This window comes from Stenotrophomonas sp. LST15-1-1.1 (assembly GCF_040815575.1).
GTDB classification, from domain to species: Bacteria; Pseudomonadota; Gammaproteobacteria; order Xanthomonadales; family Xanthomonadaceae; genus Stenotrophomonas; species Stenotrophomonas lactitubi_B.
This window is the reverse complement of the sequence record NZ_JBFPNJ010000031.1, coordinates 168581-224226: the sequence shown is the minus strand read 5'-3', so window position 1 is coordinate 224226 and position 55646 is coordinate 168581. Positions and strand designations below refer to the sequence as shown.

The following is a 55646-nucleotide window of genomic DNA, read 5'->3' as shown; positions in this document are numbered from 1 at the left end:
CCAAGCAGGGCACTGCGATGGAAGCGGCGGCCGTTGACCAGCACCAGCGTCTGGTCCGGCGACAGGCCACGCAGCGTGGCCGGACGCACGAACACCTGGCCATCGGCCATCGGCAGGCGCTGTACGACGAACGACGGCACCAGCTGCGCCAGCACGTCCTTCAGGTCGGTGGAGTCGACCGACTGGATGTCCTGCTTGGTGAACACGTCCACCGGCGCCAGGGTTTCAAACTGGGTGCGGTTGGAGGCACGGGTACCGGTGACCAGCATCGCGTCAAGCTGGGTGGGTGCGGTGTGGCTGCCACTGCTGCTGGTGCCTGCCGTTCCGGCATCTGCTGCGATCGCGCCTCCTGCGCTGACCAGACCAAGGGCGAGGAGGATGGAACGCGACAGCTTCGAACGATGCACGGCGGAACTCCGGGAAGGCACGACAGGGCCAGGTGGGACCTGGACAAGGCGCGCAGTCTCGGGCTGCGATGTGAAGCAGCGATGACGTGGAGACGACAGTTGCAGCGGTTACGGTGCGGGTGATGCCCGTAGCGGGCCTGCGCTACCCGGCAGCGTCGTCGTCGAAGCCGAAGGTGGCGGGCCGCACCGTCCGCAACGGGATGAACAGTGCGAGCGCGAAGACGACCAGGAAGGGGGCGGAGAGGAACCCCGCATCCTTGCTGCCAAAGGCGATGAAGTTGGCATGCAGATCGCCGATCCACTCCAGCCGCGTCAGCACCAGCACCAGGCCTCCGACCGTGGGGCCCGGCAAGCCGCCGTGGCCGGCCATCAGCAGTGTCGGCGACAGCAGACCAGCCAGGAATGCGAAGCCGACGCGGTACAGCCATGGATTGCCGCGCCAACGCGGCGCCCAGCGCCACATCAGCACCAGCAACGCCAAGGTCAACAGCGTCGGCAGTACGAGAACCGAGATCACCAGCCCGATCATCCGACCGACTCCACTGCTGTGGTACTGCGCGTCTGCTCTGGCATGTCCCTGGCCTCCATCGTGTCCATGAAGGCCGCATTGTTGCCGCTGCTACGGCAAACGCAAAGCCCCGCCACCGCAAGAACTGCTAAGCGCCCCACTCCCTCGATCCGTTACGCTGCCCGGCATTCGACCAAGGAACAGCGCGATGAGCGCGGCAGGCAAAGCGTTGTGGTACATCGAAAGCCATGCGGACAAGCCGCTGGCGCTGGCCGACATCGCGGCTGCCGCCGGACTGTCGCCGTTCCACCTGTCGCGCCTGTTCCAGGCCCGCACGGGTACGTCGGTGGTGCGCTACCTGCGCGGACGGCGCCTGACCGCCGCTGCGCAGCAGCTGGCCAACGGCGCAGGCGACATCCTGCAGGTGGCGTTGGCGGCGGGTTACAGCACGCATGCCGCGTTCACCCGTGCCTTCTGCGAGCAGTTCGGGCAGACCCCGGAGCGCGTGCGCGAGCGCGGTCTGGCGGAGCTGTCGCTGGTGCACGCGATCCGCCTCGACGATGCACCGCAGGCTTGCAGCGAGGCGCCCAGACTGATCGACTGCACACCGTTCCAGGTGGCCGGCATCGGCATGCGCCACACCCGCGACAGCGGTGGTGCGATTCCCGGGCAGTGGGCACAGCTCAATCGCGAATGGCCAACGCCGGCACCGGTCAGTTTCGGTGTGTGCTTCAACAGCGACGACGATGGTGGTTTCGATTACATCGCCGCGCTGCCGGTGAACGCCCTGTCGTCGGTACCGGCACACTGGCAGCGGGTGGATGTTCCTGCACGCCGTTACCTGGTGGCCTGGCATGGCGGCCATATCTCCACCATCCGCTCGACCTGGTTCTGGCTGCTGGACCAGTACCTGCCCGCCAGCCACCTCAGCCTTGCCAACGCGCCGGACCTTGAACGCTACGACACCCGCTTCGACGAGCACAGCGGCCACGGTGGCGTGGAAATCTGGCTGCCGGTCGATCACCGCCCAGCCTGACCCGGAGAGACTGACGATGCACGCAACACGATGGATGCTGATCCTGCTGCTGGCTTCGCTGGCGCCGATGGCGATGGCGGCCGCTCCCATCACCGCCGGTGAGCGCCACGATGTGACAACGCTGGAAAGCGCGGCGATACGCGATGGCGCGCACCGCGATGTGCTGCGCTTCACCGTGTGGTACCCGGCAAGCCCGGGCAGCGACGAAACGCCGCTGACTATCGGGCCAGCGGATGCGCCGCTGTTCGAGGTGGGGCGCGCGGCGAAGGACGCCCCCATCGCCGGCGGGCGCCTGCCGACGCTGTTGCTGTCGCACGGCAATGGTGGCACCGCGCGCATGATGGGGTGGCTGGGCACTGCGCTTGCGCGTGCGGGCTACCTGGTGATCGCCGTGGACCACCCCGGCAACAACGGCGCCGATGAGATGACGCTGGCCGGCAGCGTGCTGACCTGGCTGCGCGCCGACGACCTGAAGGCCGCGCTGGCCGCAGTAAAAGCCGACCCGGATCTGGGGCCACACATTGATGCGTCGCGGCTGGGCGTGGTCGGCTATTCCGCCGGTGGCTTCACCGCACTGCTGAGCGCCGGCGCACGGCCGGACATGACGCGGTTGCTGGCGTTCTGCCAAGCGCACCCGGACGACGGCGTGTGCAGACCGCAGCAGGAAGCAGCCGCACATACGATGGAGGCGCGTCTTGCTGCAGCGGCATCGCCGCAACTTCAGCCGTACGTGCAGCAGGCGCAGGATGATCGTTCGATTCCCGGTGTCCGCGCAGTCTTCGTGCTGGCGCCGGCCATCGTGCAGGCATTCGCACCGGAGCAGCTGAAGGCGTTGCAGCAGCCGGTGGCGATCGTGCTGGGCGCTGCCGACGAGGTGGCGCCACCAGCGACCAACGGCGATGTGGCGGCGGCGCTGATTCCGAAGGCAACGCTGCACACGCTGCCGGGTGTCGGCCACTACGACTTCCTGTCCGGGTGCACGCCGCTGGCGAAGGAGCGGCTGCAGGCGCTGTGCGTGACGACGGTGCCGAAGGAACAGACGCATGGTGTGGTGGTGGAAGATGCGGTGCGCTTTTTCGGCGAGGCACTGCGGTAGACGCTGTCGAGCACGGTTTGAGGTCCCGACTGGCAGCAACGATTCGTTGCGCAGGTGATGACGCGGCGCGAAGGTGCGCGGGACTACACTGCACCCAGCGCTACACGGAGGATCGACCATGCGCCTGCTGCACCTCACCCTGCCGGTATCCGATGTCGCCCGCGTTGCCGCTTGGTTCCGCGACGTGCTGCAACTGGAGGTGGCCGGCGACCAGGTCCGCATCGGCTGGAGCACGATCCAGCTGCACCCTGCCGGCGACCACCCTGTCGGCGGCGTGCACCTGGCCTTCAATGTGCCGGACAACCGCTTCGCCGAGTCCATGACCTGGCTGCGTGAACGCACGCCCTTCCAACGCAATCCGGAAGGCCTCGATTACTTCGCGCTGGAAAGCAATTGGCAATCGCAGTCGGTGTATTTCACTGGACCCGATGGATTGATCCTGGAACTGATCGGCCGCAGGCGCTTGCCGGCCAGCGACCGCAGTGGCGCCTTCCATGGCAGCGAGTTGACCTGCCTGAGCGAGGTTGGCCTGCCCAGCCACGATGTCGATGCGGTGCGCCAGCAGTCCAGCCAGCGTTTCGGCCTGCAGCCGATCAGCACGCCGTCGCCACAGTTCGCGCCGATGGGCGATGACGAGGGCCTGCTGATCGTGGTCGCCGCCGATCGGCGCTGGTTCCCCGAGCAGAAAGACCTGCCCAACGCGCAGGGACTGCAACTGCAGGTGGGCGATGTGAGCGGCAGCGGCGAACTGCACGATGCCGTGCTGGGCTGGCGGGTACAGGCGGCCTGAGCTACCAGCTGCCCGAGGCGCCTCCGCCGCCGCTGCGGCCACCCCCACCGGACCAGTCGCTGGAACTGCTCGAGGACGAACTGGACGAGGAGCTGCTGGACGACGAACGGTAGCCTCTGGACGAACTGCGGCCGCCGCGGGCTTTTTCGCCGGGCAGCAGGGTGAACACCCAGATGAAGTACAGGAACAGCGTGCCCACGCTGGACACGATCGTCGCCAGCACGCGGGCGTTCTCGTCGCCGGCCCGGTCGATGGCCAGCAGTGCGCCCAGCGCATAGCCAGCGGTCAGCAGCACCAGCACCACCAAGCGGATGGTGAAGCTGTTGCGGTTCTTCCGCCAGCGCGCACGACCAGCCTGCACCAGGAAGAACACCAGCATGGCGGCGATGCCGACCGCCAGGTTCAGTAGCGTGTGCAGCGCAAGGCTGGGCGGCAACTGACCACGCACCAGCATCACCGCGAAGAAGCCGGTGCTGACGGCCAGCATGCCGTACAGCACGATGCGTACGCCGCGGCTGCGATGCCAGCACCAGCCCAGTAGCGTCGCCACCAGTACAGCGGGCACCATCACGAAGAACAGAACCGGCAGCACGTGGCGCGGCAGCAGCAGCGTCGCAGACAGGACCCCCGCGGCGATCACCGTCGTCACCAGCAGCGGCCGGCCCCAGGCAGGCAATGTCGGCCACGTCGGCCTGGGCATCGTCCCATTGGCTGCCTGTGCCTTGCGCCGCCGCTCGCGGCGGTTGCCGGTGAAATCGGCTTCGGTCCTGGTCGCCAGCAGACGCGGAGGTGATCGCCACAGACCCGCCAGGAAGCCCGCCAACAACGTCAGCGCGACGACCGAATCCCCCGTGCGCCAATCCGGCGGCAACACGTTGCGTGCCGATGAATCTTCCCAGGCCGGCAGTTGCTCGCCATCGACCAGCGCCACCAGCACTGCAGTGCCGTCCAGCACGCCATGGTCCAGGTCTCCCTCGCGCAGGCGCGGTACGATCGCCTTGTCGATGATGCGCGCGGCATACGCATCGGGAATGGTGCCTTCCAGGCCATAACCGGTCTGGATGCGTACGCGCCGATCCTGCACCGCCACCAGCAGCAGCACGCCATCATCGACACCCGCGCGGCCCAACTGCCACTGGTCGAAGACGCGCTGCGCATAGGCTTCGATGCCTTCCTCGCCAACGCTGGGCACCACCAGCACCTGCAGCTGCGCGCCCTTGCGTGCCTGCAACTGCAAGGCCTGCTCGCGCAGCATGGCGCGGGTGCTGGCCGACAGCGCGTCGGCGGTGTCCACCACCGGATCATCCAGTGCCGGAATCGGGACTGCCGCCAGCGCCTGCAGCGGCAGCAGGCAGAACAGCAGCGCGAGACCTGCCCACTGCCATGCGTCACGCCACTGGCGCACCCTGCTCATGGGGCTGCCACTCTCTGCGCGTGGGACGTCCGCCGGGGCGCCTGGTGCCGTGCTCGGCAATGGCGGGGTGGTGCGCATCCTGCAAACCAACATCTGTGCATTTCCTCGCCCAGGAAAGGGAAAAGCCGACCGGGTCGCCCCGGCCGGCCTCCTTTGCCACACACCTCGTGGCAGGCAGCGGTCAACGGCCCATGGCCACCCGCTGCTGCTCGTCCTGCACGTGCTGCTGGGAGGGCTCATGCTTGGCCAGCATGGCAGCACTGGTCTCCTGCACGCTCGGTGCCGTCTGGGTCATGTCCACCGCAGTGCGGAAGCCGGGAACGGTGCCCATCACGAATGCCTTGCCATCCTGCAGGGTCACACCCTGCAGCTTCTCCGGCGAATCGATGCCGGCAGCCTTGGCCTGCGCGGTCACATGCGCGGCCATCTCGTTGCAGATCATGCCCGGCATGTGGCCACGGATGGCGTTGTGCAGCGGCGTATCCGGATGCGCCTTGTCGCCCAGTTGCGGCCCCTTCGGCGCCGCCTCGGCATGGCTGCGGCCTTCGGCCAGCTTGCCCAGCGTTGCCGGACCGGCCACGCCATCGGCGGAGAGCCCCTGCTGCTTCTGGTAGGCGGTCACTGCGTCCTTGGTATTGGCGCCGAACCTGCCATCCTCGCTCAGCCGGTTGCCGTGGCTGTCGCGCACACCCAGGCGGTTGAGCTCCTTCTGCAGCGCAGTTACTTCCTCGCCCTTGGCGCCCTGGCGCAGCACGCCGCCGTGGTCGCCCTCATGCGCATGGCCACCCTTGCCGGTTTCCTTCAGCTTGCCGTGGTCCCAGAAATCCTGCGGGCTGAGCAGCTTGCCGTGTGGATCCTTCAACTGGTAATGCACGTGCTGGGCATACTGCCCCGCACCACCCGGGCCACGCCCGCCCATGGTGCCGATCGGCTCACCCGCCTTGATCGGCTGGCCTTCCTTCACCTGGGTCGACTGCAGGTGCAGGATCTCGTGCGAGTTGCCCTGCGCATCCTTGATCTTCACCGTGCCGTAGTCGCCACCGACGAAGGTCACCGTGCCGGAAATCGGCGCGTTGACGGTCGGGTGCTGCAGGTTGCGGCCATGCTGGCCACCGACATAGTTGAAGTCGGTGCCGCCGTGCGGCTTGTGCGCGCGGTGTTCGCCGAACTCACCGGTAACGTGCGGCTTGACCCCGTTCTGCGGGGGCAGCATCACCTGCATGGTCTGCTCGAAGGTGCGGGTCTGGCCTTCGGCATGCGCCGCTGCCGGCTTGGCCTGCGCGGCCGCAGCCACGGCGGGGGCCGCGTGGCTGCCATGCGACTGGCCATGGGTCTGACCCAGGCGCTGCTCCACGAACTGCTCGTACTTGTCCACGTACGGCATCACTTTCTTGTCAGACAGGTTCAGGCCGCCGTAATCGCGGGTCGGGCCGTCGTGATGGTACTTGTAGATGTATTCCTCACCCTGGCCACGCTTGTGCGCCAGGGTGCGGTTGTCGATGTAGTGCTCAACCAGTGCATCGGACTGTGCGCCGACGTCGAAGCGGTTGCGGTTGTTGAGGTGGTAGTGGTTGCCGGTCTTGTCGATGAACTGGCCCAGGCCCGAGGCCGAGGTGGTGCCAGCGGCGGCGTCAGGGTTGAAACCCGATTCAACGCGGGCGATGGCCAGTACGTGCGCGGTTTCGCGCGGGGTCAGGCCCTTCTCGCGCGCCGACTCGATGAGGGTGTCGATCACCCGCGACTGTACTTCCGGGGACGCATCGCCCCAACGGCGGGAATTGCCATGCAGGCGGCCGTCGCTCTGGTCGATCGGCTCGCGGTAATGGCTCCACGATTTGATGCGGTCACTGCTGTAGGCCGCCCCGCGGGGCTGGACCATGTCCTGGTAGATGTCTGCCATGTCTGTGCTATCCATTCTATGAAAAAGGGAATTTCCTTAAGGGGTACTGCTCCTGGTACATCCAGTACTGCGGTACTGCGATCACAGCGCGCGTGCGACGTCCTGCCGCCGCGCTCAGTCTTCGATGTAGTTCACCTCCGGGTGCTTGATGCCGAGCGTGTCGATCAACTTCTCGTACTCGTCGTTGTTGGGCTCCTGCTCCTCGCCTTCGGTGCCACGCAACGGCGGCGTGCTGTGGGTCAGCTGGCGGCCACTGGCGTCGTACAGGTAGTACCACTCGCAGAAGCTGCAGCCGAACGGCAGTTCACCGTACTGCACGACGAAATACGGCGTGCCGCTGCGGTCCTGCACACAGGCCAGGCCGACAGCGGTATAGCCGTCCATCTCCTTGGGTACGGCAATGGCCTGGCGTGCGCCGTCCTTTTCGATTTCCAGCGTGGTCAGCCGGGAAGCGTCCGTGTCTTGGGTGGGCAGGGCCGCCAGGTGCAGGCGGGTGCCTTGGCAATCGATATGCATGCCGGTCTCGTCGCGCGTAAGGGAGGTGGGAAGGGCCGCAGCGGCGGCCGCAGGTGCGGCCGGCGTCGTGGCCGGCTCAGGGGAAGCGGGGGCCGCCGCCGGTGCAGCCGCCTCGGGGCCGCTGCAGGCAGCAAGCACCAGGGCCAGCACGGGGACAACGGGAGACAGACGCATGCGGTGCTCCTTGGCTAAACCACACGACCGCCCGCAGGCGGCCGCGCGGAGGATCAGATCGATTCGTCCTCACGCTTGACCAGCTGCCAGCATGGCTTCTGGGCAAAGGTGTAGGTCTGCTGGTCGCTGGTATCCGGGGTGCGCATCTGCACCTGCACCTGGCCGTCGGGCAGGCGGGTGACCTGCATCTCGCGGCCCTGGCGCTGCAGCGTGGCCGGGTCCGGCATCACCGGCCATTCGACCTTGGCCAGCGGAACGTTCTCCTCCACCTTGCGTGGCTCCGGTTCGGCTTCGCCGTCGATGTGGCTGTCCAGCAACGGATCGGCGGTGGACGTTTCCTGCAGCGCGATCTCGTTGCCGAAGTGCTTGAGGAAATCGTCGAAGACCGGATGCGGGCAGCTGGCAGAGGCGTCCGCCGCCGGCGCGGCGACCGGCGCGGCCGGCGTGGTGGCGGCAGCGGTGCTGGTCGGAGCCGGCGCGGCGGTGTCAGCGGGAGCGGGGGCAGCCTGGGGTGCCGGCTTGCAGCCCGACAGCGCAAGCCCCAGGGCAAGCGCGAGCAGGGCAACGGGGCGGAGCTGGTTCACGGGATCCTCCTGATTCCGGGTGGTCGCGCGCGGTTCCGGCGCGGTAGGGAGGCAAGGATAGCCATGCCTCTGTCAATTCAGTTTCAACATCCGCTGTCAGGAATATCCCGACACCCGGAATTGAGACTCATATCACACTATTATTGAAATCAACGTCATTCCGGCAGCCGTTAGACTACGCCGCCCTTTCTTCTGCCCTGGCCCCATGCGCGCACTCCTGCTTGTCGTCTCCCTGCTGGTGCCAGCGCTGTGGCCCGGCGTCGTGGCCGCACTGGAGGTGCGGGAAGGCGACCTGCTGTTCGTCACCGCCGGCCATGGCGGCCTGAGCGCGGCCATCGACGATGCGACCGCAAAGCAAGGTTCGACCAGCTTCGACCATGTCGCGCTGGTGGCGGCGGCGCCGCAGGGCTGGGAGGTGCTGCACGCCGACGAGAAGGGCTCGCGCCGGCAGACGCTGGACCAGTTCCGCGAAGATGCGCGTGGCAAGCAGCGGCGGATCGTGGTCTATCGCCTGCGCGCACCGCCAGGGAATGCCATCACCGATGCAGTGGCCACCGCGCGCACCATGCTGGGCAAGCCGTACAACACCGCCTATGTGTTGAACGACGACAGCTACTACTGCTCTGACTTCATCGAACGCGCGTTCCGCGCGCATCATGTGTTCGCGCTGCAGCCGATGAACTTCCGCAACCCGCAGACCGGTGAAATCTCCCAGCATTGGGTTGACCTGTATCGGGGCATGGGCATGGACGTTCCGCAGGATCTGCCCGGTACCAACCCCAACGATATGGCCGCAGCGACGGTGCTGCAGCGGATCGGCGTGCTCGAATAAGCGAAGCCCCGCACGGGGCGGGGCTTCGTCGGTGATGGATGGCGGCTGCCAGGATCACTCTTCCTCGTCCTGCCCGCCCTGCTGCTGGTTCTGGTTGCGCTTCTGCTGTTCCTGCTGCTGTTGCTGCTGCTGATCGCGGCCGCGCCCCTGCTGCTGATCCTGCTGGTTCTGCTGGCCCTGCTGCTTCTGGTTCGGGTTCTGGTTCTGCTGTGCCATGTCCGATCTCCAAATGCCACGCGCGGAATGCGGTGGACGTGGCCATCGTCGGCAGCGATTGGTTAACCATGCGTTGTCAGCGGGCTACACCCATGTGTACGCGCGTGAATTAACCCACGCCAGCCCTTGCGGCACAAGCGACTGAAGGATTCATGCAGGATTGGCATGTGGTCATGCCGCAGCCGCGAACGCACGCATTCAGCGTTCTTGCCCGCCGCGGCGCGCGCAGCGGCGGCCTACGCCTATGGTCCCATTTGCAGCATGCCGGGCCGCCGCCTATCGTCGGAATGACATCACGCCGGAGATGCGCATGGTCCGCGACACCGCAGCACGCCCCACCTACGAACAGGCGCTGGCCGGCTTCAGCATCGAGCACGCGCAACGGCAGCTGCAGCTGCAGGGTGACCTGCAGGCCGGCATCAATGCCTGCGTGGAGTGCTGCGACCGCCACTGCGGCCGCAATGCGCTGGCGCTGCGCTGGGTGGATGCCCACGGCGCCCTGCACCGGTACACCTTCGAGGATCTGCGCGAAGCCTCCGCACGTGTTGCCCAGGTGCTGACCGCGCAGGGCATTGGCAGGGGCGATGTGGTGGCCGGCCTGCTGCCGCGTACACCGGATCTGCTGGCGACCATCCTCGGCACCTGGCGGGTGGGCGCGATCTACCAGCCGCTGTTCACCGCGTTCGGCCCCAAGGCCATCGAGACACGATTGAACACCGGACGCACCGCACTGGTGGTGACCGACAGCGCAAACCGCAGCAAGCTGGACGAGGTCGAGGGCTGCCCGCCAGTCGCCACGATCCTGGCATCCGGGCAGGCGCTGCGTGCCGGCGACATCGACTGGAGCGCGCGCAGCGCCGATGCCACGCCCGACTTCGCGCCGGTGATGCTGCGCGGCGATGCGCTGATGGCACTGCTGTCCACCTCCGGCACCACCGGCAGTCCCAAGGGCGTGCCGGTGCCGTTGCGCGCATTGCTGGCCTTTGCCAGTTACATGCAGTTGGCCGTGGACCTGCGCGCAGACGATGTGTTCTGGAACATCGCCGATCCCGGCTGGGCCTACGGGCTGTACTACGCAGTGATCGGCCCACTGCTGCTGGGCCAGGCCACCACCTTCAGCGAAGCCGGTTTCAGCGTGCAGGGACTGAACGACATCGTCGCGCGGTTGGGTGTCACCAATCTTGCCGGCTCGCCCACAGCGTACCGGCAGATCATCGCCGCCGGCCCCGAGGCCAGCGCTGCCATCAAGGGCCAGCTGCGGGTGGTGAGCAGCGCCGGCGAACCGCTGAACCCGGAGATCGCGCGCTGGTTCACTGCCCATCTGGGCACCACGGTGCTCGATCACTATGGCCAGACCGAGACCGGCATGGTGGTCAACAACCACCACGCGCTGGAGCATGCCGTGCGGCCGGGGTCATCGGGCGTTGCGATGCCCGGTTACCGCGTGGCGGTACTGGACGATGCCGGCAACGAACTGCCACCGCGCACGCCGGGCATCCTCGCCGTGGACCTGCGGCAGTCGCCGATCATGTGGTTCACCGGCTACTACGGTGCCGACACACCGGCGCTGGGTGATCGCTACTACCTCACCGGCGATTCGGTGGAATGCGAGGACGACGGCTCAATCAGTTTCATCGGCCGCTCGGACGACCTGATCACCTCGTCGGGCTATCGCATTGGTCCATTCGATGTGGAGAGCGTGCTGATGGAACACCCTGCGGTGGCGGAGACGGCGGTGATCGGCGTGCCGGATCCGGAGCGCACCGAGATCGTCAAAGCGTTCGTGGTCCTGTGCGATGGCTTCATCGCCAGCGACACGCTGGCGCAGGAACTGCAGCAGCATGTGCGGCGCCGCTTGTCCGCCCATGCCTACCCGCGACAGGTGGCGTTCGTGGCGGAACTGCCGAAGACGCCCAGCGGCAAGCTGCAGCGCTTCCTGCTGCGCAAGGCGGAGATCGAGAAGCAGGCGGCGGCTGGCTGAGGGTGTCTGGGGTCAGAGCCCTTCCTTCGAAAGGGATCTGACCCCGGGTTTGCGTTACGGCATCACCGGCGGCACATATGCCAGCGTCATCCCCAGCAGCCACAGCAGGCCCAGCACCAGCGGGATATGCACCAGCAGCTGGATGAAGGTGAAGCCGACGATGTCGCGGGCCTTGAGGCCGAGCACGCCCAGCAGCGGCAGCATCCAGAACGGATTGATCAGGTTCGGCAGCGCTTCGGCCGCGTTGTAGACCTGCACCGCCCAGCCGAGGTGCGCCTTCAGTTCGTTCGCGGCCTGCATCACGTACGGTGCTTCGATGATCCACTTGCCGCCACCGGACGGCACGAAGAAGCCCAGCACTGCCGAGTACACGCCCATCACCAGCGCGAACGTATCGGTGCTGGCGACGTGCACGAACAGGCTCGACAGCCGATGCGCCAAGGTCTGGCCATCACCACCGGCGGCGTGGGTGAGGATCATCGCGATGCCGCCGTACAGCGGAAACTGGATCAGCACACCGGTGGTGCTCGGCACCGCCTTGGCCACCGCGTTGAGGAAACTGCGCGGGCGCCAGTGCAGCAGCAGGCCCAGCGAGATGAACATGAAGTTGTAGGTGTTGAGGTTGGCGATGGCGCTGACCAACGGCTTGTTGGCGAACTCGTTGAACAGCCAGCCGAAAGCCAGCAGCGAAAGCAGCACGGTCAACAACGGGCTGTATTCCAGCCATTCGCCCGGTCGGGTGCGGCGCTGCAGCGGTTCCGGTTCGGCCTGGGCGGCGCCGGGGAAATCTTCGGCGGTGCGCGCACTGCCGGCGGCCGGTGCGGTCAGCCAGGCGATCAGCAACGAGACCAGGATCAACACGGCGGTCAGCACAATCGACTGCCACAGGAAGATGGTTTCGGTGAACGGCAACACGCCGGTGATCTCCACCAGCCCCGGCGGCATGCTGGCCGGATTGGCCTGCAGCTGCGCAGCCGACGAACTCAGACCCATCGCCCACACCGCGCCCAGGCCCAGATAGGCCGAAGCACCGGCAGCGCGGTAATCCATGCGCAGTTCGGTACGGCGGGCCAGCGCGCGCACCAGCAGGCCGCCGAACACCAGCGAGAAGCCCCAGCTGAGCAGCGAGGCCAGCATGCTGACCAGGCCGACGTACACCACTGCGCCGCGACCGGTGCGCGGTACGCGGGCAAGGAAGTCGATGAAGCGCGCGACCACCGGCGCAGTGGCCACCGCATAACCACCGATGACCACGAAGGCCATCTGCATGGTGAAGGGAATCAGGCTCCAGAAGCCGTCGCCGAAGGCACTGGCCGTAGCCTGCGGGGTGGCACCGAAGCCCATCGCTGCCACGGCGACGATGACCACGCCGAGCACCGCGAACACGTACGCATCGGGGAACCACTTTTCCGCCCAGGCGGCCGAGCGCAACGCTGCGCGCGCCATCCAGCCGTCCTGCACTGCTGCCGTCGACGCCATCACCTACCCTCCCAGGTTCGATGGCCTGATTCTGCGCGGTGGGGTGCGGGCTGTCAGCCACCTATTGGTCGTAGGTGGCGGGAGGCCCGGCGCTGTGCGCCGCCGCCCGAGCATGGGCTCGGGCGCTACAGGAGCACTGTCAGCTGTAGAGCCGAGCCCACGCTCGGCTGCGCGTCTCAACGCAGCGCCAGATCCACGGCGATACCGGCAAACAGCGCGGCACCCACCCAGTTGTTGTGCAGGAAGGCCTTGAAGCACGGCCCACGCTCGCGGTTGCGGCAGATCCAGAATTCGTAGATCACCAGCAGCGTCGCCACCGCTACGCCGGCCAGGTAGTACCCACCCAGCCCGCCGCGCACGCCCACCAGCGCCATCGTGGCCAGGAACAGCGCGTACAGCACGCCCTGGATGACCAGGTCCAGGTCGCCGAACAGGATCGCAGTGGAGTGCGAACCCATCTTCAGGTCGTCTTCGCGGTCGACCATGGCGTACCAGGTGTCGTAGGCGGTGGACCACAGGATGTTGCCGGCATACAGCAGCCAGCCTAGCATCGGCACCTCGCCCTGCACGGCGGCGAAGGCCATCGGGATGCCCCAGCCGAAGGACATGCCCAGGTAGACCTGCGGCAGATGGGTGTAGCGCTTCAGGTAGGGATAGCTGGCCGCCAGGAACACGCCGATGAAGCTCAGGGCGATGGTCAGGCCGTTCAGGGTCAGCACCAGGCCGAAGGCCACCAGCATCAGCACCGCGAACAGCGCCAGCGCCGCACGGCCGCTGATCGCACCAGTCGCCAGCGGTCGCGCCTTGGTGCGCTCCACGTGCGGGTCGAGCCAGCGGTCGGCGTAGTCGTTGATGACGCAACCGGCCGAGCGGGTCAGCCAGACGCCAGCGGTGAACACGAACAGGGTCCACAGCGGCGGCAGGCCGCCAGCGGCCAGCCACAACGCCCACCAGGTGGGCCACAGCAGCAGCAGCGTGCCGATCGGGCGATCAGCGCGCATCAGACTCCAGTAATGCCGCCAACGCGGCGTCGCCGGCGACTGCGGCGAAGTGAGGGGGGTATCAGCCATGGCGATAGGATACTCCTGCCCCTCTTGCAGGGCTTTGCCCATGGGGGGAGATTTGTTCCGCGAAACTGGATAGAATGCCGGTCCCGCACCGCTTCATGGCGCTGCGATGCCCGCCCCGGCACTGGTCGGTGGCGCGGCGGTTCTACAACGCGCCCGTAGCTCAGCCGGATAGAGTAGTGGCTTCCGAAGCCATTGGTCGGGGGTTCGAATCCCTCCGGGCGCGCCATCTTCTTGTCGGCTTCGGCCTGCCAATCACCGGGCAGATTCGCCCGCGCATGTCTCCGTTCTCAGTTTATGAGTCCCGCAGGGCGCAGAATGGGATTCTGTACTCCAGCTCCATTTGGATTGAGTAGACTCGGCGCCATGGGTATCGCCTTGCCAGCACAGGACAGCCTCGGCGTCGGTCTCTATTCCTACGCCGATGCTGCGCGCTTCATTGGCGGCAGCTCGTCGGAACTGCGCCGGTGGCTGAAGGGCTATCAGGGTCGGAAGCACGGGAATCCGGAAGCCCACCCTCCCCTGTGGAAGTCGCAATGGGCCGATTCAGAGATCGACGGCATTGGCTTTCGCGATCTGATCGAGCTGCGCTTCGTCCGCACATTCGTCGCATGTGGCGTGCCACTCAACCTGGTGCGGCGAACCATTGTCGAGCTGAACGAGCGGCTCGGTAAGGAGTACCCCTTCACCAGCACGAGCTTCAAGACCGATGGGCGCCGCATTTTCATGGAGCTCGTGGGCGACAGCGGCGATGCAGCACTGGTGGATGTGGTGAAGCGCCAGGACGTGATGCGCAAGGTCATCGCACCTTCGCTGCGTGACGGCATCGAACTGGGCATCGATGATCGTGCCGAACGATGGTTCCCACTGAAGGGATCCCGTGCGGTGGTATTTGATCCACAGCGCAGTTTTGGTCAGCCCATCCTTGCCGAATCGGGCGTTCCTACCATCGCCATTGTCGAGGCGCTGCGCGCCGAAGGTGGCGACGAGCGTCGCGTGGCCAAGCTGTATGACCTATCTCTGACTGCAGTGAAGAAAGCACTGCAGTTCGAGAATCGAGCCGCGCCTTGAAGGCGCAGATCGATGAGAATCTTCCGCCCGCGCTGGCCCGGGCCATCGACGCCATTGCAGGAACGGACGAACACGAAGTCTTCCACGTAAGGGAGTTCGTGATGCCCGGCACTACTGACCTGGAGCTCTTCGACGCGGCCACCCAGCGTGGCATCCGCGTACACGTTACCCAGGATCATCATCATCGCAAGCCCGCAGAGCGCGAGGCGATCGCACGCCTCGGCCTGACCGTATTCGTTCTGGCCAAGGGCTGGAGCACGTTCAACCACTACGAGCGCGCAGCGCGGCTTCTGGAGTGGTGGCCCAAGATGATGCAGCAGGCCGAACTCGTGCAACCTGGTGCAATGTTCCGCGTACCGCATGCCAGGGCGTCCGGGGGACGGCTGACGCAGATCAAGGTGTCACGGTAGCCGCTTCGCGCGTCAACCCTCATCATCCGTGAAACCATGCTGTGCACGCAGCATCGGGTCGGTCTCGATCATGAACATATGGAACAGGTGTTTATGGTCCCGCGACCAGCTCCCCTGCAACAGACGCCACGACGCCACATCTACGCGCGGCAGCTTCCGTTCCAAATAGTAGACACGGCTGCCATCGCCGGAGAAGTGTCCGTCCAGCAGCCGCCAGCGCGCGTGATCCACGCCGGGCAGAGGCTTCCCGTCGCAGTAGACGCTGCTGTCGTCAACGGCGTACAGCGGGTCCTGCGGGATTGTCTGCAGCAGGTCGCCGCGCAGGCAATGCTTCATGCGTCGGCCGCAGTACCAGCCGCCGTGATCGTCGGCACCGTAGCCGCCGCCCATACTGCGGAAAGTGGCGCAATTGGCTTCGGCCAAGGCTTTCAGCGAAGTCTCGTATTCGAAGTAGACATTGCGCTTGTCCAGCCAGTAATCGCCGCACTGGCGGAAGCTGTCGCGGTCAATCGCAGGCAGGCGGGTCCAGGCGTGGTAGACGGCGTGCGAATCGCGCGCGATGAAATAGTGCTCGGGGATGAACTCGAAACTGGCCGCGTCGGCCTTGCGCAGCAACCGACCCTGGTGGAAGACCTGGCCTTCGTGGATTCGCCAGAATTCGGTGCCGTAGGGGCCGACGAATCGCTGGTCAGGAAGTTCGCTGATCTTCTGCCATGGCATGGTATGGGGCTCCGCCAACGGTGGGGCCGTTAGTTTAATGCGGTCGGCGGGAAAGACAGCCGGGCGTGGGTTCGGCTCTACGGGTGCCAATGTACCGATGCAGACAGCAACGCCGGGCATGGCCCGGCGTTGTGTTCAAAGCAGTCGAGCATGGCTCGACTCTACACAGAGCAGATCAGTACTTACCATCAAACGCAAAAATCGGCTTGCGCTGCTTCCACGCACCGGCAGTGAAATCCGGGAACTCCAGCGTCTGGAAACTGTTGGCGATCGACTGCTCGCTCAACGGCGTAATCGCACTCCACGTCACCGCGTCGTAAATATCGATCGGCATCGGCGCCTTGGCCTTCAGCGCTTCCACGAACGCATGGATCACGAACCAGTCCATGCCACCATGCCCTGCACTCGCAGCCGTCTCGGCGTTCTGCTTCCACAGCGGATGTTCGTACTGATCCTGGTACGTCTTGAACTCTTCCCACTGGTGCGGCGGGCTGCGGCCTTCGATGTGGATCGAATGGTTCACGTCCATCCACAGGCCCTTGGTCCCCTGCACGCGGAAGCCCATCGAATACGGGCGCGGCAGCGAGGTGTCGTGCTGCAGCAGGATGGTCTCGCCGTTCTCGCAGGCCAGCGTGGTGGTGACGATGTCGCCGAGCTTGAACTTGACCTTGGTGCTCGGGTGGGTGGTGCCACCACTCTTGGCTACGGTGTATTCGTGCAGGCCGCGTGCCTTGGTGGCGAACGCATTGATGTGGGTGAAGCGGTTGCCGCGGTTGATGCCGGTATACATCGCGCACGGGCCGATGCCGTGGCTGGGGTACAGCTCGCCATTACGCTCCACCGAATGCTCGGTGCGCCAGCGTGCTTCGCTCCAGCCCTTGGGGCCGAATTCCACGCCGCTGTCGTAGGGCTGGTTCGGGTCGCCGGAGTTGAACTTCACCCCGCGCAGGTCGTGCTGGTAACCGGCCTGCAGGTGCACCAGTTCGCCGAACAGGCCCTGCCGCACCATCTGCAGCGCCGCCATCACGTCGCGGCGGTAGCAGACGTTTTCCAGCAGCATGTACGGGGTGCCGGTGCTCAGCTGGGTCTTCAGCACATCCCAGTGGTCCTGCAGGGTGATGCCCGCCACAACCTCACAGCCCACGGCCACGCCGGCCTGCATCGCGGCAATCGCCATCGGTGCGTGGTATTCCCACGGCGTGGCGATGATCACGCCGTCGACGCCCTTCTGCTCCAGCAGGCGCTTCCACGCGTTGATGTCGCGGTCCTGGCCGTAGGTCTTCGGCGCAGGCTTGCCCGCCTTGCTGACCATCTCCACCGCGCGACCGAGCATGATCGGCTCGATATCGCACAGGGCAACGACTTCCACGTCGTCGCGACGCACCAGTTCCTTCAGCAGCACCAGGCCACGCATGCCGGTGCCGATCACGGCCAGGCGCACCTTGCGGCCACGTGCCCATGCCGGGGTCTGCGGCAATAGGCTGCTGGCGGCGACAGCGGCGCTGGCCGCGATGAATTCCCTACGCTTCATGGCAAACACTCTCCTCTTGAAGGCGCGCCAGCCTTCGCCGGCGCGCCTGGTCACGCAAACGGAATTACTTGAACCGGTAGCCGATGGTCACACTGTAACCACGACCGAAGATGGTGGCGTAGTCACTGGAGTCACCCAGGAAGCTGTTCGGATCGTAGAACGGCAGGCGGTTGAACAGGTTCTTGACGGTGAAGCTCAGGTTCCAGGCATCGTCCGGGCGCCAGGTGACGCTCATGTTGGCCGTCCACCACGACGGTGCACCATCGCACTTGCTCTTCTGCAGTGCCAGGTAGCCGCCGGTGCAGGTTTCCTTGTTGTTGCTCACTTCGTCGACCTGGTCGGTGGCCCACTTGGTGCCGCCCACGTAGTTGACGAACATGCTGGTGGTGACCTGCTTGTAGGTCCAGTCGGCATTCAGCGTCGCGCGCAGGCGCGGGTTGTTGTAGTAGCCCACCACGTCGCCGTAGAACCAGCCGTTCTGTTCGTCCATGTAGAAGCGGTTGCGGTTGGCGATGGTCGCGGCCAGGCCGATGTTCAGCCCACCCCATTCACCCAGCGAGAAGCGGCTGCGCGCATCGATGTCGAAGCCATCGATCAGGGTCTTGCCGCGGTTCTTGTACTGGCCCACCACGCTGGCCACGTTGCCGGCCGAGTAGCCCGGCAGCGTTCCCGGGCAGCTCACACCGCTTGCCGGGTCGGCGCACATCGCCGCCAGCTGCGCCAGGTTGGCGCGGTCGCTATCGGTGATCGGCGAGCGCGACGAGGAGATGATGTCTTCGGCGCGGCGGTAGTCCGGGGCAACGATTTCGTTGTCGCGGTAGATGAACCAGTAGTCGGCCGACACCGACAGCCAGCTGGCCGGCTCGTAGACGAAGCCCAGCGTGGCGATCTTCGCCTTCTCCGGCTTCAGGTTCTGGTTCGGCTGGGTCATGCGGGCCACGGTACGGCTGCAGTCCACGTTGAGCAGGCTCTTGCCCAGGTCGACATCACCGCCGCGCTGCGATTTCAGCAGCAGGTTGGCGATGGCGTTGGTCTCGGCGCAGCGCAGTTCATCACGGTAGCCGCCCAGCTGCGCGTACACGCCGCCGTTGCCGGACTCGGCCAGGCTGGGGGCGCGGAAGCCGGTGGAATAGGTACCGCGCAGCATCAGCTGATCGAACGCCTGGTACTTGAAGCCGATCTTCGGCGCGACGTTGGCGCTGAAGTTCGGGTACTTGTCCACGCGCACGGCCGCATCCAGTTCCAGCTTTTCGGTGATCGGCGCCACCGTTTCGGCGAAGAGCGCATAGGTGTTGCGCGCGCCATCGAACCACGAACCACCCTGCTGGGTGATCAGGCCGGCCGCCGCGTCGGCGTTGCCGGGGGTATAGAAAGTTTCGCGACTGGCGTTGAAGCCGAACGCAGCGCGCATGTCACCGGCCGGCAGCTTGAACAGTGGGCCTTCGATCTTGCCGTCCAGGGTATGCAGGCGCGTCCACGACTGGATGTCGAAGGTCGGGAACGCTTCGCGGATCAGTGCGCCGTTGGCCTCGCTGATCTCACCGAACTTGTACGCCGGATGATCGGAAATGATCACACGGCCCGTGCCCGGGTCGATGCTGTACGGACCGAAGGCCTTCTCGAAGCCCTTCACGTTGACGTTGATCGTCTGGTAGGTGGTCGAGTGCGTGCCGGCGGTGGCGAACGCGGTCTCCCAGTTCCAGTCACCGACGTTGCCACGCGCGCCGGTCAGCACGCGATAGCTCTTGTCGGTGTTGCGCTGGCCGAAGTAGTTGGCACCGGCATCCTGCAGCAGGTACTGCAGGCCGACCACGCCACCCATCATGGCCTTCAGCTCGGGGCTGGCGTGGTTGTACTCGTTGTTCGGGCCCAGGAACGGATACAGGAACTGGTTGACGTTGTTGCCGGTATCGCGCGAGAACCAGCTGGTCGGGTTGCCGGTGGTGGTGCCGTAGCTGCGCGGCGTACCGCCGTTGGCACGCAGGTCGATATCGGTATAGGTGGCCTCGGCGAAGATCTCGGTGCTGTCGCCCACCAGGAAGGTGCCGTTGAGGTAGGCGGTGTTGCGCTCGGATTTGGCGCCGGCGTCGATCTCGTTGTTCATCCAGGTTTCCCAGACGCAACGCGGGCCGGCCGCTTCACTGGTGAGCACGTTCCTGCAGCCCGGTGCGGCTTCCTGCACGCGGCGGCCGGTGACCGGATCGAACGCGAAATAGCTGCCCGGGTTGAACTCACCCGGCTTGCTGCCCACGCCCAGGCGCAGGTTGTTCAGGTAGTTGGGGTTGTTGACGTAGTACTGGTCCGGGCGCTTGTCATAGAAGTCGGCCAGCGGAATCGCGTCGCGACGGTACATGTTCACCGCGCCGTAGATGTTGAAGCGGTTCTCGGTGAGGTCACCGAAGCCGGCGGTGATGCTGGCCTGGCGCTCACCATAGGAATCGATACGCGAGGAGGTGTCGTTGGTGAAACTGATCTCCGCGCCCTGGAAGTTGCGCTTGGTGATCACGTTGATCACGCCGGCCACTGCGTCGGTGCCGTACACGGCCGAGGCGCCGTCAGTCAGCACTTCCATGCGTTCGATGGCGGCGGCGGGAATCGCATCGATGTTGACGAACTGGGTCTGGAAGCCCGCTGGCGCACCGTAGTACGACAGGCGACGGCCGTTCAACAGCACTAACGTGCCCTGTGCGCCGAGGCCGCGCAGGTTGGCCTGCGATGCGCCGTCCGAGCCGGTGAACAGCGAGCGCGCATCCTGCTGCGCTGGCCGTGCGGCCGGCAGGTTGTCGAGCACCTGCAGCAGCGTGCGCGCTCCCATGTTCTGGATGTCCTGCTTGCTGATCACCTGCACCGGCGAGGCGGTTTCAACGTCGGTGCGGCGGATGTTGGAACCGGTGACCTCGATGCGGGCCAGGTCGGTGGCCTTGTCCTTGCTCTCCTGGGCGAAGGCAGGAACGGCGACCGACAGCAGCACGCCGGCGATGGCCAGCGACAGCGGTGCGATCGAGCGACAGGGGGGGCGGTGGTGGCGGGCGGGCAACATCGGGGTTCTCTCCTGGCAGGGGTGCGGCGCGAATGGTGGATCGGCGGGCAAAACGCTCCCGGGCCACGGCCGTGAGGGCCGCAGTCGGAATGGGCGGGGGAGGAGCGGTGTTACGTGGCGGTCATGGGGCGACGATGCTGGCGGAGTCGCCCTCCTGGCCGATCAGCACGGCGTTGGCCCAGTTGGCACAGACCTGGGCGGGTTGGCTGCCCTGCGCACCCAGCGTGCGCAGGCTCAGGGTGGATAGGCCACGGATGTCCAGCTCCGGCTTGACCACGCCGGGCGCCTTCACCAGGCCGCTGTCATACAGCAGATGGTTGTCACCCCAGACCTGGAACTGCAGCCCACCGGCCGTGCGGCAGGCATCGTCGATACCGAGGTCGGCGCGCAGCAGGCGCCAGCCACCCTGCAGGCGCAGGTCGATGCGGCTGTTGGCGGCCACGCCGAGGCCACGGCGGAACTGCAGGCCGTTCATGCGCATGCCGGCGTCACCCGTGAACGCCTTGTCGGCGCGCACCTGGCTGGCCAGCGCGGCCGGCACCGGCAGCTCGGAGAGATAGCGCTGCCGGGCCGGTCGCTCCGGTTCCTGATGTTCAAGGATGTGGAAGGTGGACAGGGCAATCGGGCCGACGTCGCGCGGTTGCAGCGCATCGAAGGCACGCGCACTGCCCTGCGCGGCAGTCACCATCGGATCGGTACTGCTGGCGCCATCACCGTCGGGGTTCTGCACGCTCAGCACGCGGAAGCGCAGCAGGCGGCCGGCGTGGGCCGGGAAGTCGATGCGCTGCGTGCCTTCCTTCAGCTGCAGGTGGCCGCGGGCAATCGGTTCACCCCACTCGCCGTTGCTGTCGCCCAGGTACACCTCGTAGTCGCGCACCTGGCCGTGCTTCCAGTTCTTGTCGTTGCGCGGCGCGATGTCGATGCCATCGATCATCTTCCGTTCGCCGAAACCGATCACCCACTCATGGGCACCGGTGCGCACGGCCTGGTTGCGCACGCTGCGGAACCAGGTGGCCGGATCATCATCGAAGGCATTTTCCAGCGCATGCCCGGGTTCTTCGGCCGGGCGATTGACCACCAGCAGGCTGTCGGCCGGCAGTTCGCGGCCCAGCACCGGTGCGGCCGGGTAGGCATCGTCGGCGGCCGCGGCGGCGACGGCGAAGTCCAGCTGCAGCTGCAGCGGCTGGCGGATATCCTGCGCAGCGGTGCGTACGTGCAGGGTGCCGCGACGCTCCTTGGCATCGAAGTACCAACCCTCGCTGGCGCTGTTGAATGCGGTCGCGTCGGCCAGCGCCGGCAGCACGCGGCCAGCGGCCTGCACCGCACGCGGCGCCTGCCGGCTGAGCACGCGCAGGCCATAGCGGCGCTGTGCCAGCTGGCCGTTGTACTGGCCCTGTACCGCATCGATCTGCACCTGCACCGGGCCACTGCCCTGTGCCGGCGCCTGCACACTGATCCGCTGCGTGCTCGATTCGCCCTGCTGGTAGCGGCGGGTGTTGCCGTCATCTTCGTACAGCGTGTACTGCGAATCACCCTGCGGGTACAGGTCGAAGGTCACTTCATCGAGCGGTTTCTCGCCGTCGAACAGCATCGACGGGTACATCGGCAGGATCGCACCGGCACGCACGAACACCGGCAGCGTGGCCAGGTCCACCTGGCGGTCCAGCTGGCGGCCATCGGCGGCGGCCTGCACGCGGCGGCCATCCCAGTAGTCGATCCAGCCGCCGGCGGGCAGGTGGATGTCGCGGCGCCAACCACGGCTGGCGGCCTGGCTGCGGTACACCGGTGCAACCAGCAGGTCGCGGCCGAGCAGGAACTGGTACTTGTAGGTTTCATCCTGCGCGTGCGGATCGCGCGGGTTGTCCCACATCAGGCCACGCACCGGCGGTGCACCGGTCTGCGCAGCCTCATGCACCAGCCCATACATGTACGGGGTCAGGCGCATCTTCAACTTCAGGTAATCGCGGTTGATGCTGCGGTAGGGCTCGTCGTACCACCACGGGTGCTTGCGCGCATTCGACGACCAGCCGCTCATGCCCATCAGCACCGGGGTGAACGCCTTCCACTGCAGGTCGCGGGTGAAGGTCTCGGCGCTGCCGCCGAAGATCGCGTCCACATCGCCGCTGGCGTAGGCCATGCCGGACAGGCCCGAACCCACCAGGGTCGGCACATGCCAGCGGATGTAGTCCCAGCTGCTGCTCTGGTCGCCGGTCCAAGCCACGGCATAGCGCTGGATGCCGGCCCAGCCCATCACCGTCCACAGGAACGGGCGCGAATCGGAATTGTCGAGGATGCCGTTGAACGCCTGGCGGTTGGCATCCATCGCGAACTGGTAGCCCTTGCCGGTCCAGGCCACGTCCAGTTTCTGCACGCGGCTGCCGGCCTTGCCCACTTCCCAGGCGATCTTGTCGACGCCGTTTTCGGTCCACAGGCCGGTGCGGAAACCGTACCCGGCCAGGCCCTTCACCGTCTCCGGCAACTGCTTGTAGCCGCAGCCATAGCCATCGTTGGGCAGGATCCAGCCGCCGGGCATGTCATTGGCGCGGTACTGCTTGGCTACGCTGTCGATCACGTCGGGGGTGGTGCCGGTCGGGCCGTCGCTCCAGCCCTCGGGCACGGTGCCGGGCTTCTTGCTGTTGTCGCCGTCGTTGTAGCAATCGGCATCGCCGTAGGACAGCGCCCAGCGCGCGACCATGTTCGGGCGGCCGGTCAGCTGGGTGTAGCGCTCGATCAGCTTCGGCAGATCGGCGCCAACGAAGTAGTAGGCATCGAAGCGGTCTTCGCGATGCAGCAGGGTGGCCTGGTCGCTCTGGCGCAGGTCGTAGCTGCCGTCGCTCCATGTGTTGCGCAGCATGCCCCAGCCACGGCTGCTCAGCAGCATCGGCGCCGGGCTCGGGCGATCGCCCTCCTCCCAACCGCCGGAGTACGAGACTTCCAGTTCGCGGCCCTTGAACTGGTAGCGGCCGTTCTGCTGGCCACCACCGTAATAGCCTTCATCGGCCTGCGATGACAGCACCTGCACGCTCTGCGTGGCATCCAGGTCCAGCGGTTGCAGTTCCTGCCACAGCGCGGTGGGCTGGCCATTGTCCAGGCGCTCCAGGCGCAGGCGCAGCGGCTGCCGCTGCACATGCAGCACGAGTGCAGCGGTACGCACGCGGATTTCCTGCGCGTCTTCTTCCAGCTGCGCCTGCACGTTGGCCTTGGGCTGCGGCAGCACGATCGGTGCGGCCTTGTCGCCGGCCCCGGTCAGCTTGCCGTTGCGGCCGGCCTGCACCCGGACGATGTCGGTGGCCGGCAGTTCGATGCGGATGCGCGTGCCGTTGTCGGTCTGCAGGTCCCAGCCACTTACACCGTCGGTGCTGGCACTGGCGCTGAACGAGCGCAGGTTGCCGACCGGTGCGGCCTGGGCCGACAGGGACGCCGACAGCAATGCCGGCAACAGGGCCAGCAGCAGTGGCGAGCGACGAACGCAGATTTCCACACGGACTCCCAACCCGTTCACCGGGCGTTTCGAAAGCGGTTGGGCCGACTCTAGGGCAGCGATTCGAAAGATGTCAACAAATTGAAAGGAAAAAGGAAGATATATTTATATGAAACGAAAGTTGTTGCGTTGCAATACTTTGTGTAAGCGCTTGCAGGCCCCTGTTAAGCATTGTGCGATACGGCATTGGGCGGTTTCTTTCGTTTCTGGCGGCATGCCGCGACAGCAAAGTCGGCACGGCAATATCTTTCTTTTTACTTTCGGTATTTGACATTTCGAAAGAAAACGCAGATGGTGCGCTGGCCCAACTGGAACCTCCGAATGGACGTCACCCTGCTTTCCGATGTGTCCGCCTGGCAGCGCCGCGGCGGAGCCGATACCGCTACCGAAATCGCCCAGCAGCCGGCGCTGTGGGAAGTCCTTGCACAGGATCTGTCGCGTGCCCGCGACCGCCTGCAGGCCTTCCTCGGCGACAGCCTCGATGATCCCAACCAGCGCGTGCTGTTCACCGGCGCCGGCAGTTCCGGCTTCATCGCCGAAATGGTGGCCGATGCCATCAACGCGCAGTGGCCGGCCGACGTACGCGTGGTGCATACCACCAGCCTGCTCACCCACCCTGCGCTGTACCTGCAGCGCGACCGTCCGACCCTGCTGGTGTCGTTCGGCCGCAGCGGCTCCAGCCCCGAAAGCGTTGCCGCCGTCGATCGCGTGCGCAGCGACGTGGATGATGCGCGCTTCCTCGACATCACCTGCAATGCCGATGGCGAACTGGCCCGTCGTGGCGCCGGCCGTGCCGACACCTGCACCCTGCTGATGCCGTCGGCCAGCTGCGACCGCGCCTTCGCCATGACCAGCAGCCTGACCTGCATGCTGCTGGCCGCGCTGACCGTGTTCGACCGTTCGCCGTGGGATGCGCGCATCGCGCGCCTGAAGCAGATTGCCGGTCTCGCCCGCGAAGGCCAGGCGCAGTGGGACGCACCGGTGGCCGCGCTGGCGCAGCGCCCGTTCAACCGGGTGATCTACCTTGGCAGCGGCCCGCTGGAAGCACTCGCACGCGAAGCCGCGTTGAAGGTGCTGGAGCTGACCGCCGGCCGCGTGCTGGCGCTGGCCAACACCCCGCTCGGCTTCCGCCACGGCCCGAAATCCACGCTGGACGGCAGCACTCTGGTGGTCGTGCTGCGCAGCGGGCAGCCGCTGGCGCGCCGCTACGAGCAGGATCTGCTGGAAGAACTGCGCCGCGATGGCGTGGCCGGCCAGGTATTGTCGATCGGCCCGCATTCGGATATCGGCGCCGACGATGACTACACCCTCACCGTGCCTGCCCTGGATGACCCGTGGCTGGCGCCGGTGTGGCTGGGCTTTGCGCAGCTGTACGCGCTGCAACGTTCGGCCGCACTCGGCCTGACCCCCGACAATCCGTTCCCGGACGGCACCGTCAACCGCGTGGTCAAGGGTGTCACCATCCACCATGGCTGAGCTGATCGCCAACGCCTGCTACGGCATCGACATCGGCGGCACCAAGATCGAGCTGGTGGTGTGCGATGCGGCGATGCAGGTCACCTGGCGCCGCCGCGTGGCCACCCCGCAGGGTGACTACGACGGTTTCCTGCGGGCGGTGGTGACACTGGTCGCTGAGGCCGATGCCGTCTTGGGTCGCAGCGATGCAGCCATCGGCATCGCCCTGCCCGGCGTGCGTGATCGTCGCAGCGGCCGCCAGCTCAGCGCGAATGTTCCTGCGCTGACCGGCCAATGCGTGGCGGCCGATCTGCAGGCACGCCTGCAGCGCCCGCTGCATTTCGGCAACGACCTGCAGTGTTTTGCGCTCTCTGAAGCGCACGGTGGCGCCGCCGATGGCTACCCCAGCATGTTCGGCGCCATCCTCGGCACCGGTGCCGGTGGCGGCTTCTGCCTGCAGGGGCGCCTGCTGTCCGGCTTCAACGGCCTGGCCGGCGAATGGGGCCACTGGAGCGTGCCGGGTCACCTGCTGCAGCGTCATGGCCTGCCGCTCATCGATTGCGCCTGTGGCCTGCAAGGCTGCGTGGAGCGCTACGTATCCGGGAGTGGCCTGGCGATGATCGAGCGCCACCTCGGTGGCAGTGCTGCCGATGCCAGCGTGGTGGTCACCCTGGCCGAAGCCGGCGATGCGCGTGCACGGCAGGCGCTGGACGTCCATCGCGACCTGCTCGGCCACAGCCTGGCCGCCCTGGTGCTGGCGCTGGACCCGCACGTGATCGTGCTCGGTGGCGGCCTGTCCCAGTACGCACCGCTGTACCAGCTGTTGCCTGCGGCCATCGCCGCGCATCTGTTCAACGGCGTGCAGGTGCCGCCCATCGTGCCGCCGCGCTTCGGCGATGCCGGTGGTGCACGCGGTGCCGCCCTGCTGGCCTGCCAACCCTCGTTTTCCTGATGTCCGGAGCTTGACCATGTCCCCGTTGCAGACCCTGCTTGCCTCCCACCGCGCCGGCCACAACGTCGGCCTGTACAGCGTCTGCTGCAGCAACGAACAGGTGCTGCGCGCGGCCATGCACGTGGCGTTGGCGCACGATACCGTGCTGCTGATCGAAGCCACCTCCAACCAGGTCGACCAGTTCGGCGGCTACACCGGCATGACACCGCCGCAGTACCGCGACTACGTCGGCACCCTGGCCGATGAGGAAGGCTTCCCGCGCGAGCGCTTGATCCTGGGCGGTGACCACCTTGGCCCGAACGCGTGGCAGAAGCGCCCGGCCGCCGAAGCGATGACCCATGCGCGCGTGCTGATCGAGGCCTACGTCGCCGCTGGTTTCCACAAGATCCACCTGGACTGCAGCATGTCCTGCGCCGATGACCCGGTGCCGCTGCCCGATGCCATCGTTGCTGCACGTTCGGCCGAGCTGGCCGAGATCGCCGAGCGCACCGCCGCCGAGCACGGCCTGCCGCCGCCGGTCTATGTCATCGGTACCGAAGTGCCGATTCCCGGTGGCGAAGCCTCGCTGGCCGGTGGCCTGCAGGTGACCACCCCGGCTGCCGCTGCGCAGACCCTGGCCATCCACCGGCAGGCCTTCGATACCCCGCTGCTGCGCGATGCATGGCAGCGTGTGCTGGCCATGGTGGTGCAGCCGGGCGTGGACTTCGACCACAGCAGCGTGCACGAGTACGACGCGGCCGCCGCCAGCGAGCTGGCCGACTTCCTCGAACAGCAGCCGCGCATCGTGTTCGAAGCGCATTCGACCGACTACCAGCGCGAAAGCGGCCTGCATGCCCTGGTGCGCGACCACTTCGCGATCCTCAAGGTCGGCCCCGCGGCCACCTTCGCCTACCGCGAAGCGCTGTTCGCACTCGCTGCCATCGAGGCCGAGCTGCTGCCGGCCGCGCAGTGCTCGCGCCTGCCGCAGGTGCTGGACGAGGTGATGGTGGCGCAGCCGAAGTCCTGGCAGTCCTATTACCAGGGCGACGAAGCGACCCTGCGCCTGCTGCGCAGCTATTCCTTCAGTGACCGCTGCCGCTACTACTGGGGCGAGCCGGCGCTGGTGCAGGCCGTGCAGACCCTGTTCGCCAACCTGGAACAGCACGCGCCGCCGCTGGTGCTGCTCAGCCAGTACCTGCCGGAGCAGTACCGCGCCGTGCGCGAGGGCACCCTGGCCAATACGCCTACCGCCCTGGTGCAGCATCGCATCGGCCTGTGCCTGGGCGAATACGCCCGCGCCTGCAGCGCCAACCAGGCTGGAACCCGCAAGCACAACGCAAGTCCGGCTGCCGCCGATCTTGCGAACGGCTAATCTCTACCTTTCCCTGCGAAACCGAGAATGGCCATGCGCAACACCCGCTCCCGCCGGCAACAGATCCTGCAGCTGCTGATCGAGCACGGCTCGGTGCAGGTGGCCGATCTGGTCGAGCGCTTCGGCGTGTCGGCGGTGACCATCCGTGCCGACCTGACCCACTTCGAATCGCAGGGGCTGGCCACGCGTACCCACGGCGGTGCCACCCTGGTGCGTACACCGCCGCAGGAACAGGACATCCACGAAAAGGATGCGCTGAACCTGCCGCTGAAGGACTCCATCGGCACCGCGGCCGCGCGCCTGGTACAGGCCGGTGACAACATCATCATCGACTCCGGCTCGACCACGATGACATTGGCCCGCCACCTGCGCGAACACCGCGATGTGACGGTGATGACCAATGGCCTGAACATTGCCTGGGAACTGGCCAACGCCGCCGGCATCACCGTGCTGCTGACCGGTGGCCTGCTGCGCCAGCAATCGCTGTCGCTGCAGGGCAGCCAGGCCGAAGCCAGCCTCAACTCCTACAGTTTCGACACGCTGTTCCTGGGTGTGGATGGCCTGGACCTGCAGTTCGGCCTGACCACGCACGACGAAGCCGAAGCCCGCCTCAACCACCGCATGGTCGAACGCGCGCGGCGCATCGTGGTGCTCACCGACGCCTCCAAGTTCGGCCGCGTCAGCCTGCACCGCATCGCCCGCCTCGATCAGATCCACGCCATCATCACCGACGCCGGCATCGACGAGGCAACCCGCGAAGGGCTGCAGCGGCTGGGCATCGAAGTGATCATCGCCGAGCCACCCGCATGACCGACACCCGCTCCCTGCACGGCCGCATCCTCACCCCACTGGGCTGGCGTCGCGGCCAGGTCCAGTTCGATTCGCACGTGCGCCAACTGCAGGTGGACGACCACAGCGGCGGCGATGACCCGCAGCTGCCGGTGATCCTGCCCGGTTTCATCGACCTGCACGTGCATGGCGCGGCCGGCGTGGACCTGATGCAGGGCGGCGATGTGGCCCGCACCATCGCCCGCACCCATGCACGCTTTGGCACCACCACGCTGCTGGCGACCACCATGACCGCCGGCCTGGACGAGATCGAATACGCGCTGCAGGGGGTTGCGGCAACGATGGCCGCGCCCGATGCCGACGCGGCCTGCATCGCCGGCGTGCACCTGGAAGGTCCCTTCATCAGCCCGCAGCGGCTGGGTGCACAACCCAACCGCACGATCGAGGCGACGATGGCGCTGGTGCAGCAGTTGCACGCACTGGCACCGATCCGGGTGATGACGCTGGCGCCCGAGATCGGCGAGCACACTGCACTGATTCCCGCGCTGTCCGCACTCGGCATCCGCGTGCAGCTCGGCCATAGCGCCGGCACCTACGAGGAAGGCGTGGCTGCATTGCAGGCGGGTGCTTCCGGCTTCACCCATCTGTTCAACGGCATGACCGGCGTCGACCACTACCGGCCTGGCATCGCCGCGGCAGCCTTGGCGCATGCGCAGTACGCCGAGATCATTCCCGACCTGCAGCACATCCATCCCGGCGTGATCCGCCTGGCCGCACGTGCGATTCCACGTCTGTATGCAGTGACCGACGCAACCGCCGCCACCGGCATGCCCGACGGCGAATACGCGCTGGGCGAGCAGCGTGTGCACAAGTGCGGCGGCTGTGTGCGCCTGGCCACCGGCTCGCTGGCCGGCAGTGCACTGACCATGGACCAGGCGCTGCGCAATCTGGTACAGGTGGGATTGGAACTGGCTGACGCGTCGCAACGCGTGTCCACCTTCCCCGCCGATTACCTGGGCTTGAGCGATCGCGGCCGCATTGCGCCCGACGCCCGCGCCGACCTGGTGGTGCTGGATGCGGAACTGCGCCTGCAGCAGGTGGTGGTCGGTGGCCGCGTGATCGACCTGCACTAAGCGACGCACGTCTGTAGAGCCGAGCCATGCTCGGCTGCTTTTCGCACCGACATCGACGACGTCCGCGCCGCGCTTCGCGCGGCAAGCCGAGCATGGCTCGGCTCTACATGAAGCGCGCAAGCGCATTTCATCAGCCACGCACCATCCCCGTTATTCCAGGAATACGCCGATGACCGCAGCCACTGCACCTGCCGTACCCGCTTCCACCGCCCCGCGCTGGCCCGTACGCTACCTGCTCTTCATCGGCGGCCTCGGTGGCCTGCTGTACGGCATCGACATCGGCATCATCGCCGGCGCCCTGCCCTATCTTGAAGCCACCGCCAGCCACGCCTGGCAGCTCAGCAGCCAGCAGCTCGGTTTCGTCGTCGCTGCAGTGCTGCTGGGCAGCGTGCTGTCCTCGCTGTTCGCCGGCATGATCGCCGACCTCATCGGCCGTCGCGGTGCGATGCTGCTGGCCGGCATCCTGTTCACCGCCAGCATTCCGATCATGGCGCTGGCGTCGGGCTACACCCCGCTGCTGCTGGGGCGCCTGCTGCAGGGTGTCAGCGGTGGCCTGATCGGCGTGGTCATTCCCCTGTACCTGGCTGAAGTGCTCAGTCCCGAGCGGCGCGGTCGCGGCGCGGCGATGTTCCAGCTGCTGCTGACCGTCGGCCTGGTGCTGGCCGCGTTGATCGGCCTGTACCACGCGCATGCCGTGGACGCCGCCGCAGAAGCGGTGCGCTCGCTGCCGGTCGCACAGCAGGCGCAGGAACTGTTCACGGTGAAGGACCATGCCTGGCGCACCATCTTCTGGACCTGCCTGGCGCCGGGCCTGCTGTTCTGCGCCGGCATCTTCTGGCTGTCCGAATCGCCGCGCTGGCTGGTGCGCCGTGGCCGCATCGATGATGCCCGCCGCAGCCTGCAACGCGTGCTGCCCGCGGCCGAGGTCGAGCACACGCTGGCGCAGATCCAGGCACCGGAATCGAGCAGCAGCAGCGGCAAGCGCGACCCACTGCTCAGCCGCCGCTACGTGGTGCCGTTCGTGCTGGCCTGCGTGGTGCTGGCCTGCACCCAGGCCACCGGCATCAACTCGGTGCTGGCCTATGCGGTGAACATCCTCAACCAGGCAGGCCTGTCCGGCTCGGTCGCCAACGGCGCCGACGTGGCGATCAAGCTGCTCAATGCGGTGATGACCGTGGTCGCGCTGCTGCTGGTCGACCGCAAGGGCCGCAAGTTCCTGCTGATGCTGGGCAGCGGTGGCATCTGCGTTGCCTTGCTGGCCGCAGCAACGCTGTTCTTCCAGGCCGAACGTGGTCGCGCCGACGTGCAGCCGCAGCTGCAGGCGGCGGTAAGTGGCGACGGCCTGCAACTGGTACTCGACGAAGCGCAGTGGCAGCGTCTTGCCGGTAGCGTCGACCGTGAGGGGCGACCACTGCAGCTGACCCTGTCCTACGCCTATGGCGACTTCACCAACGTGCGTGCGCTGCGCAGCGACAACCTGACCGACCGCGAGCTGCGCATCGAACGCGCCGGCACCGTGCAGCCGGACAGCGTCATCGGCGCGTTCTTCCGCACGCTGCACCTGAACCCGTTCGCTGACCCGGCCAGCGCCGCGCAGGCACCGCTGCGCATCGAACAGGCACGCATCGGCCCGATCCCGCCGCCGGCGCATGGCTGGGCCGTCGCCGCCTGCATCCTGGTGTTCGTGGCGTTCTTCGCCGTCGGCCCCGGTGTGTGCGTATGGCTGGCGCTATCCGAGCTGATGCCCAACCGCATCCGCTCCAACGGCATGAGCATCGCGCTGCTCATCAACCAGTTCGTGTCCACCACCATCGCCGCGATCTTCCTGCCCACGGTTGGGCACTACGGCTATGCCAGCATGTTCCTGTTCTGGGCCGGCTGCACGTTCGTGTTCTTCCTGGTGGCCGCGTTGTGGCTGCCGGAAACCAAGGGCCGCTCGCTGGAAGAGATCGAAGCCGGCTTTGCAGGAAAGCAGCGCTGATTCAGCGCTGCTGTGACGGCGCAGGGCCGCCGTGGACGATGTAGCGCGCCATGTCGCGCACTTCGGCCACGCTCATGTCCGTACCAACCACCTGCATGGACTCGCCAAAAGGGCCCGCTATGGTGGCCACGGACAGCACGTGGTCATCGACGGTAAGGGCGACCTGCTTGCCCACCAGGGCCTCGGTCGCGTGCAGCAACCGGTCGGCGGACTCCTTGCGGAACGTCAGTTCGAGCACGGGCTGGTGGGCGGCGTCCAGCTCCGCTCGCACGTCGAGGATATCGGCACTGGTGAGCATCGGCGGCTCTTTCACGGCGATGCTGCGCCCTTGCCACTGCAGGGTAGCGCGGCCATCGGGATCGACCACACGCATCTGCACCTGCACACCCTGCCGCGGCGGGTGCCGTGTCTCCGCCGGAAGCAGCCGGTTGCAGCCCACCAGCAGCAACACCGCGAGGCCGCTGCCGAGCAGCGCCCATCTGCTCCAGCCCCACATCAGCGCAGCTTCCTCAGCTTGAACGCCACCAGCACCTGCAGCACGCCGTACAGCAGGCTGCCGATGCCGATCCACAGCGTGGTCACCGCCACGCCGGCATAGGGGTTGGCTGCGAACAGCAGGCCCAGCACGATGGCCAGCACGCCGCTGAGGATCAGCAGCCACTCCCCCTGGATCTGCTTGCGTACGCGTAGGGCGAAGACGATGCGGTAGATGCCCGCCACCAGCAGCCATGCCGCCAGGAACAGCACCAGCACGCTGGCGGTGGCCAGCGGGTTGATCACGGCCAGCACGCCGAAGCCCAGCGAGGCAACCACGTACAGCAGCAGCCAGCCGCGCGAGGCGCCACTGGCACCGGTGATCAGCGCCAGCAGACTGATGACGCCCTCGACGATGGCCATTACACCCAGCGTCCACGCCAGCGCGATGGCCGCGGACATCGGCCAGCCGATCGCGATGATGCCGAAGCCCAGCGCGACCAGACCGTACAGCAGAAGGATCCACCAGCTGCGTCCAACGGCCGACAACAGGGGAGACAAGGGGGAATTCATGACCACTCCTTCGATCCGGGTTCGTGGTCATCCTAGACCTTGCGGATGAAAGGAGCGATCACGGCACGCGCGCGCAGATCCATGCGCGCACCTCCCCTGCACCCACCAGCCGCAGCGTCTCTGCAATCTCCAGCACGGTACTACCAGTGGTCATCACGTCGTCGACGATGGTCAGCCGCGCTGGCACGGCGCCGCGCACATCGAAGGCGTCGAACAGGTTGTCGCGGCGCTGCTCGGCACTGCGCTCGGACTGCGGCGCGGTGTGGCGACGACGATACAGCCCGCGCCACGTCGGCAACTGCAGCAGGCGGCACAGTTCAGCGGCCTGGTCGTAGCCACGTTGACGCAGGCGCTTGCGGTGCAGCGGCACGGGTACCAGCGGCGCGCACGACCACGGCGGCGGATTGCGCAGCATCAACTGCGCAAGCAGGCGTCCAGCAGCCAGATCCTGATGGAATTTGTAGCGGACCAGCAGCTGATCGACCGGCGGCAGGTACAGTAGGCTGGCATGGGTTGCGGTCTGCGCTGGCGGCTCGTCGCGGCAGGTCCCACAGATGGGCAGGGCTTCATCCGCTAGCGGCAGCGCGCAGCGAAGGCAGGCGCGACCCGCCCACGGCAGCTCGGCGAGGCAGGCGGGGCAGAGATCGAGAGTGTCATGGCCGCGCTCGCTGCAGACCAGGCAGCGCAGGGGCAGCAGCAGGCGGAAGGCAGCCTGCAATGGTTCACCAAGGGCAGAAGGCAGTGAGAAGCGCATGCCGCAGCATCGCCCTGCAAGCGCGGCCTGCACATCGGTGAAGTAGCTGGATACATGTCAGTACAGGGAGCATTGCCCTTTGGGGGCCGCCTCTTGTCCGGCCGTAAGCCTGCGTCGCACCCGCTACCGCGCGCTTGCCCTCCACCACGCGGATACCCAGACCGCGCTTGGCCGAGATATAGGTCGCGTGGTGACGGGCGCGATCGAAGCGATCGCGGTTGATCATCACGCCCGAGCTGTCCGAGGGCGGGCAAACCATCCCTGCGGATCCGCCGCCAGCTATCATCACCATGGGCCCGGTTGCCCTGGACGGATCTCTGCTGCATGGACGGACTGACGCTTGTCAAAGCAACGGCGCAGGATGCGGATGTGGTCTTCAGACTGATGCAGCTGTACTACTTCGAAGCCTCTGCCTGGAGCGGTGAGGAGATCCGTGCCGATGGTCTTTACGACTGCGCACTTGCCGATGTCCGGGCTCGCCTGCAGGAAGAGCCGGAGTGGACCCGTCTGCTCTGGCTCGATGGCCTGCTGTGTGGATTCGTCCAGGTGGATGACGTCGAGTTCCAGGGGCGGCGCGTGCCAGAGTTGGCGGATCTGTTCATCCTTCCAAAACATCGCGGTAAAGGCATCGCGTCTGCGGTGGTTGCCGACCTTGTGCGGCCAACAACGGGGGAATGGTTGCTGGCCACATTCCGCAAGGACCACGCAGCGCACGCATTCTGGGAGCGAAATCTTGCAAAGATGGGAATGACGTACAGCGTCCCAACCGGGCTAGAAGGAACAGACTTCCGCTTGTTCCTGATCAGGGCGAAATGACGAAGGGGAGCGCCTGAGCGATCGGCTATGCAAGCGATGTGGTTGGCTCAAACGCTGAACAAGCAAAGCCGCAAAGCGGCTCTGGCCTTTAGTCGACAATCAAGGGCTGTCCTGTCTGGTGGCGACGCCAAAGGCAAAGGACTCAAGGGGAACGTCCTCACCAGCCGAATAGAACAGGGTGCCGCCCTTTTGCTTGAATCCGTGAAGCAGGTCAAGCGCCAACGAGGATGCAAGACAAAGGGCCTGAAACGAGCTGCATCCATGAGCGTCCTGGAGGCTTTTGCAGAGTGGCCGTACTGCCACCGGACACGCCCACTCGTGAGGGTCATCCCCGACGTGATATGGCGTTCCGATTTCGATGTGAATCTCGAACGCCTCTTCACCCGGACGTTGGGCCCACATCACTTCATTGGCAATCACTGCGTTCATCTGAACCGCCTCCTCAGGGTTCGCCCATTCAGTCCACCTTGCCTCGCATTGGACCAGAATGCCGACCCTCGCCCCTTAGCGCATCCCGCAGGTCGCACCGACACATTGCCCGTTCTCCATGAACCGCACTTGCGAGTGTCCTGGCTCCCCGGTAGGGGCCGGCACCCCCGGCGCCACGAAGAACGTCGCCGCGTGCGCGCCATACAATCCCGCCGGGATGGTGAAGGCCTTCAGCACGGTGTAACTACGGAAGGGCACGCCCTGCTCCCGCTCTGCGTTGACGCCTTCGATGCGCGGGATGTCCGCTGCACCGCCGTTGCGTCGGCCGCCAGCCTCCCAGGCCCGCAGGTCGGCCACCGTCGCTGGCCGCAGGATCCCGCTGCGCAGCGCGGCATCAATACCTGCCTGCCCCGCTGGCGGTGCGCCCTTCAGCTGGAAGTCCACCACGGGTTTGGCCGTGGCATCGGTCACTAGTTGCGCCCCGGGCGGCAACGCGCCGATGACCGCGCGGCCGTCGCGTGCCGCGTAGGCCACGTCAACCGCGCGACCGAACACCTCGCGGGCCAACGGATTGAGCTTGTTCGAGCCCTCCCCTCCCACATAGGCATAACTGCAGGGGCCACGATCCTCGTAGGAGCTGATCAGCACCGGCAAGCCAGCGGGCAGTCCGGTCAGCCGTTGCCGGTGATAGCCCGTCACCAGCACCGCCGCTATCTGCGTACCGCGCGTCCAACCGACGCTCCACACGGTGGGTTCGTAAGCACCCAGCAACAGCACCACCGGCGCCTTGGGCTCGTGCACGGCCACCTGGATGGTGGTGGCCTGGTGGCCGCTCTGGTCGATCTGAAAATCCGATTCCTTACCGCCGTAGGCCCCCGCCGCATAGACCTTCGCGTTGGCCGGCAGCACCAGACCGTCGATCCGGCAGGTGCTCGGCGGCGTATCCACCGTCACCGGTGCGTCGAACGAGAAGGGCTGGGTGTCCGCATCGGAATGCACGATCACGGGCGCTACCTGGATGGGTTCGGCCGGCATCGCGTCCGCAGCGTCAGGTGCGTGGGCTCCCTTGCCTGCTGATGCCTGCACATTCGGCTCCGACAGTGTTGGCTCGGTGCACCCAGCCAACAGCACTATCCCGGCGACCGCGACGTACATTATGGTGCCGGAAATGACGCTGCGCTTCATGTTGTGATCCTTCATGGCGAGGAATCGGGCACTGATCGGGAACAGCTTGCCTCATGCAGCCGCCGTTCCTTGGCGGGCTATTTCAGGAGTGGCTGAACATCGACGATCCGCACGTCGTGCATCTGCTCGAGGTACGCATCCAGGTACGCCTTGTGTGAGGCACCGACAATCACCAGCGTACGCATTCCCGGGGTCGGTCCCATAAGGTCGCGGATGTTCGCTGCCATGCGCAGGTTGCGCGTTTCCCACGAGGTGACGTAAAGGCGCCCGTAGCCCTGTGGGGACGGCTCCTCCAGCGCGGCACCGTAGTCGCTTTGGAAGGTGACCGATGCCACGTCCGGTGCGTTGTAGCGGCGATACAGCGCCAGTGCCTTCTGCGGCGTATCGACCTGCGCTTCCAGTCCACCGAACATCGTCCCCCGCTTTTTTGACGCCGGGTTGTCCCAGGCCTTCCTGACCGCAGCTGCATATGCCTTGGGATCAGGGCCAAACTGGTCGGAGCTGTGGTCATCCATCGGCCACACCCGCTCGAGGCCAAGACGGACGGCGAGGGCTGCGGCGATAAGCGTATTTTCACTGCGGCTGACGCGCAGCGCTTCGAGGGCTGCAACCAAGTCCTTATCCAGGCCGTCGCCTGCCTGTCGATCTGCTTCGCGGAGGCGCAGCCATTGCACCAGTGCCGAATCGCGTTCGCCGGCGGCCAGGAAGGTAGCGGCAAGCGCGCGCCGTTGCGCGGCCGTGGGATGTGCGGGCCAGGTCGCCAGCATCGTCTCTGCCGCCGCGTTCGCCGCCGGCACATCGAGGCCCGTTGCTTTCTCCGCCGCCGACACATCGGGGCAGTAGTCCTTCACCGTATACCGGTAGCGGGAAGGGTATCGCCGCAGCATGTCGCACTGCTGGCCCGATACGGCCTCGATCGCGATGGCCTTCGGCTGCCACGCTGCGAGCCGGTCGATAAGGGTATCCAATGATGAGGGATCGAAGGTTTTCGGCAGTACCGCCAAGTGCGCGCTGCCGAGCACCATCACTTCGTTCGGCACCCCGTGCTGCGGCCCTTTGTGGGCGCGCGGGTCGAAGGTCTCTGCCTGCGCCGTTCCTGCAAGCATCCCTGCCGCCAGCAGCGAGCCGATCAATGAGCTGATAGATACGCGTCGTCCCCACATCCCCTGCATCATTCCCTGTTGCATATGGCTCGCCATTGAAGCGCTTTTACAGCGTATAGCCGCGCAGATTCCATCGCCGCCAGCGCTTTGTCAATCGTCATGAAGCTGCTGCTGCAGGACGCGGCCGACGCTTGAACGTCGGTCACAAGGGATCAGCGAAGCGTACCGATTGCGGGATCGTCTCACGCATCGAACTGCCTGGCTGCAGGCTGCTGGGCAGGCAGTCCCAGCGCGGCACGCGTACGCCCGATCGTGGCCGCGATCTCCTGTTCAAACCCGAAACCTGACTCCAGGCAGCGCAGCAGCACGACGGATCTCTGCTTCAGCTCAACGGCCCATGCCACGTCATATGGATCGGCGATCACCTCTGCAAACAGCAACCCGCTGCGTTCGACCTCTCCAGCCAACCCGGCCGACACCGCCGAGTGGTACGTGTTCCATAGCGTGGGCGATGCATTGGCGGTTATCCATGCCGATGCGTGAGCGACCGAGGGGAAACGCTCGCGCAGCGCCAGCACCTCCTGGGCCGCACGTCTGGCCAGCAGCGTGGCCGCCGCGGAGAACTGCTCCTCGCTGGTGAACTCGTGGAAGCCTTCCACCCGGTGCCCGGCGTCGAACGAAAGAAAATTCTTCTCATGCCAGAGCCAGCACGCTCCAACATTCAGATAGCTTCCCTTCCCCCACGAAGATGGCTGGAACTCGACCACGCCGATCCACCACCCCTGGTCGTCAAGCCAGATTCTGGAGCGCCCCTTCTGCACACAGCCCAGAGGGCGCAGCACCGTCCTGGCTGCGGCAGTGATCATTCGAGAGTGCTGGGCAGTCGACATCGAAGGCATCCTTGCGCTTGCAAACGTTCATGGAATCGTACTGGAAGAAGGGGCAGTGGGTAGCAGGTGCACCCGCTTACCCGGCCAATGCCTGCTGGAAGTCACGCTGTCCGCCTTCGCCCCACCATGGAACAGACACACTACCGCCGAGTGCGCGAAGGTCGCCAAGCAGCGACAGGAAGGCCCGTATCTCGGCGTCCTGCCAGGTGGCCCCCATACGATAGTCAACGGTAAACCCGTCAGCAGTCACCAGGACGCCGAGGTCTGGTAGTCGGGTTCCTTGGCGGACAATTCCCTCAAGGAGAAGATGAAATGGCTCTGATTCGCCCGAGCCGACCCGTTCCGCATCCTCCAGTCCGGAAAACTGTCGCACCGATGGTTTGCCCGACGCCCACAGCTGCCTTCCCCCACAGGTAGCATCGCGCGCGCCGCAGTCGAACAGATGCGCGAAGGCAGCCACCATGTGTGAGGGCACGGCGAACGTGACTTCCACTTCGGGAAGTGAACCGTCATCTGTCTTGAAGTAGTGTCCCGGAATCATGCTGGTTTGGCTGCGCAGTTGATCAGGCCGGAACGGTAACCGAGTGACCCGCCACTGACTACGTTCGCTGGAGATCCGCGTACTGAAAGCGGTTTCCGCTGCTAGGCGAGGATCACGGCGCTCCCGGCATGGGCGTCGTGACGGAGACAGCGCAACTGAAGCATCCACCGCTTGACAGGCAACCAGGATCTCCTGACTCTCCGCAGCATGACTATCGACGTTGAACACCTGAGCCTGCGCGAACTGAACGCCCTTGTGGCTGCTGCCGAGCAGCGCAGGGCGCTGGTCGCCAGCCGCCGCCCCGTGGCCGTCGTCCGCCGCAAGCTGATCGCCTTTGCAGCGCAGTGCGGCTACACGATCGAGGAACTGATCGGCACCGCGCCCGCCGAGGCCACGGCGCCGGCCAGAAAACCTGCCACGCGGCGCAAGCCCGGCAAGGTGGCCGCCAAATACCGCGACCCTGACAACAAGCGCAATACGTGGTCCGGCCGTGGCCGGATGCCGCGCTGGCTTGCCGAGAAGACCAAGCATGGCCGCAGCCCAGCCGATTTCCTGATTCCCGGGTTGGGCCGGTCCACCGCTCCCAAGACCCGCACGATCGGGCAGAAGACGGTCTTCAAGCAGGGCTGAGCGCTTGTCTGAAGACGCGGCGCCGCTCACGGCGGCGTCTCATCGCTGAACCGTGCAGCCAACGCACACGTTTCCGGGTCGGGCGGTGCATCTGCCGGCCTGCCTGCTGCGTACCTTCCATGCCCCCATGCCGGGGGCGGAAGTACCCAGGAGACGCACCATGCACGCTCTTCTTCAACGTATCGCCCTCACCGCCAGCCTTGCTGTGCTCTGCGGCACCGCCTCGGTCAGCTTCGCCGCCGACACCGTGATGGTCGGTGGCGCTGCGATGTACCCGAACAAAACCATCGTTGAGAACGCCCTCAACTCGAAGGATCACACCACGCTGGTCGCAGCCGTGAAGGCCGCCGGGCTGGTGGACACGCTCAATGGCAAAGGCCCGTTCACGGTCTTTGCGCCCACCAACGAAGCATTCGCCAAGCTGCCCGCAGGCACGGTCGACACCCTGGTCAAGCCGGAGAACAAGGCAGACCTGACGAAGATCCTGACCTACCACGTAGTTGCCGGTACCCACACCTCGCAGCAGCTGATGGCCGATGCAAAGAAACACGGCGGAACGGTGTCGCTGAAGACAGTGGAGGGCGAGCCGCTGACCGTGAAGCTGCACGACGGCGCGCTTTGGGTGGTTGATGCCAAGGGCGGCAAGGCAGCCATCAGCATTGCCGATGTCAGGCAGTCCAATGGCGTGATCCATGTCGTGGACACGGTGCTGATGCCGAAGTGATCTGATGCGCCGGGCGGGCATTCAAGCCAATGCCCCGCTCGGTGCACGGTTCGTGCAGGCGGGAAGCCCCACTGCTCGGATTGCCACCTTCGCCATGAAAGATCGCCTCGCAGATGCGTGCATTTTCTGCGACATGTGCGGCAGCCGGAGCGATGGAGCTCGTGGCATCCGGAGCGCTTGTCTGCATTGCTGAGCAAAGCGTCAGGCCTGCGCTGGCCATGGCCCAGCGATGCGTGACTTCTGAACATGCTCCTCTCCTCAAGACGTCCTATCGCGCGGGACATGCATCGGCGGCAAGCGAGCAGACCTGCACGACCGCTGCGACCTGCGGCGTTTTTCCCGCATGCCTGCAGTCCTGCAACCAGATCAACGCATGCTGCCCCACCTTGAGGTCGGTTTCCTCGATGCCGCCGCCGTAGACCGTCCACAGACCGGTGCCCTCGTTGACGACGGTGCGGTGAACCACGCCTGCTTTGGTCTGGACCGTCAGCTGGTGGTCGCGGATCTTCACGATCTTTCCCGTCACCGAGGGCGGCGAGGGAGCGATATCACCGCCATCGGCAACCGGGAGCACGCACTGCGTCGTCGCCAGGGCGATGCCGGGAATGGTGATCAGCATCAAGGCAGTGGCAATGGCCGTCGCCTGCAGCGCGTTCGCCGCCACGGCCTTCAGTACGGCGATCAATGGGTTGTTCATGGCAATCCTTTGCGTGAGCGCCCAGTCTAACCCTCGGATGCAATGTAAACTTGCCAACTACCTAATTAGTTGACAGAGCACCACGAGCCACCCAGACTGCGCCCTCGCTCCAGCCCTTCCAAGGTCCCGCCATGGCAACCGCCATCCGCCACGACTGGTACCACGACGAACTGCAGGCGCTGTTCGACCTGCCCTTCCCGGAACTGCTGTTCCGCGCCGCCACCGTCCACCGCGAGCACTTCGACCCAGCCCAGGTGCAGGTCTCCACGCTGCTGTCGGTGAAGACCGGTGGCTGCCCGGAAGACTGCGCGTACTGCCCGCAGGCGCAGCGCTACAGCACAGGGGTCAACGCACAGAAGCTGATGGACACCGACGCGGTACTGGCCAAGGCACGCCAGGCGAAGGCGGCCGGTGCTTCGCGTTTCTGCATGGGTGCGGCCTGGCGTTCGCCGAAGGACCGTGACATTCCGAAGGTGGCTGCGATGATCGCCGGAGTGAAGGCGCTTGGCCTGGAAACCTGCGCCACGCTGGGCATGCTCAGTGGCGAACAGGCGCGCGCGTTGAAGGGCGCCGGCCTGGACTACTACAACCACAACCTCGATACCGCGCCGGACTACTACGACTCGATCATCCACACCCGGCAGTACCAGGATCGCCTGGATACGCTGGGCCATGTGCGCGATGCGGGGCTGAAGACCTGCTGCGGCGGCATCGTCGGCATGGGCGAAACGCGCGCGCAGCGCGTCGGCCTGCTGCTGGCGCTGGCCACGTTGCCGGCACATCCCGATTCGGTGCCGATCAACAAGCTGGTGCAGGTCGCCGGCACGCCGCTGCATGGCAGTGCCGAGCTGGACCCGTTCGAGTTCGTGCGCATGATCGCCGTGGCGCGCATCGCCATGCCGCATTCGATGGTGCGGCTGTCGGCCGGCCGCGAAGCGATGAGCGACGAACTGCAGGCGCTGTGCTTCCTGGCCGGCGCCAACTCCATCTTCTATGGCGACACGCTGCTGACCACCGGCAACCCGGAAAGCGAGCGCGACATGGCCTTGTTCGCACGATTGGGCCTGCAGCCGATGGCGGTGCAGGTGGACGCCGACGGTCACGACCATGGCGGCACCGTGCATGCCGATATCAGCGCCGATGCCCCCAGCTGCGGCTGCGCCCACGCGGCCTGAGCCGGCGGCCAAGCAGGCGTCGCGGCAACGCGCTACCCTAGCCGCCCCGTCGCCGCATCCAGCCGCCATGGCACGCCCCGACCTGACCGCCCGCCTCCAAGCCCAGCGCGCGTTGCGCGATGCACAAGGCCGTCGCCGCCCGCGGCGCACGGTCACCCGTCGCGATGGTGTGCGCCTGGAAGTCGATGGGCGCTGGCTGACCGGCTTCTGCAGCAACGATTACCTGGGCCTGGCCCAGCAGTTCAGCGTGGTCAACGCACTGCAGGATGCCGCCGCGCGCGAAGGTGCCGGCGCCGGTGCTTCGCACCTGGTCTGCGGTCACCACGCGCTGCATGATGCCTTGGAACGCGAAGTGGCCGAGTGGCTCGGTTACCCGCGTGCGCTGCTGTTCGGCAGTGGCTTCGCCGCCAACCTGGCCGTGCAGCAGGCGTTGCTGAGCGAAGAAAACGATGTCTGCGTGCAGGACAAGCTCAACCACGCCAGCCTGCTCGACGCCACCCGCCTGGCCGGTGCGCGCCTGCGCCGTTACCCGCACCTGGACCCGGAAGGTGCGATGCGCCAGCTCAAGCATGCGCCCGATGGCGCGGCGATGCTGACCACCGATGGTGTCTTCAGCATGGATGGCGATATCGCGCCGCTGCGTGCGCTGTCGCTGGTCGCGCGCCTGCAGCAGGCGTTGTTCTACGTGGACGATGCGCATGGCGTGGGCGTGCTTGGCGATGGCCGTGGCGCGGTCGCCACCGCCGGCCTGGGCGTGGACGATGTGCCGCTGCAGCTGGTCACCCTGGGCAAGGCGCTCGGCGGTTCCGGCGCGCTGGTACTCGGCCGCGACGACCTGATCGAGCACCTGGCCGAAACCGCACGCCCCTACATCTACACCACCGCCATGGCGCCGGCATTGGCGGCATCCGCGCTGGAAGCGGTGCGGCTGGCCCGACGCGATCATTGGCGGCGCGCGAAGCTGGCCGATCTGATTGCACTGTTCCGCGGCGAAGCGCGCCGTCACGGGCTGGATCTGATGGCATCGGAAACGCCGATCCAGCCGTTGCTCTGTGGCGACGACCACACCGCCGTGGCGATGTCGCAGGCGCTGGAGCAGGCCGGCTGGCTGGTCGGCGCGATCCGTCCACCGACCGTGCCGGAGGGCAAGGCGCGCCTGCGCGTCACCTTGTCCGCGCTGCACACCACCGAGCAGGTGCGCGGCCTGGTCGAAGCCATCGCCGTTGCACGCGACCGCGTGGCCTTTGCCGCGCGCGAAGTACTGCCGCCGTCGTTGCCGGCGCTGGCCTGAGTGATCGTGTAGTTCCCCATGCATATCGAAGTGACCGGCCATGGGCCGGACCTGGTACTGATCCACGGCTGGGCCCTGCAGGGCGGCGTGTTTGCGCCGCTGGTGCAGCGTCTGGCCGATCGTTTCACCCTGCATCTGGTCGACCTGCCCGGCCACGGCCACAGCCGAGAGGACAGCACGCCGCTGCGTCTGCCGTTCGTGGTCAACGCCATTGCCGCGGCCACACCGCCGGCGGTGTGGTGCGGTTGGTCACTGGGTGGCCTGTTCGCGCTGCACGCGGCGGCCACGCTGCCGAAGGTGCGTGGTCTGGCGATGATCGCCGCCACGCCGCGCTTCGTGCGCGCTGATGACTGGCCGCACGCCGTGGAGCCGTCGGTGTTCGAGCAGTTCGGTCGTGACCTGGCGCAGGACTTCAGTGGCACCCTGGAACGTTTCCTGGCACTGGACGTGATGGGTTCGGCGCATGCCCGCGAGGAACTGCGCACCCTGCGCCAGCGTCTGGTCGAACGCGGTGCGCCTACCGAACGCGCACTGCGCGAGGGCCTGCAGCTGCTGGAGAACACCGACCTGCGCGGCGCCCTGCCCACACTGGACAAGCCCAGCCTGTGGATTGCCGGCCAGCGTGACCGTCTGGTCTCTCCCGCTGCAATGCAGGCCGCTACCGCGCTGGCACCGGGCGGGCAGTCGCTGACCATCGCCCATGGCGGCCACGCCCCCTTCCTCGGCCATGCCGATGAAGTGGCAGCCGCTCTGCAACACTTCGTTGCCGGCCTGTCACCGGCCGATGGCGGACAATGAGCCTCCCGACGCTTCTGCAGGACTGACGCATGGATCTGGGCATTTCCGGCCGCTGGGCACTGATCTGCGGCGCCAGCAAGGGGCTTGGCCTGGGCTGCGCGCGCGCATTGGTGCGCGAAGGCGTGAACGTGGTCATCGTCGCCCGCGGTGACGCTGCGCTGCAGGCCGCGGCTGCGGAACTGCGCGTGCTGCCCGGTGCCGCTGAAGTACGCGCGATCGCCGCCGACGTCACCACCGAGGCGGGCCGCGCCCACGCGCTGGACGCTTGCCCGCAGGTCGACATCCTGGTGACCAACGCCGGTGGCCCGCCGCCGGGCGACTTCCGCACGTTCGAGCGCGACGACTGGATCGCTGCGCTGGACGCCAACATGCTGGCGCCGATCGCGCTGATCCGCGCCACCGTGGACGCGATGATCGAACGCGGCTTCGGCCGCATCGTCAACATCACCTCGTCATCGGTGAAGGCCCCCATCGACACGCTGGCGCTGTCCAACGGCGCGCGCAGCGGCCTGACCGGCTTCGTCGCCGGGCTCGCGCGGCGCACCGTGGTCCACAACGTCACCATCAACAATCTGCTGCCCGGCCAGTTCGATACCGACCGCCTGCGCGCCAACTTCGCCCACGCCGCGGGGCAGGAGGGTGATGCGCAGGCTGTGGCCGAACGCCGCCGCCAGCAGATCCCCGCCGGTCGCTTCGGCACGCCGGACGAGTTCGGTGCCGCCTGCGCCTTCCTGTGCAGTGCGCAGGCGGCTTACCTCACCGGGCAGAACCTGCTGATCGATGGCGGCGCCTACCCCGGTACGTTCTAAGAGACTTCTGCAATGCCGTCCCATTTCGATGCCCGCCATGTCCGTCGCGCCTTTGCCCGCGCCGCCAGCAGCTACGACGTTGCTGCCGCCCTGCAGCGCGAGGTGCAGTCGCGGCTGCTGGAATCGCTGGATTACCTGGAGGCACGCAAGCCGGAGGTGGTGCTGGATATCGGCGCCGGCACCGGCCATGCCAGCGCGCTGATGAAGAAGCGCTGGCCGAAGGCGCAGGTGATCGCGCTGGACGTGGCACTGCCGATGCTGGGCCAGGCCAAGCGCCAAGCTGGCTGGTGGAAGCCGTTCCAGCGTGTGGCCGCCGATGCCACCGCGCTGCCGTTGGCCGACAACAGCGTGGATGTGATCTTCAGCAACCTGTGCCTGCAATGGGTGGACGACCTGCCGGCGGTGTTCGCCGGTTTCCGCCGCGTGCTCAAGCCCGGTGGGCTGCTGCTGTGTTCAACCTTCGGGCCGGAAACCCTGGTCGAACTCAATGAGGCCTTCGCCGCCGCCGATGACCGGCCGCATGTCAGCCGCTTCGCGCAGATCGCCCAGTTCGGCGATGCGCTGATGATGGCCGGCTTCCGCGACCCGGTACTGGACCGCGACCTGTTCACCCTCACCTACGACGATCTGCCTTCGTTGATGCGCGAGCTGCGCGCGATGGGCGCGACCAACGCGCGGGTCGATCGCCGCCATACGTTGACCGGTCGGGGTCGGTTTGCAGCGGCAGCGGCGGCGTACGAACCGATGCGCCGTGACGATGGCAAGCTGCCCAGCAGCTGGGAAGTGATCTACGCCCATGCCTGGGCACCGGACCCGGGCGCGCCGATCCGCGAAGGCGGCCATGACATTGCTTCGGTGCCGGTGTCGGCGATCCCGATCCGGCGCAAGCAGACCTGATTCGAAGGCGCCGCCGGGCATGGCCCGGCGCTACCAGGCGCGCGTTATGGGTAGCGCCGGGCCATGCCCGGCGAGCGCAGCGGCAGCCGCTCAGGTATTGGCCGGTGAACTCAGCGGCGGCCGTACCAGGTCGCGGTGGAAGAAGTAGATCTCCTGCACCAGGAAGCGCCAGCTGGTATGGAAGCTGCGGAAGCGCGTACTCGGCGTGGACGATGCCAATGCCTGGATGCCCAGCGCCTTGCTCAGGCGCAGCGCGCGCGCCATGTGCAGCGGGTCGCTGACGATGATCACCGAATGCAGCTTGCGCTGGTCCATCAGCCGCTTGGCCTCGACCAGGTTCTGCACGGTATTGCGCGAGGCGGTCTCGATGAGGATCGCGTCATCGGGAATGCCGTGCTTGAGCGCGTAGCGCCGGGCCACCTGCGATTCCGAGAAACGCGCGCCGCTGCCGCCATAGCCACCGGTGAAGATCAGCAAAGGCGCGTAGCCGGCGTCGTACAGATCCAGGCCATGGCGGATGCGTTCTTCAAATACCGGCGAGGGCTTGGCATCGTAGGCCGCCGCGCCGAGCACGATGATCGCGTCCGCCTTGGCCGCCTGGTCGCGTTCGCCGACCCATACGATCCAGGCGGTCACGCCCAGCAGCCAGATCACCAGCAGTACGAACAACCGCCACAACCAACCGAGCAGGCCGGTGCGTTCGCGATGGCGGCCGCGGCTCATGGCGCTCCCCAGCGCAGGGCAGGCAGATCGACATTGCCGCCAGACAGCACCAGTCCCACCCGCAGGCCGGCAAAGCGCGCAGGCTGCGCAAGCACCGCCGCCAGCACGATCGCCGAGGACGGTTCGACCACCTGCTTCAGCACGTCCCACAGCAGCCGCATCGCCGCCAGAGTGGCTGCATCGTCAACCACGATGACCTCCGCGCCCGCAGACTGCAGCAGCGCGAAGTTGGGTGCACCGATCAGCGTGCGCAGTCCGTCGCAGATCGTGTCCGGGGTGAATGCTTCCTGCCGCTTCCCAGCCGCCAGCGAACGGGCGGTGTCGTCGGCACCGGCCGGCTCGGCCAGAACCAGGCGTGTGCCCGGGCTGGCGTGCTGCAGGGCCAACGCGGTGCCACTGGCCAGGCCACCGCCGCCCACCGGCACCACCAGCACGTCGAACGGACCTTCGCTATGCAGCAGCTCGAGCGCAGCCGTGCCCTGCCCGGCCATCACTGCCGGGTTGGTGTACGGATGGACCAAGGTAGCGCCGGTATCGGCCTGCACCTTGGCGCAGGTGGCCTCGCGGTCGGCAATGGTCGCCGGGCAGCGCCAGAGGGTGGCGCCATGCCGGGCAATGTTGGCCAGCTTGGCGGCCACCGCCCCTTCGGGCACCACCACGTGGCAGGGAATGCCCCGTGTGCGGGCGGCCAGCGCCAGGGCGGCACCGTGGTTGCCCGAGGAATGGGTCACCACACCGGTACTGGCGTGATCGGCATCCAGCGACCACACCGCATTGCAGGCACCGCGGAACTTGAACGCGCCGCCCCTCTGCAGGTGCTCGGCCTTGAACGCCAGTTGCGCGCCGGCCAGTGCGTCCAGCGTGCGCGAGCGCAGCACCGGGGTCACGCTGGCATGGGGCGCAATCCGCGCGGCGGCGGCGAGGACGTCATCAGCGCGGGGCAACAGTGAATCGCTCATGACGCAAGATTAACGTATGCCTCCGCGCTGGCGAGGGCGCCATCGGTCATGCCAGCATGCTGGCGTACACCGCCATTCATCCTGGGCGGCGGAATTAAGGGCTGATTCAACGCCGGCGGCTGAAGCTGCCTGCATACCCGTCCTCTGGGGGGACCCATCATGAAAACGCGCCTGATGCTTGCCGGTGGCCTGTTGCTGGCCCTGACCGGTTGCACCACTTATGACTATGTCGGTGGCCGTGGCGGTGGTTACTACCACGGTGCGCCGTCGGTGGAGTACCGCTACCCCTATGGCTACCCGGCCGACTACGGCTATCCGTATTACGGCGGCGGTGGCTATTACGGCTACGGCGGCCCGTACTACCAGCGGCCGATCTACCGCCCGCCGCACAACAACCATCGCCCGCCACCGCGTCCGGGCAATGGCGGCGAGAACCGTCCGCCACCGCCGCCGCGCCAGAACAATGGCGGATCGCCGTGGCGCAACATGGATTCGATGCGTCGACCGCCGCAGCCCGCGCAGCGGGTCGAACGTCCGTCACCGCCGCCGCAGGCCCGCCCGGCTCCCGCTCCGCGTGCGCCGAGGATGAACAGTTCCCCTTGGCGCGCGATGGATCAAGAGAGATAGCGCACAGTTGCGCGTGTTCCGTCTTGCATTTCACACGGTCCAAGCCTCAATCTACGCAGGTGGTGACGGCCAGCGTCACAAAGTGACAAGAACGTTAACGGCGCGTCCCAAACAGCTCTACGTCGATATCCGACAGGAACATCTGGATCCCCCCTGTTCCGGCCCTGTCGGATGTCGGCACCTTTGAAGACGAACGGCCCCGCAGTGCGGGGCCGTTTGTTGTTGGGGGCACCAGGGCACCCGGGACAGTAGAGCCACGCCATGCGTGGATGATGCTTTCCCGGAAGCCAGAAAAAAAACAGGGCCGGACAGTCCCCCGACTGCCGGCCCTCTGCTTCCCCACCGTGCGCCTGTACCGGCCCCTGTTCCAATTCCGGTCACCAGCGCCTGCGGCGCCAGCCACGGTGGGTGCTATTGGGTTATCTGCAAAAATCCTGCCAACTTTAGGGTTGATTTCGGCTCCAACCGGCCGGCGCCGACGCCCTTGCCCCGATTGGCGCTAAAATCGCCACCCCGACGCGGCCCCCGGCTGCGTCCGCCCCTTGCTGAACAGCCACCATGATCGATTCCTTCCATCGTTACGACGTCATCGTCATCGGCGGTGGCCACGCCGGCACCGAGGCCGCGCTGGCTGCGGCCCGTACCGGCGTGCGCACCCTGCTGCTGACCCACAACATCGAAACGGTGGGGGCGATGAGCTGCAACCCGGCCATAGGTGGCATCGGCAAGGGCCATCTGGTCAAGGAAATCGACGCCCTTGGCGGTGCGATGGCGCATGCCGCCGACCGCGCCGGCATCCAGTGGCGCACCCTCAACGCCTCCAAGGGCCCGGCCGTGCGCGCCACCCGCTGCCAGGCCGACCGCAACCTGTACCGCATGGCGATCCGCGCCATCGTCGAAGGCCAGGCCAACCTGACCGTGTTCCAGGCGGCGGTGGATGACCTGATCATCGAGGGCGACGCCGTGCGCGGGGTCATCACCCAGACCGGCCTGCGTTTCGACGCCGAGGCCGTGGTGCTGACCGCAGGCACCTTCCTGGCCGGCAAGATCCACGTCGGCCCGACCCAGTACGCTGCCGGCCGCATGGGCGATCCGCCGGCAACGACGCTGGCCGCACGCCTGCGCGAGCGACCGTTCCAGGTGGACCGCCTGAAGACCGGCACGCCGCCGCGCATCGACGGCCGTTCGCTGGACTACAGCGTGATGGACGAACAGCCCGGCGACACGCCGCGCCCGGTGATGTCCTTCCTTGGCTCGGTGGATGAGCATCCGCAGCAGGTCAGCTGCTGGATCACCCACACCAGCGAGCAGACCCACCAGATCATCCGCGATGCCCTGCACCGCTCGCCGCTGTACAGCGGCCAGATTGAAGGCATCGGCCCGCGCTACTGCCCGTCCATCGAAGACAAGGTGGTGCGCTTCGCCGAGAAGGCCAGCCACCAGATCTTCGTCGAGCCGGAAGGCCTGGGCATCGTCGAGATCTATCCCAACGGTATTTCCACCTCGCTGCCGTTCGACGTGCAGCTGGAGATGGTGCGCAGCATCCGCGGCTTCCAGAACGCGCACATCACCCGCCCCGGCTATGCCATCGAGTACGACTTCTTCGATCCACGCGGGCTGAAGGCCTCGCTGGAAACCAAGCTGGTCAACGGCCTGTTCTTCGCCGGACAGATCAACGGCACCACCGGTTACGAAGAGGCTGCCGCACAGGGCCTGCTGGCCGGCCTCAATGCCGCTCGCCAGGTGCGTGGCCTGGAGGGCTGGTGCCCGCGTCGCGACGAAGCCTACCTCGGCGTGCTGGTGGATGACCTGATCACCCACGGTACCAACGAGCCGTACCGCATGTTCACCAGCCGCGCCGAATACCGCCTGCAGCTGCGCGAAGACAATGCCGACCAGCGCCTGACCCCGGCCGGCCGCGACATGGGCTTGGTGGATGACCGCCGCTGGCGTGCCTTCGAGACCAAGCAGGCCGCCGTAACCGCAGAACGCACCCGCCTGGGCGCGCTGTGGGCGACGCCAGCCAATGCGCTGGGCCGCGAAGTACAGGAAACGCTCGGCGTGGCGGTCAGCCGCGAAACCAACGTGCTGGACCTGATCAAGCGCCCGGAACTGGATTACGCGCAGCTGATGCAGGTGCCCTCGCTCGGCCCGGCCGTGGCCGATGGCAAGGTGGCCGAGCAGGTGGAGATCGGGGTGAAGTACGCCGGTTACCTGGATCGCCAGCGCGAGGAGATCGAGCGCCAGCAGCGGCATGAAGCAACGCCGATTGCCGGCGATTTCGACTACGCCATCGTGCGTGGGTTGTCGGCTGAAGCGCTGCAGAAGCTGGAACGCGTGCGACCGCAGACCATCGGCCAGGCACAGCGCATTCCCGGCATGACCCCGGCAGCGATCTCGCTGCTGCTGGTGCACCTGGAACGCGCGCGGCGCGGACGCGTGGCGTAACGCGCATCAGCGGTAGCGCCGGGCCATGCCCGGCGAGCGTAGCGGCACGCGAACAGCCGCCGGGCATGGCCCGGCGCTACCGGCTCTGGTAGGTGTCGACCTTGGTCGAAACGCATGCATGGGCCACGCGTGCGTTACAGTCGAGCACGCTCGACTCTACGAATCTGCACTGCATGGACGACATACATCCGATCGCGCCGGACAAGCGCGCCGCCATCCTGGACACCCTGGCCGACACCGAACGCAGGCATGACGTGCGCGTGCTGCTGGCCTGCGAATCGGGCAGCCGCGGCTGGGGGTTCTCGTCGCCGGACAGCGACTACGATGCACGCTTCATCTACGTGCACCGCCAGCCCTGGTATCTGAGTGTCAACGAGAGCACCGGGCCGGGCGAGGCGCAGCGCGATGTGATTGAGCTGCCAATCGACGACGAGCTGGACGTCAGCGGCTGGGACCTGCGCAAGGCGCTGCGGCTGGTATCCAAGTCCAACCCGACACTGATCGAATGGCTGCGCTCGCCCATCGTGTACCAGCAGAACGATGCTGCCGTGGCGCAGCTGTGGGAGGCTGCCAAGCGCTTCTATTCGCCGCTGGGCACGTGGTGGCACTACTTCAACATGGCGCGTTCAAACCATCGCGGTTACCTGCGCGGTGAGACAGTGCGCACCAAGAAGTATCTGTATGTGCTGCGACCGCTGCTGGCCTGCCAATGGATCGAAAATGAATCCACGCCACCCCCGATGGCCTTCGAAGATCTGCTGGAGCGGCTGCTTCCCAGCGGACCTGCGCGCGAGGCGATCGATGCACTGTTGACAGTCAAGCGTGCCAGCGCAGAAATCGCCGCCGGTCCCCGCATCGCCGCCATCAGCGATTACATCGACCAGGAAATGGCCACGCGCGCCGAAGGCCCGACGTTGCCTGCCGGGCATGGCGATGGCGCATGGCTGGATGGCCTGTTCCGGCAGATGCTGGCCGAGCACGCGCCGCGTTAGCAGGTAGTGCCGGCCGCTGGCCGGCAACCCGATACACCTTCGGCAGGACCGTTGCGGTTGCCGGCCAGCGGCCGGCACTACCACCGGGGCGGCATCCTGCACGCGGTATCATCATCACGATTGCCCTGTTCTGCCGGAGACACCAATGACCCCGCTGCGCCCTTTCCGCGACAAGATGCCGGTACTCGGCCAGCGTGTGTATGTCGATCCGGCCTGCACCATCATCGGTGATGTCGAGCTGGCCGATGACGTGTCGGTCTGGCCGGGCACGGTCATCCGCGGCGACGTCAATTTCGTCCGCATCGGTGCACGCACCAATGTGCAGGACGGCACCATCATCCACGTCAGCCACCACAGCCCGTACAACAAGGCGGGCTACCCGACCCTGATCGGCGAAGGCGTGACCGTCGGCCACGGCTGCATCATCCATGCGTGCAGCATCGGCGATTACAGCCTGATCGGCATGGGCGCGTGCATCCTCGACGGTGCCCGGGTCGAGCGCCATGGCTTCGTCGGTGCCGGTGCAGTGGTCGGCCCCGGCAAGGTGGTGGGCGAAGGCGAACTGTGGGTGGGCAACCCCGCCCGTCCGGCGCGCACGCTCAGCGACAAGGAGATCGAGTCGCTGCACTATTCGGCCGACCACTACGTGCGGCTGAAGGACGAGTACCTGGGCTGAGCCCGCATCGCCAATGGCCGGGCTCTGCTAAAGTCTGGGCCCGACCAGGAACCGTCGAGACCCCCATGCCCGTGGCTGCACGCCGGAGAGGACTCCAGCGCCCACTTCGGCGGCCATCGCGCTGATGGCCGCGCCGATGCTCGATACCTACCGCGAGGTGGTAACGCCGGAAGGCGTGCCGCTGCAGTTGCCTGCGGCCGGACCGATGCCGCGTGCCCTGGCTTGGCTGATCGACCTGGCGGTCCGCTTCGGCGCGCTGACCGCGCTGTCCATTCCACTGGCCCTGCTGGATGAGTTCGGCCGTGGCCTGTACATGGCGTTGATGTTCCTGCTGATGTGGGCCTACCCCATCGTCTGCGAAGCACTGTGGGGGCGCACCCTGGGCAAACGTGTTCTTGGCCTGCGGGTGCTGGCACAGGATGGCGCACCGGTGGGCTGGATGGCATCGATCACCCGCAACCTGCTGCGCACCGTGGACATGCTGCCCTTCGGCTACGCGCTGGGCCTGATCAGCAGCTTGTTCGATCCGCATGGCCGCCGCCTGGGCGATCTGGTTGCTGGCACGATGGTGGTGCATTCGCCACCGCATTACCTGCCGCCGCCTGCCACCATCGACAGCGTGCTGGCGCCGCCGCAACCGCTACGGCCGGAAGAACAGGCCGCAGTGATGGCCTTCGCCGAACGCGCGCCACGCCTGTCTCCCGCGCGCCAGCAGGAGCTGGCCGGCATCGCCGAGCCATTGACCAGTGCGTCCGGCCAGGTCGGCGTGCTGCGCCTGTATGCGATGGCCAACTGGCTGCTGGGTCGACGATGAAACAGGAACAGTTCGTCGCCCGCCATCAACAGGAATGGCATGACCTGGAGCAGTGGCTGCAGCATCGCGCAGGTGCCTCGCGTCGGCGTCGGCGCAAGCCGGGCGCAGAGGAGGCCGGCGATGTCAGCTTCCCGCAGCGTTACCGACGGCTGTGCCAGCAGCTGGCGCTGGCCCGTGAACGCGGCTACAGCCCACAGCTGGTGCAGCGCCTGCAGCAGCTGATGCAGCACGGCCATGGCGTGCTGTACCGCACGCCACCGACCCGCTGGCGGCGCGCACTGGAATTCCTGGTCGCTGATTTCCCGCTGCTGGTGCGCAGCCAGGCGCGCAGCATGTGGGCGGCGCTGGCGATGTTCGCGGCGCCGGCGCTGGCCTGCTTCGTGCTGGTGCAGGTGTACCCGGACAGCATCCACTTGCTGATGGACAACGGCCAGATCGCCGAGATGGAGCGCATGTACGATCCATCCGCCGAGCGCCTGGGCCGCGACAGCGGCACCGACTGGATGATGTTCGGCTACTACATCATGAACAACATCAGCATCGCTCTGCGCACCTTCGCCAGCGGCCTGCTGGCGGGGTTGGGCACGCTGCTGGTGCTGGTGTTCAACGGCATCACCATCGGCTCGGTGGCGGGCCATCTGCAGCACATCGGCCACGGTGGCCCGTTCTGGCGCTTCGTGGCCGGCCACGGTGCGTTCGAGCTGACCGCGATCGTGATCGCCGGCGGTGCCGGCCTGCAGCTGGGCATGAAACTGCTGGCGCCCGGGCGGCGGCGGCGCCTGGATGCGCTGGTCGAAGGGGGGCGCATCGGCGCGCGGCTGTGCCTGGGCGTGGCCTTCATGCTGCTGCTGGCAGCGTTCGTGGAAGCGTTCTGGTCGTCCATCGCCGAAATCCCGGCCGCCGTGAAGTTCAGCGTGGCCGGTGTGCTGTGGGCCGGCGTGCTGCTGTGGCTGTGGCGCGGTGGACGCGGAGGCAGCCATGCGGATTGACCACCTGGACGTGGTGCTGCGCGCGCGCAGCAGCTGGGAAGCGATGGAGCTGGGCAGTGCGCTGGCCCGTCGCCATGCACGCGGCGTGTGGGGCAGCTGGTTTCTGGCCAGCGCGCCGTTGTTCCTGCTGTTCAATGCGCTGGCCTGGTGGCTGGATGCCTTCGGCTGGGCCTGGCTGGCGATGTGGTGGTGCAAGCCCTTGTTCGAGCGCGCGCCGCTGTACGTACTCTCGCGCGGTATCTTCGGCGAACGGGTCGGTGCGCGCGCTGCGCTGCGCGCGCAGCGGCAGTGGGGTGGCAGCGGCTTCTGGGGCTACCTGGGCTGGCGCCGTTTCAGCGGCCTGCGCAGCCTGTGCCTGCCGGTCAATCTGCTGGAGGGCAATGCGCCCGCACAGCGCGGTGCTCGCCGGCGAGCGGTCGCTGCCGGCGCCGCGGGCCCTGCACTGGTGCTGGCGATGATCTGCCTGGCATTCGAGCTGGTGCTGGTGGTGGGCGCGATCGCAACCATCTTCATCTTCATCCCCCTGGAACTGCTGCCCGAATCCTGGCGCGCGGCGTGGGCGATGGTCAGCGTGGAAGCACCCGCATGGGCCAAGCTTGGCCTCAATCTGCTGTGCTGGCTGGCAGCGGCGCTGGTCGGCCCGTTCTACGTGGGCGCCGGCTTCGGCCTGTACTTGAACCGGCGCACGCAGATGGAAGCCTGGGACGTGGAAATCGCTCTGCGCCGCCTGCGCGAACGCTTGCTGCCAGTTGCCTCTTCATTGGTGCTGCTGCTGTGCCTGGCGCTGCCGTTGGCGCCCGCGCACGCGCAGGACGCCGACACACCGGACGCCGCGCAGACCGCTGCGGCCAACGCCGATGAAGACGAAGACGCAGAAGAAGCCGATGAAGTGGCCACTGCGGAAAACGATCCGGCCAATACACCGGCGCTGATCTTCGGCGACAAGGCGGTGGATACCGCTGGCTTCCGCCAGGCCGTGAACCGCGCTTACGAAGATCCGTTGCAGCGGCCGACGCGGCAGGTCAGCCGATGGAAGCCGATCGAAGAAGCGGCCGAGAAGAAGAAAGACAAGAAGGATCTGCAGACGGACGCCGGCAGCAACGCGGACCGCAAGACGCGCAGGAGTGGCCAGCTGTGGCTGGCCCGGATCGCCGAATGGGGCCTGTGGGGGCTGCTGGGTGTCCTGCTGCTGGTGCTGCTGTTGACCGCGCGGCTGTGGCTGCCGTGGTTGCGCGGTTCCGGCCGGCGCAAAGAAAAGCAGGCACCGCAGATCACCGAAGAACAGGTGGAAATGCCGGTGGTGCTGCCGCCGGATGTGGCGACCCAGGCCGGCCTGCTGTGGGACCAGGGACGACCGCGGCAGGCGCTGGCCCTGTTGTATCGCGCCAGCGTACGCACGCTGGTGGAGCGCACCGGCATCGCGTTGCCGCCTGGTGCGACCGAAGCGCAGTGCCTGCGTGCCTCGCGGCGTCTGACCGACAGCACCGACCGTGAACTGTTCGCGCGCATCGTGCGCATGTGGCAGTACGCCGCCTACGGTGGCCGCCTGCCTGCCCGCAGCGATTTCGATGCGTTGGCCAGCACGCTGCGCCAGCAGTACGGGTGGCAGGCATGAATCCGCGCCTGTTCTGGTCATTGCTGCTGGGCGCGCTGGTCCTGTTCGGGGTACCGCTGACGATCCTGTTCCTGCGCACGCACGAAAAGGTGACCGAGACCGT

The 55646-nt window shown here is 66.6% G+C and carries 53 protein-coding genes and 1 tRNA gene (2 of these 54 running past the window's edge); 30 read left to right on the top strand and 24 right to left on the bottom strand.

All coding sequences use genetic code 11. The features are described from left to right. Window positions 1-407 carry the start of a TonB-dependent receptor plug domain-containing protein gene (locus MRBLST15_RS17710; RefSeq protein ID WP_367787102.1) on the bottom strand. 1999 nt of this gene lie to the left of the window's left edge, so only the first 407 of its 2406 coding nucleotides appear in the window; its start codon is at window positions 405-407; its stop codon lies beyond the left edge, outside the window. A 142-nt stretch (window positions 408-549) separates the two neighbouring features. Continuing rightward, window positions 550-936, bottom strand: coding sequence for a hypothetical protein (locus MRBLST15_RS17705; protein ID WP_312704592.1), 387 nt, complete (start codon window positions 934-936; stop codon window positions 550-552). 187 nt (window positions 937-1123) lie between these two features. Between MRBLST15_RS17705 and MRBLST15_RS17700 the strand changes: the two genes are divergently transcribed. The 3 genes from MRBLST15_RS17700 (at window position 1124) to MRBLST15_RS17690 (ending at window position 3837) form a co-directional block, all read left to right on the top strand. Then, window positions 1124-1951: an AraC family transcriptional regulator gene (locus MRBLST15_RS17700; RefSeq protein ID WP_367787100.1), complete on the top strand. Its 828-nt coding sequence runs from the start codon at window positions 1124-1126 to the stop codon at window positions 1949-1951. 34 nt (window positions 1952-1985) lie between these two features. Then, window positions 1986-3047, top strand: coding sequence for an alpha/beta hydrolase family protein (locus tag MRBLST15_RS17695; protein WP_414716160.1), 1062 nt, complete (start codon window positions 1986-1988; stop codon window positions 3045-3047). A 118-nt stretch (window positions 3048-3165) separates the two neighbouring features. After that, window positions 3166-3837 carry a VOC family protein gene (locus MRBLST15_RS17690; protein WP_367787096.1) on the top strand — a complete coding sequence of 224 codons (672 nt, stop codon included), beginning with the start codon at window positions 3166-3168 and terminating at the stop codon, window positions 3835-3837. Window position 3838: 1 nt separating this feature from the next. Here MRBLST15_RS17690 and MRBLST15_RS17685 read toward each other — a convergent pair whose 3' ends face one another. The 4 genes from MRBLST15_RS17685 to MRBLST15_RS17670 all read right to left on the bottom strand — a co-directional run bounded on the left by MRBLST15_RS17685 (window position 3839) and on the right by MRBLST15_RS17670 (window position 8425). Continuing rightward, entirely contained in the window at window positions 3839-5251 is a 1413-nt protein-coding gene (locus MRBLST15_RS17685) for a TPM domain-containing protein (RefSeq protein WP_367787094.1), read from the bottom strand. 181 nt (window positions 5252-5432) lie between these two features. Continuing rightward, window positions 5433-7151 carry a peptidoglycan-binding protein gene (locus MRBLST15_RS17680; protein WP_367787092.1) on the bottom strand — a complete coding sequence of 573 codons (1719 nt, stop codon included), beginning with the start codon at window positions 7149-7151 and terminating at the stop codon, window positions 5433-5435. 114 nt (window positions 7152-7265) lie between these two features. Continuing rightward, a complete protein-coding gene (locus MRBLST15_RS17675; RefSeq protein ID WP_367787090.1) occupies window positions 7266-7841 on the bottom strand; it encodes a hypothetical protein in 576 nt (191 codons plus the stop codon). Window positions 7842-7894: 53 nt separating this feature from the next. After that, a complete protein-coding gene (locus MRBLST15_RS17670; RefSeq protein ID WP_367787088.1) occupies window positions 7895-8425 on the bottom strand; it encodes a hypothetical protein in 531 nt (176 codons plus the stop codon). A gap of 205 nt (window positions 8426-8630) precedes the next feature. Between MRBLST15_RS17670 and MRBLST15_RS17665 the strand changes: the two genes are divergently transcribed. Then, on the top strand, window positions 8631-9257 hold the full coding sequence (locus MRBLST15_RS17665) for a YiiX/YebB-like N1pC/P60 family cysteine hydrolase (protein WP_265953584.1): 627 nt from the start codon (window positions 8631-8633) through the stop codon (window positions 9255-9257). 54 nt (window positions 9258-9311) lie between these two features. Here MRBLST15_RS17665 and MRBLST15_RS17660 read toward each other — a convergent pair whose 3' ends face one another. Then, window positions 9312-9473, bottom strand: coding sequence for a hypothetical protein (locus tag MRBLST15_RS17660; RefSeq protein WP_164745118.1), 162 nt, complete (start codon window positions 9471-9473; stop codon window positions 9312-9314). A gap of 310 nt (window positions 9474-9783) precedes the next feature. Here MRBLST15_RS17660 and MRBLST15_RS17655 point away from each other — a divergent pair, with 310 nt between their 5' ends. Then, window positions 9784-11454 (top strand): AMP-binding protein, encoded by a 1671-nt coding sequence (locus tag MRBLST15_RS17655; RefSeq protein WP_367787085.1) that lies wholly within the window; start codon window positions 9784-9786, stop codon window positions 11452-11454. Window positions 11455-11508: 54 nt separating this feature from the next. Here MRBLST15_RS17655 and MRBLST15_RS17650 read toward each other — a convergent pair whose 3' ends face one another. Both MRBLST15_RS17650 and ubiA read right to left on the bottom strand, forming a co-directional pair. Then, window positions 11509-12933 carry a short-chain fatty acid transporter gene (locus MRBLST15_RS17650; RefSeq protein ID WP_367787083.1) on the bottom strand — a complete coding sequence of 475 codons (1425 nt, stop codon included), beginning with the start codon at window positions 12931-12933 and terminating at the stop codon, window positions 11509-11511. 176 nt (window positions 12934-13109) lie between these two features. After that, a complete protein-coding gene (ubiA, locus tag MRBLST15_RS17645; protein WP_265953576.1) occupies window positions 13110-14003 on the bottom strand; it encodes a 4-hydroxybenzoate octaprenyltransferase in 894 nt (297 codons plus the stop codon). 149 nt (window positions 14004-14152) lie between these two features. Between ubiA and MRBLST15_RS17640 the strand changes: the two genes are divergently transcribed. From MRBLST15_RS17640 to MRBLST15_RS17630, 3 genes are all read left to right on the top strand, one after another. After that, a tRNA-Arg gene (locus MRBLST15_RS17640) sits at window positions 14153-14229 on the top strand. A gap of 137 nt (window positions 14230-14366) precedes the next feature. Next, window positions 14367-15071, top strand: coding sequence for a DUF433 domain-containing protein (locus tag MRBLST15_RS17635; protein WP_033832462.1), 705 nt, complete (start codon window positions 14367-14369; stop codon window positions 15069-15071). Beyond that, on the top strand, window positions 15068-15481 hold the full coding sequence (locus tag MRBLST15_RS17630) for a DUF5615 family PIN-like protein (protein WP_033832463.1): 414 nt from the start codon (window positions 15068-15070) through the stop codon (window positions 15479-15481). Before MRBLST15_RS17635 ends, MRBLST15_RS17630 begins: the two co-directional genes overlap by 4 nt. A gap of 12 nt (window positions 15482-15493) precedes the next feature. On the opposite strand, the gene MRBLST15_RS17625 is transcribed toward MRBLST15_RS17630, so the two are convergent. From MRBLST15_RS17625 to MRBLST15_RS17610, 4 genes are all read right to left on the bottom strand, one after another. Continuing rightward, on the bottom strand, window positions 15494-16201 hold the full coding sequence (locus MRBLST15_RS17625; protein WP_033832464.1) for a DKNYY domain-containing protein: 708 nt from the start codon (window positions 16199-16201) through the stop codon (window positions 15494-15496). A 175-nt stretch (window positions 16202-16376) separates the two neighbouring features. Continuing rightward, the gene (locus MRBLST15_RS17620; protein ID WP_367787080.1) at window positions 16377-17732 is read right to left on the bottom strand and encodes a Gfo/Idh/MocA family protein; all 1356 of its coding nucleotides are present in this window, start codon (window positions 17730-17732) and stop codon (window positions 16377-16379) included. A gap of 64 nt (window positions 17733-17796) precedes the next feature. After that, window positions 17797-20772, bottom strand: coding sequence for a TonB-dependent receptor domain-containing protein (locus MRBLST15_RS17615; protein WP_367787078.1), 2976 nt, complete (start codon window positions 20770-20772; stop codon window positions 17797-17799). 121 nt (window positions 20773-20893) lie between these two features. Further along, entirely contained in the window at window positions 20894-24253 is a 3360-nt protein-coding gene (locus MRBLST15_RS17610) for a TIM-barrel domain-containing protein (protein ID WP_367787130.1), read from the bottom strand. Between the two features lie 321 nt (window positions 24254-24574). On the opposite strand from MRBLST15_RS17610, the gene MRBLST15_RS17605 reads away from it, so the two are divergent. From MRBLST15_RS17605 to MRBLST15_RS17580, 6 genes are all read left to right on the top strand, one after another. After that, window positions 24575-25729: an SIS domain-containing protein gene (locus tag MRBLST15_RS17605; RefSeq protein ID WP_367787076.1), complete on the top strand. Its 1155-nt coding sequence runs from the start codon at window positions 24575-24577 to the stop codon at window positions 25727-25729. Beyond that, entirely contained in the window at window positions 25722-26660 is a 939-nt protein-coding gene (locus MRBLST15_RS17600; protein ID WP_367787074.1) for an ROK family protein, read from the top strand. Before MRBLST15_RS17605 ends, MRBLST15_RS17600 begins: the two co-directional genes overlap by 8 nt. A gap of 16 nt (window positions 26661-26676) precedes the next feature. Then, window positions 26677-28011 (top strand): D-tagatose-bisphosphate aldolase, class II, non-catalytic subunit, encoded by a 1335-nt coding sequence (locus MRBLST15_RS17595; protein WP_301909438.1) that lies wholly within the window; start codon window positions 26677-26679, stop codon window positions 28009-28011. A gap of 33 nt (window positions 28012-28044) precedes the next feature. After that, window positions 28045-28821, top strand: coding sequence for a DeoR family transcriptional regulator (locus MRBLST15_RS17590; RefSeq protein ID WP_312704570.1), 777 nt, complete (start codon window positions 28045-28047; stop codon window positions 28819-28821). Beyond that, the gene (locus MRBLST15_RS17585; RefSeq protein WP_108265764.1) at window positions 28818-29933 is read left to right on the top strand and encodes an N-acetylglucosamine-6-phosphate deacetylase; all 1116 of its coding nucleotides are present in this window, start codon (window positions 28818-28820) and stop codon (window positions 29931-29933) included. Before MRBLST15_RS17590 ends, MRBLST15_RS17585 begins: the two co-directional genes overlap by 4 nt. A 169-nt stretch (window positions 29934-30102) precedes the next feature. Further along, entirely contained in the window at window positions 30103-31914 is a 1812-nt protein-coding gene (locus tag MRBLST15_RS17580) for an MFS transporter (RefSeq protein ID WP_367787071.1), read from the top strand. Window position 31915: 1 nt separating this feature from the next. On the opposite strand, the gene MRBLST15_RS17575 is transcribed toward MRBLST15_RS17580, so the two are convergent. From MRBLST15_RS17575 to MRBLST15_RS17565, 3 genes are read right to left on the bottom strand one after another with little or no spacing between them, the layout of a single operon-like run. Continuing rightward, window positions 31916-32410 carry a SecDF P1 head subdomain-containing protein gene (locus MRBLST15_RS17575; RefSeq protein ID WP_265951215.1) on the bottom strand — a complete coding sequence of 165 codons (495 nt, stop codon included), beginning with the start codon at window positions 32408-32410 and terminating at the stop codon, window positions 31916-31918. Continuing rightward, on the bottom strand, window positions 32410-32961 hold the full coding sequence (locus MRBLST15_RS17570; RefSeq protein ID WP_312704568.1) for an HdeD family acid-resistance protein: 552 nt from the start codon (window positions 32959-32961) through the stop codon (window positions 32410-32412). Before MRBLST15_RS17570 ends, MRBLST15_RS17575 begins: the two co-directional genes overlap by 1 nt. Window positions 32962-33019: 58 nt before the next feature. After that, window positions 33020-33715: a ComF family protein gene (locus MRBLST15_RS17565; protein WP_367787069.1), complete on the bottom strand. Its 696-nt coding sequence runs from the start codon at window positions 33713-33715 to the stop codon at window positions 33020-33022. Window positions 33716-34039: 324 nt separating this feature from the next. Here MRBLST15_RS17565 and MRBLST15_RS17560 point away from each other — a divergent pair, with 324 nt between their 5' ends. After that, a complete protein-coding gene (locus tag MRBLST15_RS17560) occupies window positions 34040-34531 on the top strand; it encodes a GNAT family N-acetyltransferase (RefSeq protein ID WP_367787067.1) in 492 nt (163 codons plus the stop codon). A 99-nt stretch (window positions 34532-34630) separates the two neighbouring features. Here the strand turns inward: MRBLST15_RS17560 and MRBLST15_RS17555 are convergent, their stop codons facing one another. The 5 genes from MRBLST15_RS17555 to MRBLST15_RS17535 all read right to left on the bottom strand — a co-directional run bounded on the left by MRBLST15_RS17555 (window position 34631) and on the right by MRBLST15_RS17535 (window position 38679). Continuing rightward, complete coding sequence (locus MRBLST15_RS17555; RefSeq protein WP_367787065.1) at window positions 34631-34960, bottom strand: hypothetical protein; 330 nt, start codon at window positions 34958-34960, stop codon at window positions 34631-34633. Window positions 34961-35035: 75 nt separating this feature from the next. Beyond that, window positions 35036-36145 carry a hypothetical protein gene (locus MRBLST15_RS17550; RefSeq protein ID WP_367787063.1) on the bottom strand — a complete coding sequence of 370 codons (1110 nt, stop codon included), beginning with the start codon at window positions 36143-36145 and terminating at the stop codon, window positions 35036-35038. A gap of 77 nt (window positions 36146-36222) precedes the next feature. After that, window positions 36223-37344 carry a DUF5694 domain-containing protein gene (locus MRBLST15_RS17545; RefSeq protein WP_367787061.1) on the bottom strand — a complete coding sequence of 374 codons (1122 nt, stop codon included), beginning with the start codon at window positions 37342-37344 and terminating at the stop codon, window positions 36223-36225. Between the two features lie 146 nt (window positions 37345-37490). Continuing rightward, the gene (locus MRBLST15_RS17540) at window positions 37491-38138 is read right to left on the bottom strand and encodes a hypothetical protein (RefSeq protein ID WP_367787059.1); all 648 of its coding nucleotides are present in this window, start codon (window positions 38136-38138) and stop codon (window positions 37491-37493) included. 76 nt (window positions 38139-38214) lie between these two features. Next, window positions 38215-38679: a hypothetical protein gene (locus MRBLST15_RS17535; RefSeq protein WP_367787057.1), complete on the bottom strand. Its 465-nt coding sequence runs from the start codon at window positions 38677-38679 to the stop codon at window positions 38215-38217. A 171-nt stretch (window positions 38680-38850) separates the two neighbouring features. On the opposite strand from MRBLST15_RS17535, the gene MRBLST15_RS17530 reads away from it, so the two are divergent. Together MRBLST15_RS17530 and MRBLST15_RS17525 are read left to right on the top strand one after the other, a co-directional pair. After that, window positions 38851-39309 (top strand): H-NS family nucleoid-associated regulatory protein, encoded by a 459-nt coding sequence (locus tag MRBLST15_RS17530; RefSeq protein WP_367787055.1) that lies wholly within the window; start codon window positions 38851-38853, stop codon window positions 39307-39309. 160 nt (window positions 39310-39469) lie between these two features. Next, window positions 39470-40033 (top strand): fasciclin domain-containing protein, encoded by a 564-nt coding sequence (locus MRBLST15_RS17525; protein WP_346558645.1) that lies wholly within the window; start codon window positions 39470-39472, stop codon window positions 40031-40033. 268 nt (window positions 40034-40301) lie between these two features. Here the strand turns inward: MRBLST15_RS17525 and MRBLST15_RS17520 are convergent, their stop codons facing one another. Continuing rightward, window positions 40302-40730 (bottom strand): hypothetical protein, encoded by a 429-nt coding sequence (locus MRBLST15_RS17520; RefSeq protein WP_367787053.1) that lies wholly within the window; start codon window positions 40728-40730, stop codon window positions 40302-40304. A 131-nt stretch (window positions 40731-40861) separates the two neighbouring features. Here MRBLST15_RS17520 and bioB point away from each other — a divergent pair, with 131 nt between their 5' ends. The 5 genes from bioB (at window position 40862) to bioC (ending at window position 45700) form a co-directional block, all read left to right on the top strand. Further along, a complete protein-coding gene (bioB, locus tag MRBLST15_RS17515; RefSeq protein ID WP_367787051.1) occupies window positions 40862-41905 on the top strand; it encodes a biotin synthase BioB in 1044 nt (347 codons plus the stop codon). A gap of 67 nt (window positions 41906-41972) precedes the next feature. Next, window positions 41973-43196, top strand: a complete 1224-nt coding sequence (bioF, locus tag MRBLST15_RS17510) for an 8-amino-7-oxononanoate synthase (RefSeq protein ID WP_367787049.1) — start codon at window positions 41973-41975, stop codon at window positions 43194-43196. 18 nt (window positions 43197-43214) lie between these two features. Further along, window positions 43215-43994, top strand: coding sequence for a pimeloyl-ACP methyl ester esterase BioH (bioH, locus tag MRBLST15_RS17505; RefSeq protein ID WP_265951207.1), 780 nt, complete (start codon window positions 43215-43217; stop codon window positions 43992-43994). A gap of 29 nt (window positions 43995-44023) precedes the next feature. Continuing rightward, window positions 44024-44803 carry an SDR family oxidoreductase gene (locus tag MRBLST15_RS17500; protein ID WP_367787047.1) on the top strand — a complete coding sequence of 260 codons (780 nt, stop codon included), beginning with the start codon at window positions 44024-44026 and terminating at the stop codon, window positions 44801-44803. Between the two features lie 12 nt (window positions 44804-44815). Beyond that, a complete protein-coding gene (gene bioC, locus MRBLST15_RS17495; RefSeq protein WP_367787045.1) occupies window positions 44816-45700 on the top strand; it encodes a malonyl-ACP O-methyltransferase BioC in 885 nt (294 codons plus the stop codon). A 90-nt stretch (window positions 45701-45790) separates the two neighbouring features. On the opposite strand, the gene MRBLST15_RS17490 is transcribed toward bioC, so the two are convergent. Further along, window positions 45791-46423, bottom strand: a complete 633-nt coding sequence (locus MRBLST15_RS17490) for a YdcF family protein (protein ID WP_180165076.1) — start codon at window positions 46421-46423, stop codon at window positions 45791-45793. Beyond that, complete coding sequence (locus MRBLST15_RS17485; RefSeq protein WP_265951204.1) at window positions 46420-47382, bottom strand: pyridoxal-phosphate dependent enzyme; 963 nt, start codon at window positions 47380-47382, stop codon at window positions 46420-46422. Before MRBLST15_RS17485 ends, MRBLST15_RS17490 begins: the two co-directional genes overlap by 4 nt. A gap of 159 nt (window positions 47383-47541) precedes the next feature. On the opposite strand from MRBLST15_RS17485, the gene MRBLST15_RS17480 reads away from it, so the two are divergent. From MRBLST15_RS17480 to MRBLST15_RS17445, 8 genes are all read left to right on the top strand, one after another. Further along, window positions 47542-48009, top strand: a complete 468-nt coding sequence (locus MRBLST15_RS17480) for a hypothetical protein (RefSeq protein WP_265951203.1) — start codon at window positions 47542-47544, stop codon at window positions 48007-48009. A gap of 558 nt (window positions 48010-48567) precedes the next feature. Beyond that, the gene (gene mnmG / locus MRBLST15_RS17475; protein ID WP_367787042.1) at window positions 48568-50457 is read left to right on the top strand and encodes a tRNA uridine-5-carboxymethylaminomethyl(34) synthesis enzyme MnmG; all 1890 of its coding nucleotides are present in this window, start codon (window positions 48568-48570) and stop codon (window positions 50455-50457) included. 173 nt (window positions 50458-50630) lie between these two features. Beyond that, a complete protein-coding gene (locus MRBLST15_RS17470) occupies window positions 50631-51449 on the top strand; it encodes a nucleotidyltransferase domain-containing protein (protein ID WP_312704556.1) in 819 nt (272 codons plus the stop codon). A 145-nt stretch (window positions 51450-51594) separates the two neighbouring features. Next, the gene (locus MRBLST15_RS17465; protein WP_099819819.1) at window positions 51595-52125 is read left to right on the top strand and encodes a gamma carbonic anhydrase family protein; all 531 of its coding nucleotides are present in this window, start codon (window positions 51595-51597) and stop codon (window positions 52123-52125) included. 124 nt (window positions 52126-52249) lie between these two features. Beyond that, a complete protein-coding gene (locus tag MRBLST15_RS17460) occupies window positions 52250-52939 on the top strand; it encodes an RDD family protein (protein WP_089237631.1) in 690 nt (229 codons plus the stop codon). After that, the gene (locus tag MRBLST15_RS17455; RefSeq protein WP_367787039.1) at window positions 52936-53928 is read left to right on the top strand and encodes a stage II sporulation protein M; all 993 of its coding nucleotides are present in this window, start codon (window positions 52936-52938) and stop codon (window positions 53926-53928) included. The genes MRBLST15_RS17460 and MRBLST15_RS17455 overlap by 4 nt, the downstream gene beginning before the upstream one ends. Beyond that, window positions 53918-55543: a DUF4129 domain-containing protein gene (locus tag MRBLST15_RS17450; protein ID WP_367787037.1), complete on the top strand. Its 1626-nt coding sequence runs from the start codon at window positions 53918-53920 to the stop codon at window positions 55541-55543. Before MRBLST15_RS17455 ends, MRBLST15_RS17450 begins: the two co-directional genes overlap by 11 nt. Beyond that, window positions 55540-55646, top strand: partial view of a DUF4350 domain-containing protein gene (locus tag MRBLST15_RS17445; RefSeq protein WP_367787035.1) — the beginning only. It continues 1078 nt past the right edge of the window; 107 of the gene's 1185 nt are visible here — the first part of the coding sequence; the start codon lies at window positions 55540-55542; its stop codon lies beyond the right edge, outside the window. Before MRBLST15_RS17450 ends, MRBLST15_RS17445 begins: the two co-directional genes overlap by 4 nt.

Excerpts from the sequence above, each read along its gene's own strand:
- MRBLST15_RS17705 (WP_312704592.1), bottom strand. The coding sequence starts at position 936 with ATGATCGGGCTGGTGATCTCGGTTCTCGTACTGCCGACGCTGTTGACC.
- MRBLST15_RS17700 (WP_367787100.1), top strand. The coding sequence starts at position 1,124 with ATGAGCGCGGCAGGCAAAGCGTTGTGGTACATCGAAAGCCATGCGGAC.
- MRBLST15_RS17695 (WP_414716160.1), top strand. The coding sequence starts at position 1,986 with ATGCTGATCCTGCTGCTGGCTTCGCTGGCGCCGATGGCGATGGCGGCC.
- MRBLST15_RS17690 (WP_367787096.1), top strand. The coding sequence starts at position 3,166 with ATGCGCCTGCTGCACCTCACCCTGCCGGTATCCGATGTCGCCCGCGTT.
- MRBLST15_RS17685 (WP_367787094.1), bottom strand. The coding sequence starts at position 5,251 with ATGAGCAGGGTGCGCCAGTGGCGTGACGCATGGCAGTGGGCAGGTCTC.
- MRBLST15_RS17680 (WP_367787092.1), bottom strand. The coding sequence starts at position 7,151 with ATGGCAGACATCTACCAGGACATGGTCCAGCCCCGCGGGGCGGCCTAC.
- MRBLST15_RS17675 (WP_367787090.1), bottom strand. The coding sequence starts at position 7,841 with ATGCGTCTGTCTCCCGTTGTCCCCGTGCTGGCCCTGGTGCTTGCTGCC.
- MRBLST15_RS17665 (WP_265953584.1), top strand. The coding sequence starts at position 8,631 with ATGCGCGCACTCCTGCTTGTCGTCTCCCTGCTGGTGCCAGCGCTGTGG.
- MRBLST15_RS17660 (WP_164745118.1), bottom strand. The coding sequence starts at position 9,473 with ATGGCACAGCAGAACCAGAACCCGAACCAGAAGCAGCAGGGCCAGCAG.
- MRBLST15_RS17655 (WP_367787085.1), top strand. The coding sequence starts at position 9,784 with ATGGTCCGCGACACCGCAGCACGCCCCACCTACGAACAGGCGCTGGCC.
- MRBLST15_RS17650 (WP_367787083.1), bottom strand. The coding sequence starts at position 12,933 with ATGGCGTCGACGGCAGCAGTGCAGGACGGCTGGATGGCGCGCGCAGCG.
- ubiA (WP_265953576.1), bottom strand. The coding sequence starts at position 14,003 with ATGGCTGATACCCCCCTCACTTCGCCGCAGTCGCCGGCGACGCCGCGT.
- MRBLST15_RS17635 (WP_033832462.1), top strand. The coding sequence starts at position 14,367 with ATGGGTATCGCCTTGCCAGCACAGGACAGCCTCGGCGTCGGTCTCTAT.
- MRBLST15_RS17625 (WP_033832464.1), bottom strand. The coding sequence starts at position 16,201 with ATGCCATGGCAGAAGATCAGCGAACTTCCTGACCAGCGATTCGTCGGC.
- MRBLST15_RS17620 (WP_367787080.1), bottom strand. The coding sequence starts at position 17,732 with ATGAAGCGTAGGGAATTCATCGCGGCCAGCGCCGCTGTCGCCGCCAGC.
- MRBLST15_RS17615 (WP_367787078.1), bottom strand. The coding sequence starts at position 20,772 with ATGTTGCCCGCCCGCCACCACCGCCCCCCCTGTCGCTCGATCGCACCG.
- MRBLST15_RS17605 (WP_367787076.1), top strand. The coding sequence starts at position 24,575 with ATGGACGTCACCCTGCTTTCCGATGTGTCCGCCTGGCAGCGCCGCGGC.
- MRBLST15_RS17600 (WP_367787074.1), top strand. The coding sequence starts at position 25,722 with ATGGCTGAGCTGATCGCCAACGCCTGCTACGGCATCGACATCGGCGGC.
- MRBLST15_RS17595 (WP_301909438.1), top strand. The coding sequence starts at position 26,677 with ATGTCCCCGTTGCAGACCCTGCTTGCCTCCCACCGCGCCGGCCACAAC.
- MRBLST15_RS17590 (WP_312704570.1), top strand. The coding sequence starts at position 28,045 with ATGCGCAACACCCGCTCCCGCCGGCAACAGATCCTGCAGCTGCTGATC.
- MRBLST15_RS17585 (WP_108265764.1), top strand. The coding sequence starts at position 28,818 with ATGACCGACACCCGCTCCCTGCACGGCCGCATCCTCACCCCACTGGGC.
- MRBLST15_RS17580 (WP_367787071.1), top strand. The coding sequence starts at position 30,103 with ATGACCGCAGCCACTGCACCTGCCGTACCCGCTTCCACCGCCCCGCGC.
- MRBLST15_RS17575 (WP_265951215.1), bottom strand. The coding sequence starts at position 32,410 with ATGTGGGGCTGGAGCAGATGGGCGCTGCTCGGCAGCGGCCTCGCGGTG.
- MRBLST15_RS17570 (WP_312704568.1), bottom strand. The coding sequence starts at position 32,961 with ATGAATTCCCCCTTGTCTCCCCTGTTGTCGGCCGTTGGACGCAGCTGG.
- MRBLST15_RS17565 (WP_367787069.1), bottom strand. The coding sequence starts at position 33,715 with ATGCGCTTCTCACTGCCTTCTGCCCTTGGTGAACCATTGCAGGCTGCC.
- MRBLST15_RS17560 (WP_367787067.1), top strand. The coding sequence starts at position 34,040 with ATGGACGGACTGACGCTTGTCAAAGCAACGGCGCAGGATGCGGATGTG.
- MRBLST15_RS17555 (WP_367787065.1), bottom strand. The coding sequence starts at position 34,960 with ATGAACGCAGTGATTGCCAATGAAGTGATGTGGGCCCAACGTCCGGGT.
- MRBLST15_RS17550 (WP_367787063.1), bottom strand. The coding sequence starts at position 36,145 with ATGAAGCGCAGCGTCATTTCCGGCACCATAATGTACGTCGCGGTCGCC.
- MRBLST15_RS17545 (WP_367787061.1), bottom strand. The coding sequence starts at position 37,344 with ATGGCGAGCCATATGCAACAGGGAATGATGCAGGGGATGTGGGGACGA.
- MRBLST15_RS17540 (WP_367787059.1), bottom strand. The coding sequence starts at position 38,138 with ATGTCGACTGCCCAGCACTCTCGAATGATCACTGCCGCAGCCAGGACG.
- MRBLST15_RS17535 (WP_367787057.1), bottom strand. The coding sequence starts at position 38,679 with ATGATTCCGGGACACTACTTCAAGACAGATGACGGTTCACTTCCCGAA.
- MRBLST15_RS17525 (WP_346558645.1), top strand. The coding sequence starts at position 39,470 with ATGCACGCTCTTCTTCAACGTATCGCCCTCACCGCCAGCCTTGCTGTG.
- MRBLST15_RS17520 (WP_367787053.1), bottom strand. The coding sequence starts at position 40,730 with ATGAACAACCCATTGATCGCCGTACTGAAGGCCGTGGCGGCGAACGCG.
- bioB (WP_367787051.1), top strand. The coding sequence starts at position 40,862 with ATGGCAACCGCCATCCGCCACGACTGGTACCACGACGAACTGCAGGCG.
- bioF (WP_367787049.1), top strand. The coding sequence starts at position 41,973 with ATGGCACGCCCCGACCTGACCGCCCGCCTCCAAGCCCAGCGCGCGTTG.
- bioH (WP_265951207.1), top strand. The coding sequence starts at position 43,215 with ATGCATATCGAAGTGACCGGCCATGGGCCGGACCTGGTACTGATCCAC.
- MRBLST15_RS17500 (WP_367787047.1), top strand. The coding sequence starts at position 44,024 with ATGGATCTGGGCATTTCCGGCCGCTGGGCACTGATCTGCGGCGCCAGC.
- bioC (WP_367787045.1), top strand. The coding sequence starts at position 44,816 with ATGCCGTCCCATTTCGATGCCCGCCATGTCCGTCGCGCCTTTGCCCGC.
- MRBLST15_RS17490 (WP_180165076.1), bottom strand. The coding sequence starts at position 46,423 with ATGAGCCGCGGCCGCCATCGCGAACGCACCGGCCTGCTCGGTTGGTTG.
- MRBLST15_RS17485 (WP_265951204.1), bottom strand. The coding sequence starts at position 47,382 with ATGAGCGATTCACTGTTGCCCCGCGCTGATGACGTCCTCGCCGCCGCC.
- MRBLST15_RS17480 (WP_265951203.1), top strand. The coding sequence starts at position 47,542 with ATGAAAACGCGCCTGATGCTTGCCGGTGGCCTGTTGCTGGCCCTGACC.
- mnmG (WP_367787042.1), top strand. The coding sequence starts at position 48,568 with ATGATCGATTCCTTCCATCGTTACGACGTCATCGTCATCGGCGGTGGC.
- MRBLST15_RS17470 (WP_312704556.1), top strand. The coding sequence starts at position 50,631 with ATGGACGACATACATCCGATCGCGCCGGACAAGCGCGCCGCCATCCTG.
- MRBLST15_RS17465 (WP_099819819.1), top strand. The coding sequence starts at position 51,595 with ATGACCCCGCTGCGCCCTTTCCGCGACAAGATGCCGGTACTCGGCCAG.
- MRBLST15_RS17460 (WP_089237631.1), top strand. The coding sequence starts at position 52,250 with ATGGCCGCGCCGATGCTCGATACCTACCGCGAGGTGGTAACGCCGGAA.
- MRBLST15_RS17455 (WP_367787039.1), top strand. The coding sequence starts at position 52,936 with ATGAAACAGGAACAGTTCGTCGCCCGCCATCAACAGGAATGGCATGAC.
- MRBLST15_RS17450 (WP_367787037.1), top strand. The coding sequence starts at position 53,918 with ATGCGGATTGACCACCTGGACGTGGTGCTGCGCGCGCGCAGCAGCTGG.